48 protein-coding genes (1 of these 48 only partly in view) are annotated in these 57,671 nt (G+C 73.2%); 36 read left to right on the top strand and 12 right to left on the bottom strand.

All coding sequences use genetic code 11. The annotated features are described in order from the left end of the window. From RM572_RS05695 to RM572_RS05685, 3 genes are all read right to left on the bottom strand, one after another. Positions 1–909, bottom strand: partial view of a nickel-dependent hydrogenase large subunit gene (locus RM572_RS05695; protein WP_311672178.1) — the 5' portion only. It extends 894 nt beyond the left edge of the window; only the first 909 of its 1,803 coding nucleotides appear in the window; it begins with the start codon at positions 907–909; its stop codon lies beyond the left edge, outside the window. A 107-nt stretch (positions 910–1,016) separates the two neighbouring features. Beyond that, positions 1,017–2,108: an NADH-quinone oxidoreductase subunit B family protein gene (locus RM572_RS05690; RefSeq protein WP_311672177.1), complete on the bottom strand. Its 1,092-nt coding sequence runs from the start codon at positions 2,106–2,108 to the stop codon at positions 1,017–1,019. Between the two features lie 63 nt (positions 2,109–2,171). Then, positions 2,172–3,296, bottom strand: coding sequence for a hypothetical protein (locus RM572_RS05685; RefSeq protein WP_394813530.1), 1,125 nt, complete (start codon positions 3,294–3,296; stop codon positions 2,172–2,174). A 395-nt stretch (positions 3,297–3,691) separates the two neighbouring features. Between RM572_RS05685 and RM572_RS05680 the strand changes: the two genes are divergently transcribed. From RM572_RS05680 to RM572_RS05665, 4 genes are all read left to right on the top strand, one after another. Then, entirely contained in the window at positions 3,692–4,210 is a 519-nt protein-coding gene (locus RM572_RS05680; RefSeq protein WP_311672176.1) for a hypothetical protein, read from the top strand. 83 nt (positions 4,211–4,293) lie between these two features. After that, the gene (locus RM572_RS05675) at positions 4,294–5,136 is read left to right on the top strand and encodes a DUF4097 family beta strand repeat-containing protein (RefSeq protein WP_311672175.1); all 843 of its coding nucleotides are present in this window, start codon (positions 4,294–4,296) and stop codon (positions 5,134–5,136) included. A gap of 149 nt (positions 5,137–5,285) precedes the next feature. Beyond that, complete coding sequence (locus RM572_RS05670) at positions 5,286–6,290, top strand: ATP-binding cassette domain-containing protein (RefSeq protein ID WP_311672303.1); 1,005 nt, start codon at positions 5,286–5,288, stop codon at positions 6,288–6,290. Next, positions 6,287–7,069 (top strand): ABC transporter permease, encoded by a 783-nt coding sequence (locus tag RM572_RS05665; RefSeq protein WP_311672174.1) that lies wholly within the window; start codon positions 6,287–6,289, stop codon positions 7,067–7,069. The genes RM572_RS05670 and RM572_RS05665 overlap by 4 nt, the downstream gene beginning before the upstream one ends. A 41-nt stretch (positions 7,070–7,110) precedes the next feature. Here the strand turns inward: RM572_RS05665 and panD are convergent, their stop codons facing one another. After that, complete coding sequence (gene panD, locus RM572_RS05660; protein ID WP_311672173.1) at positions 7,111–7,521, bottom strand: aspartate 1-decarboxylase; 411 nt, start codon at positions 7,519–7,521, stop codon at positions 7,111–7,113. 224 nt (positions 7,522–7,745) lie between these two features. Between panD and RM572_RS05655 the strand changes: the two genes are divergently transcribed. The 6 genes from RM572_RS05655 (at position 7,746) to RM572_RS05630 (ending at position 14,979) form a co-directional block, all read left to right on the top strand. Then, entirely contained in the window at positions 7,746–9,965 is a 2,220-nt protein-coding gene (locus RM572_RS05655; RefSeq protein ID WP_311672172.1) for an NADP-dependent isocitrate dehydrogenase, read from the top strand. A gap of 304 nt (positions 9,966–10,269) precedes the next feature. Beyond that, positions 10,270–12,063 carry an ATP-binding protein gene (locus RM572_RS05650; protein WP_311672171.1) on the top strand — a complete coding sequence of 598 codons (1,794 nt, stop codon included), beginning with the start codon at positions 10,270–10,272 and terminating at the stop codon, positions 12,061–12,063. A 133-nt stretch (positions 12,064–12,196) separates the two neighbouring features. Continuing rightward, positions 12,197–12,616, top strand: coding sequence for a roadblock/LC7 domain-containing protein (locus tag RM572_RS05645; protein ID WP_027763222.1), 420 nt, complete (start codon positions 12,197–12,199; stop codon positions 12,614–12,616). Further along, positions 12,613–12,969: a DUF742 domain-containing protein gene (locus tag RM572_RS05640; RefSeq protein ID WP_027763223.1), complete on the top strand. Its 357-nt coding sequence runs from the start codon at positions 12,613–12,615 to the stop codon at positions 12,967–12,969. Before RM572_RS05645 ends, RM572_RS05640 begins: the two co-directional genes overlap by 4 nt. Then, complete coding sequence (locus tag RM572_RS05635) at positions 12,950–13,642, top strand: GTP-binding protein (protein WP_311672170.1); 693 nt, start codon at positions 12,950–12,952, stop codon at positions 13,640–13,642. Before RM572_RS05640 ends, RM572_RS05635 begins: the two co-directional genes overlap by 20 nt. After that, entirely contained in the window at positions 13,639–14,979 is a 1,341-nt protein-coding gene (locus RM572_RS05630; protein ID WP_311672169.1) for a cytochrome P450, read from the top strand. Before RM572_RS05635 ends, RM572_RS05630 begins: the two co-directional genes overlap by 4 nt. A gap of 42 nt (positions 14,980–15,021) precedes the next feature. Here the strand turns inward: RM572_RS05630 and RM572_RS05625 are convergent, their stop codons facing one another. The 3 genes from RM572_RS05625 to RM572_RS05615 form a co-directional block, all read right to left on the bottom strand. After that, positions 15,022–16,248, bottom strand: coding sequence for a cytochrome P450 (locus RM572_RS05625; protein ID WP_311672168.1), 1,227 nt, complete (start codon positions 16,246–16,248; stop codon positions 15,022–15,024). 127 nt (positions 16,249–16,375) lie between these two features. After that, the gene (locus RM572_RS05620; RefSeq protein ID WP_311672167.1) at positions 16,376–17,599 is read right to left on the bottom strand and encodes a beta-ketoacyl-[acyl-carrier-protein] synthase family protein; all 1,224 of its coding nucleotides are present in this window, start codon (positions 17,597–17,599) and stop codon (positions 16,376–16,378) included. A 222-nt stretch (positions 17,600–17,821) separates the two neighbouring features. Then, positions 17,822–18,328, bottom strand: a complete 507-nt coding sequence (locus RM572_RS05615) for a hypothetical protein (protein ID WP_311672165.1) — start codon at positions 18,326–18,328, stop codon at positions 17,822–17,824. Positions 18,329–18,565: 237 nt separating this feature from the next. On the opposite strand from RM572_RS05615, the gene RM572_RS05610 reads away from it, so the two are divergent. From RM572_RS05610 to mmuM, 6 genes are all read left to right on the top strand, one after another. Further along, entirely contained in the window at positions 18,566–19,612 is a 1,047-nt protein-coding gene (locus RM572_RS05610) for a glutathione S-transferase family protein (RefSeq protein WP_311672164.1), read from the top strand. 171 nt (positions 19,613–19,783) lie between these two features. Further along, positions 19,784–20,950 carry an AAA family ATPase gene (locus RM572_RS05605; RefSeq protein ID WP_311672163.1) on the top strand — a complete coding sequence of 389 codons (1,167 nt, stop codon included), beginning with the start codon at positions 19,784–19,786 and terminating at the stop codon, positions 20,948–20,950. A 25-nt stretch (positions 20,951–20,975) separates the two neighbouring features. Further along, the gene (locus RM572_RS05600) at positions 20,976–21,305 is read left to right on the top strand and encodes a nucleotide pyrophosphohydrolase (protein WP_037789527.1); all 330 of its coding nucleotides are present in this window, start codon (positions 20,976–20,978) and stop codon (positions 21,303–21,305) included. A 106-nt stretch (positions 21,306–21,411) separates the two neighbouring features. Further along, a complete protein-coding gene (locus tag RM572_RS05595) occupies positions 21,412–21,888 on the top strand; it encodes a DUF6099 family protein (protein ID WP_311672162.1) in 477 nt (158 codons plus the stop codon). Positions 21,889–21,933: 45 nt separating this feature from the next. Next, on the top strand, positions 21,934–22,857 hold the full coding sequence (locus RM572_RS05590) for an LLM class F420-dependent oxidoreductase (protein ID WP_311672161.1): 924 nt from the start codon (positions 21,934–21,936) through the stop codon (positions 22,855–22,857). Next, positions 22,854–23,783, top strand: coding sequence for a homocysteine S-methyltransferase (gene mmuM / locus RM572_RS05585; RefSeq protein WP_311672160.1), 930 nt, complete (start codon positions 22,854–22,856; stop codon positions 23,781–23,783). Before RM572_RS05590 ends, mmuM begins: the two co-directional genes overlap by 4 nt. Before the next feature lie 30 nt (positions 23,784–23,813). Here the strand turns inward: mmuM and RM572_RS05580 are convergent, their stop codons facing one another. Beyond that, complete coding sequence (locus tag RM572_RS05580; protein WP_311672159.1) at positions 23,814–25,181, bottom strand: MFS transporter; 1,368 nt, start codon at positions 25,179–25,181, stop codon at positions 23,814–23,816. A gap of 190 nt (positions 25,182–25,371) precedes the next feature. Between RM572_RS05580 and RM572_RS05575 the strand changes: the two genes are divergently transcribed. The 6 genes from RM572_RS05575 (at position 25,372) to RM572_RS05550 (ending at position 35,304) form a co-directional block, all read left to right on the top strand. After that, the gene (locus RM572_RS05575) at positions 25,372–26,898 is read left to right on the top strand and encodes a 3' terminal RNA ribose 2'-O-methyltransferase Hen1 (protein WP_311672158.1); all 1,527 of its coding nucleotides are present in this window, start codon (positions 25,372–25,374) and stop codon (positions 26,896–26,898) included. Continuing rightward, entirely contained in the window at positions 26,895–29,582 is a 2,688-nt protein-coding gene (locus tag RM572_RS05570) for a polynucleotide kinase-phosphatase (protein WP_311672157.1), read from the top strand. The genes RM572_RS05575 and RM572_RS05570 overlap by 4 nt, the downstream gene beginning before the upstream one ends. 124 nt (positions 29,583–29,706) lie before the next feature. Further along, positions 29,707–30,933, top strand: coding sequence for an arginine deiminase (locus RM572_RS05565; RefSeq protein ID WP_311672156.1), 1,227 nt, complete (start codon positions 29,707–29,709; stop codon positions 30,931–30,933). Positions 30,934–31,002: 69 nt separating this feature from the next. Next, complete coding sequence (gene argF / locus RM572_RS05560; RefSeq protein ID WP_311672155.1) at positions 31,003–32,013, top strand: ornithine carbamoyltransferase; 1,011 nt, start codon at positions 31,003–31,005, stop codon at positions 32,011–32,013. A gap of 139 nt (positions 32,014–32,152) precedes the next feature. Beyond that, on the top strand, positions 32,153–32,980 hold the full coding sequence (locus RM572_RS05555; protein ID WP_311672153.1) for an enoyl-CoA hydratase family protein: 828 nt from the start codon (positions 32,153–32,155) through the stop codon (positions 32,978–32,980). A 59-nt stretch (positions 32,981–33,039) separates the two neighbouring features. After that, positions 33,040–35,304 (top strand): bifunctional salicylyl-CoA 5-hydroxylase/oxidoreductase, encoded by a 2,265-nt coding sequence (locus tag RM572_RS05550; RefSeq protein WP_311672152.1) that lies wholly within the window; start codon positions 33,040–33,042, stop codon positions 35,302–35,304. Between the two features lie 40 nt (positions 35,305–35,344). Here the strand turns inward: RM572_RS05550 and RM572_RS05545 are convergent, their stop codons facing one another. Continuing rightward, positions 35,345–35,554 carry a DUF3099 domain-containing protein gene (locus RM572_RS05545; RefSeq protein ID WP_037789456.1) on the bottom strand — a complete coding sequence of 70 codons (210 nt, stop codon included), beginning with the start codon at positions 35,552–35,554 and terminating at the stop codon, positions 35,345–35,347. A gap of 138 nt (positions 35,555–35,692) precedes the next feature. Between RM572_RS05545 and RM572_RS05540 the strand changes: the two genes are divergently transcribed. Continuing rightward, positions 35,693–36,235 (top strand): hypothetical protein, encoded by a 543-nt coding sequence (locus tag RM572_RS05540; protein ID WP_311672150.1) that lies wholly within the window; start codon positions 35,693–35,695, stop codon positions 36,233–36,235. 26 nt (positions 36,236–36,261) lie between these two features. On the opposite strand, the gene RM572_RS05535 is transcribed toward RM572_RS05540, so the two are convergent. Both RM572_RS05535 and RM572_RS05530 read right to left on the bottom strand, forming a co-directional pair. Beyond that, complete coding sequence (locus RM572_RS05535; protein ID WP_311672149.1) at positions 36,262–37,143, bottom strand: PaaX family transcriptional regulator; 882 nt, start codon at positions 37,141–37,143, stop codon at positions 36,262–36,264. 9 nt (positions 37,144–37,152) lie between these two features. Continuing rightward, on the bottom strand, positions 37,153–38,826 hold the full coding sequence (locus tag RM572_RS05530; RefSeq protein ID WP_311672148.1) for an AMP-binding protein: 1,674 nt from the start codon (positions 38,824–38,826) through the stop codon (positions 37,153–37,155). A 164-nt stretch (positions 38,827–38,990) separates the two neighbouring features. Here RM572_RS05530 and RM572_RS05525 point away from each other — a divergent pair, with 164 nt between their 5' ends. Continuing rightward, positions 38,991–40,118 carry an acyl-CoA dehydrogenase family protein gene (locus RM572_RS05525; RefSeq protein ID WP_311672147.1) on the top strand — a complete coding sequence of 376 codons (1,128 nt, stop codon included), beginning with the start codon at positions 38,991–38,993 and terminating at the stop codon, positions 40,116–40,118. Further along, on the top strand, positions 40,115–40,513 hold the full coding sequence (locus RM572_RS05520) for a RidA family protein (protein WP_311672146.1): 399 nt from the start codon (positions 40,115–40,117) through the stop codon (positions 40,511–40,513). Before RM572_RS05525 ends, RM572_RS05520 begins: the two co-directional genes overlap by 4 nt. A 79-nt stretch (positions 40,514–40,592) precedes the next feature. On the opposite strand, the gene RM572_RS05515 is transcribed toward RM572_RS05520, so the two are convergent. Next, complete coding sequence (locus RM572_RS05515) at positions 40,593–41,006, bottom strand: VOC family protein (protein WP_311672144.1); 414 nt, start codon at positions 41,004–41,006, stop codon at positions 40,593–40,595. Between the two features lie 176 nt (positions 41,007–41,182). Between RM572_RS05515 and RM572_RS05510 the strand changes: the two genes are divergently transcribed. The 11 genes from RM572_RS05510 (at position 41,183) to RM572_RS05460 (ending at position 57,464) form a co-directional block, all read left to right on the top strand. Continuing rightward, complete coding sequence (locus RM572_RS05510; protein WP_311672143.1) at positions 41,183–43,030, top strand: MBL fold metallo-hydrolase; 1,848 nt, start codon at positions 41,183–41,185, stop codon at positions 43,028–43,030. After that, positions 43,027–44,814: an alpha-amylase family protein gene (locus RM572_RS05505; RefSeq protein WP_311672142.1), complete on the top strand. Its 1,788-nt coding sequence runs from the start codon at positions 43,027–43,029 to the stop codon at positions 44,812–44,814. Before RM572_RS05510 ends, RM572_RS05505 begins: the two co-directional genes overlap by 4 nt. A 44-nt stretch (positions 44,815–44,858) precedes the next feature. Beyond that, entirely contained in the window at positions 44,859–45,860 is a 1,002-nt protein-coding gene (locus RM572_RS05500) for a LacI family DNA-binding transcriptional regulator (protein ID WP_311672141.1), read from the top strand. Positions 45,861–46,090: 230 nt separating this feature from the next. Continuing rightward, entirely contained in the window at positions 46,091–47,452 is a 1,362-nt protein-coding gene (locus RM572_RS05495) for an extracellular solute-binding protein (protein WP_311672140.1), read from the top strand. A 7-nt stretch (positions 47,453–47,459) separates the two neighbouring features. After that, entirely contained in the window at positions 47,460–48,476 is a 1,017-nt protein-coding gene (locus RM572_RS05490) for a carbohydrate ABC transporter permease (protein WP_311672139.1), read from the top strand. Continuing rightward, a complete protein-coding gene (locus RM572_RS05485; protein WP_311672137.1) occupies positions 48,473–49,420 on the top strand; it encodes a carbohydrate ABC transporter permease in 948 nt (315 codons plus the stop codon). Before RM572_RS05490 ends, RM572_RS05485 begins: the two co-directional genes overlap by 4 nt. Continuing rightward, positions 49,420–50,493, top strand: a complete 1,074-nt coding sequence (locus tag RM572_RS05480) for an ROK family protein (RefSeq protein WP_311672136.1) — start codon at positions 49,420–49,422, stop codon at positions 50,491–50,493. The genes RM572_RS05485 and RM572_RS05480 overlap by 1 nt, the downstream gene beginning before the upstream one ends. Before the next feature lie 55 nt (positions 50,494–50,548). Continuing rightward, a complete protein-coding gene (locus RM572_RS05475; RefSeq protein ID WP_311672134.1) occupies positions 50,549–51,151 on the top strand; it encodes a D-sedoheptulose-7-phosphate isomerase in 603 nt (200 codons plus the stop codon). Then, a complete protein-coding gene (locus RM572_RS05470) occupies positions 51,148–53,733 on the top strand; it encodes an alpha-mannosidase (RefSeq protein ID WP_311672133.1) in 2,586 nt (861 codons plus the stop codon). The genes RM572_RS05475 and RM572_RS05470 overlap by 4 nt, the downstream gene beginning before the upstream one ends. 96 nt (positions 53,734–53,829) lie before the next feature. After that, complete coding sequence (locus RM572_RS05465; protein ID WP_311672132.1) at positions 53,830–55,998, top strand: hypothetical protein; 2,169 nt, start codon at positions 53,830–53,832, stop codon at positions 55,996–55,998. A gap of 62 nt (positions 55,999–56,060) precedes the next feature. Then, positions 56,061–57,464 (top strand): GH1 family beta-glucosidase, encoded by a 1,404-nt coding sequence (locus tag RM572_RS05460; RefSeq protein ID WP_311672131.1) that lies wholly within the window; start codon positions 56,061–56,063, stop codon positions 57,462–57,464. Positions 57,465–57,671 lie beyond the last annotated feature (207 nt).

The following is a 57,671-nucleotide window of genomic DNA, read 5'->3' as shown; positions in this document are numbered from 1 at the left end:
TCCGTCGACGACGATGCCCGGGGTGACGTACATCGCCTTGCCCCACTCGTTCATCGACGCGTAGCGGTAGTCGCACACCCGGTGGTCCTGCCAGGCGCCCCAGCAGCCGAGCAGGATGCGGCGGCGGCCGACCTCCTCGTAGCCGGGCAGTGCCTCGTAGAAGAAGTCGAAGACGTCGTCGCACAGCGCCACGGACTTCTTCACGAAGTCCAGGACGCCGACCAGCCGGGTCAGGTAGTCGGTGAAGACGGTGGGCTCCGGCATCGTGCCGACGCCGCCCGGGTAGAGCGTCGACGGGTGCACGTGCCGCCCCTCCATGAGGCAGAACATCTCGCGCGTGACGCGGCTGACCTTCAGCGCCTCCTTGTAGACCGACCCCTCGAACGGGTTGAACGCGCGCATGATGTCGGCGATCGTCCGCATGCCGTGGATCTCGGCCTTGGGGGCGGGGGTGCGCTCGGCCTGGTCCAGGACGCCGGGGTTGGTCTGCTTGACCATCGCCTCGCAGTAGTCGGCGAAGAGCAGGTTGTCCTGGTAGATGGTGTGGTCGAAGATGTACTCGGCCGCCTCGCCGAGGTTGGTGATCAGTTCCGCCATCGGCGGCGGCTTGATGCCGTACGCCATCTGCTGCGCGTAGTTGGAGCAGGTGGTGTGGTTGTCGCCGCAGATGCCGCAGATGCGGCTGGTGATGAAGCCGGCGTCGCGTGGGTCCTTGCCCTTCATGAACACCGAGTAGCCGCGGAACAGCGACGAGGTGCTGTGGCACTCGGCGACCTCGCGGTTGGCGAAGTCGATCTTGGTGTAGATGCCGAGGTTCCCGACGATCCGGGTGATCGGGTCCCACGCCATGTCCACCATCTGCGAGGGCTGGCGCTCTCCGGTCCCGGCCCGGGATTCGGTTGCCGTCATGTCAGTTCCCATCTCGTTCGTCTGCGTCGCTGTGTGCGGAGGTGCGGGGAGGTGCGGGGAGGTGAAGGCCGGTCGTCGCCGGTCCGCACCCGGGTCGGGCCGGCGGTTCAGGCGCGCCAGTGCGGGTCGTAGCCGGTGGTCACCGCGTCCTCGTTGTGCCGCCACTTCGGTTCCTGGTTGACCACGGCGTTGGTGATGCCGCGCATCCGCCGGATGAAGGCGCCGTAGGGCCGGATGAGGACCGACGACAGGCCGCCGCCCGGAGGGGTGTCCATGAACGGCATGAACGCGTCCGGGAAGCCCGGCATGGTGCAGCCGATGCAGATGCCGCCGACGTTGGGGCAGCCGCCGATGCCGTTCATCCAGCCGCGCTTGGGCACGTTGCAGTTGACGACGGGGCCCCAGCAGCCGACCTTGACCTGGCACTTGGGCGAGTTGTAGTCCTTCGCGAAGTCGGCCTGCTCGTAGTAGGCGGCCCGGTCGCAGCCCTCGTGCACCGTCCTGCCGAACAGCCACTGCGGGCGCAGCATCTCGTCCAGCGGGGGCGGCGGCGCCGCGCCGGTCGCGTGGTAGAGGACCCAGGTCAGGGTCTCCATGAAGTTCTCCGGCTGGATCGGGCAGCCCGGCACGTTGACGATGGGCAGCCCGCCCGCGGAGCGGTAGTCCCAGCCCAGGTAGTCGGCGAGGCCCATGGCGCCGGTGGGGTTGCCCGCCATGGCGTGGATGCCGCCGTACGTGGCGCAGGTGCCCGCCGCCACGACCGCCCAGGCGTGCGGGCCCAGGTGGTCCAGCCACCAGTTGAGGGGGAGGGGCTCGCCGGTCGTCTCGTCGTTGCCGAACGAGGTCCAGTAGCCGTCGCCCTCGATGATGTTCTGGTTCGGGATCGACCCCTCGATGACCAGGATGAACGGGTTGGCGGCCTCGCCGCGGGCCGCGGCCCGGAAGGGGGCGAGGTACTCCTCGCCGCCCATCGTCGGCGACAGCACCTTGTTGTGCAGGTTCACCTTGGGCAGCCCCGGGATGAGCCCCATCACGACGTCCTCGATGGACGGCTGGCCGGACGCGGTCATCGACACGGTGTCGCCGTCGCAGCTCAGGCCCTCGGAGATCCACAGGATGTCGACCTCGTCGAAGCCCTTGCGCCCGGCCCCGCGGGACGCCTGCCCGTCGGTCTGGGTGGTGCCGCTGTCTATGGTCATGTGGTCGGCCTCCTTGGCAGCCGTGCGCGGGGTCGGTCGGTGGCGGTCACCGGGCCCGCCGGGTCAGTGGTCGGTGAGGTCGCAGGGGTCGGGGGAGGGGCGCAGCGAGCGGATCGTGCCGTGCAGCCGGGCGAAGACCTCCGGAGGCATGGCGTCCACCCGGTCGAGGATCTCGGCGGCGCGCCGGTCGGTCGCCCGGGCCTCGCGCTTCTCCTCGTCGGTGAGCAGCAGTGTGCGAAGCGAGAGGATCTCGTCGATCTCCGCCGCGTCGTGCAGGTCGCCGGGGCTCTCCGGGGCGACCTGCGGGTGGTCGGAGAGGATGATCGGCGAGGACAGCACCAGGTCGTGGCTGCCCGGCTCGCCCGCGAGCACGGGGAAGGTGTGCTCGTTGCGGCAGCCGCGGGCGTACGGCTCGGCCCAGGCGGGCGGGTCGGCGAGCGACGCGAAGGCGAGGCCGTGGCCGCCGACGAGCGTGTGGGTGGCGATCAGCGCGTGGCGCAGCGCCTCCTCGCGGGGGGTGTCCGGGCCGACGGAGGTGTCGGTGTTCTCGGTGCGGATGCGCAGGCGGAAGGCGGGGCGGCCGGTGTCGAGAGGTTCGGCGGACACGGTGGCCGTCGCCGCGACGGGCCGCCTGCGGCGGACCAGCCTGCCGCTCCCGCCGGGCAGCTCCTCGGTCTCCTCGCCGCCGGGGGAGCGCACCGGGAAGCCGCGTCCTCGTCCGCCGTCGGCGAGCAGTTCCGCCAGCGGGACGGTCAGGTCGGTCTCGTGGGGCACCGCCTCGTCGAAGGGGAGGTACACCTCGCCGCCGGCCTCCAGTTGGTCCACCGGAGTGAACGTGCCGTCCGGCTCGCGCCGCTCGACCTGCCGCTGCTGCAACTGCAGGTGGCGCACGCGGACGTGCACCACGGCGTCGTCGGCGGCCTCGCACAGGCACTCGGTCTGCTGCCGCCAGGACTCCGCGGAGCCGGCCAGCACCGGGGTGACGGGGCCGTCGGCCTCGATCCACCGGCGCGGCGCGAGCAGCCCGAACTGCCAGCGGACCCGGTTCTTGCCGGAGGAGCGGCGGTAGGGGTAGAGGAGGTAGCCCTCGTAGAGGACGGCGTCGGCGACCGCGCTCGCCCGGTCGAAGCGCGGGCCGGGGTCCGCGACCGGCGTCGCGGGTGCCGTGCCGTCCGTGTCGTTCCGCATCGGGGCTCCGTTCCCTCTCCTGGGGGCTGACGGCGGCAGCGCGTCGGCACCCGGCGAACCTGCGGGACAACGTTCGCACGGTTCGGGGTGTTATGCGTGTTTTGTCGCTTTCGGGGCGCCCACTCGGGGACGTGGCGGGGTGTGGCGGCACCCGTCCGGCGGCGCGGCCCGCCCCCTGGATGCCTGGCGTCATGCGTGGCGCGGCATGGCATCGTTCTGGCGCCGGATGGCGCCACTTTGCGCCGCCGAGCAGTGTGCTGTTGTCTCTGGTGTCATCGTGGCGCCACTGAATCTGCGACCGTTCTCGCAGATCAGGGCGTGGGTGTGGGCGTCTCTCGCGGGATGGATGCCGTAAGGGCTTGCATGTGGCGCCATTGTGGTGTCACTATGGCGTCATGGATCTCACCCCGTATGTCGACACACTCCGCCGTGAACTCGCGGTGGCCGCCGAAGCCGGCGGGGAGGAAGCCCGTGAGCTGGCCGACCGGCTCACCGCCCCGCTGGAGTCGGCGACCCGGCTGGCCATGCTCAACGTGCTCTCCGCCGCGATGGACGAGATCACCCGCGAGCTCGCCCCGGGGTCGGTGGACGTGCGGCTGCGCGGGCTCGATCCCGACTTCGTCGTCACGCCGCCGCCCGGCGGTCCTGATGCCGCGGAAGCGGTGGCCCGGCCCGTCGAGACGCTCAAGGCGCCCGCTCCCGCCGACGGCGACGACGGTGCCACCGCACGCGTCAACCTGCGTCTTCCGGCCCACCTCAAGGCACGCGCCGAGGAGGCCGCGAGCGGCGAGGGGCTGTCGGTCAACGCGTGGCTGGTGCGAGCCGTCTCGGCAGCGGTCGACGGCGGCGCGCACCCGCGCCCCGCCGGAAGGACCCCCACTGTCGCCCAGAGCTTCACGGGCTGGGTGCGCTAGCCGCGCCCACGCCCGCCCGCCTTCCACCCACACCACGTCCCACCTGCAGGGACGCTCCAAGGACTCATGAGGACGGTACCGCCATGCCTGATTTCGACACTCCCGAGCCGATTACGGCCACCCTCCACGTGGGGGCCGGCTCCCTCCGCGTCGCCGCGGCCGACCGCGCCGACACGCACGTCGAGGTGCGCCCCCGCGACCCGAAGCGGAACAGGGACGTACGGGCCGCCGAGCAGACCGAGGTCGGGTACGCGAACGGCGTCCTGACCGTCAGGACGAAGGAACGCCGCATGGTGGGCCCCAGCGGTGCCGTCGACGTCGCGGTCGAACTGCCCGCGGGCTCCCGCGTCGACGTGACCGGCTCCTGGACCCAGGTGTTCGGCGAGGGCCGGCTCGGCGAGGTCCACGTGAAGATCTCGTCGGGCGACACCCGCCTCGGCACGACCGGCCCGCTCCGGCTGGTCACCTCCCACGGCTCGGTGCACGTCGACCGGGTCGAGGGGAGCGCCGACATCGCCACCAGCTTCGGCGGGGTGCGCGTCGGCACCGTCGACGGCCCCGCCGTGCTGAAGAACTCGCACGGCGCCACGAGCGTCGGTGCCGCGCTCGGCGACCTGCGGGTGCGTGGCGCACACGGCAACGTCGACGTCGCACGTGCCGAGGGTTCCGTGGCCGCGACGGTCGCCCACGGCACGCTGCGTGTCGCCGAAGTCGCCCGCGGCACCGTCTCGATGGAGAACTCGTACGGCGCCATCGAGGTGGGCGTCCGCGCCGGTACCGCCGCCTGGCTCGACGTGAGCTCCGAGCGCGGCCAGGTGCGCAACGCGCTCGCCGACTCCGGACCCCCGGAGGAGGTCGAGGACACCGTCAAGATCCTCGCCAGGACCCGCTGGGGCACGATCGACGTGCGCCGCGCCGGAGCCTGAGCGCCCGTCCCCGGGTGCCCGGCCCGGGGCCCTTCCCGGGCCGGGCCCGAGCGCCGGCCCTGCCTGCCGGGCACCCCGGGCCCCGCATCCCCTTCACCACACCCTTCACCTCTGTCTTCGACCAGGAGGACTCCATGCCTTCATCTGTCATGCCCACGTCCAGGCGAGCGGGCGAGGCGGCGCCGCCCGCCGCCGTGTCCGCCGTCGGTCTGCGCAAGTCGTACGGCGACAAGACCGTGCTCGACGGCATCGACCTGCACATCCCGGCCGGAACCGTGTTCGCCCTGCTCGGGCCCAACGGCGCCGGCAAGACCACGACCGTGCAGATCCTCTCCACCCTCATCGGCGCCGACGGCGGCCGGGCGCAGGTCGCCGGCCACGACATCGCCGCCTCGCCGGACGGGGTCCGTGCCGCCATCGGCGTCACCGGGCAGTTCGCCGCGCTCGACGACCTGCTCACCGCCGAGGAGAACCTGCTCCTGATGGCCGACCTGCTGCGCCTCGGCAGGCGCGACGGCCGGTCCCGGGCGCGGGCGCTGCTGGAGCGGTTCGGGATCGCGGACGTCGGCCACAAGCGGGCCGCGACCTTCTCCGGCGGTATGCGGCGGCGGCTCGACATCGCCATGACGCTCGTCGGCGACCCGCAGGTGATCTTCCTGGACGAGCCGACGACCGGGCTCGACCCGCGCAGCCGCCGCACCATGTGGGAGACGGTGCGCTCGCTGGTCGAGGGCGGCACCACCGTCTTCCTCACCACGCAGTACCTGGAGGAGGCCGACCAGCTCGCCGACCGGATCGCCGTGCTCGACGGCGGCCGGATCATCGCCGAGGGCACCGCCGAAGCCCTCAAGGCGCAGATCCCCGGCAGCCACGTCCGCCTGACCTTCACCGGCCTCGCCGCCTACGAGAGCGCGGCCGCGGCCTTCCCCGAGGCGTCACGCGACGACGACAACCTCGCCCTGCGCGTGGCGGGTGACGGCGGCCTCGACGCGCTGCGCGCGCTGCTCGACCGCCTCGACGCCGCAGGTGCGCGGGCGGCCGGCTTCTCCGTGCACACCCCCGACCTCGACGACGTCTTCCTCGCCCTGACCGGCGACGGCACCGCCGGTGCCGGCGTCCGCACCCCGCTTCCCGTCAAGGAGACCCTGCGATGAGCACCCTCACCCACGCCGTCCACGACTCGACGACGATGCTGCGGCGCAACCTCAAGCACGCCATCCGCTATCCGGCAGTGGGCTTCGGCAGCGCCCTGACGCCGATCCTGATGCTGCTGCTGTTCGTGTACGCCTTCGGCGACTCGATCGGTGCCGGCATGGGCGGCGGCCGGGCCGCCTACCTGGAGTACCTGACCCCCGGCATCATCATCATGGGTGTGGCCGCCGGTGCGATGTCCACCTCGATCGCGGTCTGCTCCGACATGACCGAGGGCATCATCAACCGCTTCCGCACCATGGCGATCACCCGCTCGTCGTTCATGACGGGCCACGTCGTGGGCAGCGTGCTCCAGACGATGGTGTGCCTCGTCCTGGTCGTGGCCGTCGCCTTCGCGCTCGGCTTCCGGTCGGACGCGAGTGCGCTGGAGTGGCTGGCCGCGGCCGGCCTCCTCGCGGCCGTCGCCTTCGCGGTGACCTGGCTGTCGGCGGCGCTCGGCCTGATCTCCAAGACGGTGGAGTCCGCGAGCAACAAGCCGCTGCTGGTCCAGTTCCTGCCGTTCCTGGGCTCGGCCTTCGTCCCGGCCGACTCGATGTCGCCGGGCCTGCGCTGGTTCGCCGAGCACCAGCCCTTCACGCCGATGACCGAGACGCTGCGCGGCCTGCTCTCCGGATCGCAGATCGGCTCCGCCGGCTGGATCTCGCTGGCCTGGTGCGCGGGCATCGCCCTGGTCGGCTACGTCTGGTCGCGTTCGCTGTTCAACAGCACCACCACGCGCTGACCGAGGGGGTGGCGGGCTCGGGAGGGCCGCCACCCCCCTCGTCACGCGAGGTCGCCCCGGAGGAGGCCGCTGCCCTCCGGCGCGTCGGCCGGGTCGTGGCCCGTGAGGGCCACCTTGTTGTCCCCGTCCACGAACACCACGTTCGGCTTGAGACCGCGGGCCTCCTCGTCGGACACCTGGGCGTACGAGATGATGATCACCAGGTCGCCGGGGCTGATCAGCCGGGCCGCGGCACCGTTGATGCCGATCACGCCCGAATCCCGCGGGCCCTCGATCACGTAGGTCGACAGGCGCGCGCCGTTGTCGACGTCGACGATGTCCACCTTCTCGCCCGGCAGCAGGTCGGCCGCCTCCATCAGATCGGAGCTGATGGTCAGCGAGCCGACGTAGTGCAGGTCGGCCTGGGTCACGGTGGCCCGGTGGATCTTCGACTTCATCATGGTGCGGTACATGGGAGGGTCCTCACGTCCTGTGCCGGTCGGCGGCGCGCACGAAGCGCCCGTCGAGCCTAGTGCAGACGGATGACCCGTCCGCGTTCCGGTGCAGGTGAGAAGCGTCTCCCGGCGCGGCTCCCGGCAGCCGGCGAGCGGAGGGGGGCGGGCCCTTTCGGGGTTCGGCGGCGCACGCGGTATCTTGATGTCGAGAAATGTTGCAGACGTGGAGCGGAGAGCACCCGGTGACTGACTCGACCATCATCTACACGCACACCGACGAGGCCCCGGCCCTGGCGACGTACTCGTTCCTGCCCGTGATCGAGGCCTACGCCTCGACCGCCGGGGTGCGGGTGGAGACCCGGGACATCTCGCTCGCGGGGCGCATCATCGCGCAGTTCCCCGAGTACCTCGAGCCGGGTCAGCGCATCGACGACGCGCTCGCCGAACTGGGGGCGCTGGCCAGGACGCCGCAGGCCAACATCATCAAGCTGCCCAACATCTCGGCGTCGATCCCGCAGCTCAAGGCCGCGGTCGCGGAGCTGCAGGAGCAGGGCTACGCGCTGCCCGCCTACCCGGACGACCCGAAGACCGACGAGGAGCGCGACATCCGCGCCCGCTACGACAAGGTCAAGGGCAGCGCCGTCAACCCCGTCCTGCGCGAGGGCAACTCCGACCGCCGCGCCCCCGCTTCGGTCAAGAACTACGCGAAGGCCAACCCGCACCGCATGGGCGCCTGGAGCGCGGACTCGAAGACCAACGTCGCCCACATGACCGGCGACGACTTCCGCTCCACGGAGAAGTCCGCCGTCGTCGAGCGGGACGGTGCGCTGCGCATCGAGCTGCACGGCGACGACGGTGCGACCACCGTCCTCCGCGAGTCGGTGCCGGTCCTGGCCGGCGAGGTCGTGGACGCCTCCGTGATGCGCGTGGCCGTGCTCCGCGAGTTCCTCGCCCAGCAGGTCGCCCGCGCCAAGGCGGAGGGCGTGCTGTTCTCCGTGCACCTCAAGGCCACCATGATGAAGGTCTCCGACCCGATCATCTTCGGCCACGTCGTCCGCGCCTTCTTCCCGAAGACGTTCGCGGAGTACGGCGAGACCTTCGCCACGGCCGGCCTCACCCCGAACGACGGCCTCGGCGGCATCTTCAAGGGCCTGGAGTCGCTGCCCGAGGGCGACAAGATCAAGGCGTCGTTCGAGGCCGAGCTGGCCGAGGGCCCCGACCTGGCCATGGTCGACTCGCACCGCGGCATCACCAACCTGCACGTGCCGAGCGACGTCATCATCGACGCCTCCATGCCGGCCATGATCCGTACCTCCGGCCACATGTGGAACGCCGACGACCAGGAGCAGGACGCCCTCGCGGTCATCCCGGACAGCAGCTACGCCGGCATCTACCAGGTCGTCATCGACGACTGCCGCGCCCACGGCGCCTTCGACCCCTCGACGATGGGCACGGTGCCCAACGTCGGACTGATGGCGCAGAAGGCCGAGGAGTACGGCAGCCACGACAAGACCTTCGAGATCCCCTCGACCGGCACCGTGCGCGTGGTGGACGGGAACGGCGAGGCGGTCCTGGAGCAGACCGTCAGCGCCGGCGACATCTTCCGCATGTGCCAGACCAAGGACGAGCCGATCCGCGACTGGGTCAAGCTCGCCGTCACCCGCGCCCGCGCCACCGGCGACCCCGCCGTGTTCTGGCTCGACGAGAACCGCGAGCACGACGCCCGCCTCATCGAGAAGGTCCGCGCCTACCTGCCGGAGCACGACACCGACGGCCTGCGCATCGAGATCATGGCGCCGGCCGACGCCATGGCGTTCTCCCTGGAGCGTATCCGCCGCGGCGAGAACACCATCTCCGTCACCGGCAACGTGCTCCGCGACTACCTGACCGACCTCTTCCCCATCCTGGAGCTGGGCACCAGCGCCAAGATGCTGTCGGTGGTGCCGCTCATCAACGGCGGCGGCCTCTTCGAGACCGGCGCCGGCGGCTCCGCGCCGAAGCACGTGCAGCAGCTGGTCAAGGAGAACTACCTGCGCTGGGACAGCCTGGGCGAGTTCCTCGCCCTCGCCGTCAGCTTCGAGCACCTCGCGAAGACCACCGGCAACGCCCGTGCGCAGATCCTGGCCGACACCCTGGACCGGGCCACCGGCACCTTCCTCCAGGAGAACAAGTCGCCCAGCCGTCGCCTCGGCGGCATCGACAACCGCGGCAGCCACTTCTACCTCGCCCTCTACTGGGCCCAGGAGCTGGCGCGGCAGACCGACGACGCCGCGCTCGCGCAGGCGTTCGCCGACCTCGCCGCGACGCTGACCGCGCAGGAGCAGGCCATCGTGGACGAACTGGTCGCGGTCCAGGGCTCGCCCGCCGACATCGGCGGCTACTACCAGCCCCAGGTCGCCAAGGCCGACGCCGTGATGCGTCCGTCGAAGACCCTCAACCAGGCCCTCTCGGCGCTTTCCTGACGCCCTCCCGGGGGCGCTCGCACGGCGTCCTTCCGACAGGCCCGGCGGTTTCCACCGCCGGGCCTGGCCCGTTCCCGCACCCTCGCGGGTCGTACATCCGGACGTGCTCCGTACGTGTGCGCGGGCGTGTGCGTCTACCACGAACGTCCGGGCCGCGAAGGCGCTTTCGCAGCGAAGTCCTTCGTTGTGGGGACACCTCTGCCACTCCTCCCGCCACCCACCCCTCCACGTGACTAGCGTCCGGTACGGCCGATGCGCGCAGGTCGGCCGTCCTGCCCCGCACTCACGACCGAGGGACCGCGGAATGTCAGTGCCCGTCACGCCCCGCCCGCGCCGGAACAGTGCGAAACAGCGCATGTCACCGGCCGCGCCACTCCTCCTCCTGGTGGTGGCCGCCGTCGTGGGAGGGGCGGTGACACTGGCCGCTCCCGGACCCGCGACGGGCTGGGTGCTGGCAGTCGTGGTGTGCGCCTGGCTGGGCCTCGCGGCGGCCACCGCGGCAGCCGTGACGCTGGTACGCCAGGCGCGCAGCGCGGCCGAGGCCGCCCGGCGCGAGGCCCGCGCCGCCGCCCGGCAGGCCGCCCAGCACGCCGCCGAGGCCGGACATCTGCTCCAGGTCACCGTTCCCGCCGTGCTGGACCGGCTCACCGAGGGCGGCCGCGCCGACGAAACCCTGGCCGCGACCCCGCAGCCGTCGGACCCGCAACTGCGCCGGCTGCTGCACACGTTCGTCTCCGAGGTGGGCGCCGCCGAGGAGCGCGCCCTCTCCGCCACCGCCGCCGCGACCACCGCACGCGTGCGCCTCGAGCAGGCGGGCGGCGAGCTGGACCGCCTCACCGCCACCGTGCTCCCCACCGCTCTGGCCGGCCTGCGCAACGGCGCGTCCGCCGACACCGTGCTGGCCGGTCTCGAACGTCCCCAGGACGCCCGGCTGCGGGCCCTGCTGGAGTCGCTGGTACGGGAGTTCGCCCGGAGCGAGCGGCGCGCGGCGGCCGCCCAGGGCGCCAGCGCCAAAGCGCTCAGCCGGGTGCAGGCCAAAGCGGTCGGCATGCTCGCCGACCTGCGCGAGATGCAGGACCGGTACGGCGAGGACGTCTTCGGCGACCTGCTCCGGCTCGACCACAACACCTCGCAGCTCGGTCTGATGACCGACCGGCTCGCCCTCCTGATGGGCGGCCGCACCAGCCGCTCGTGGAACAAGCCCATCGGCATGGAGAGCATCCTGCGCGGTGCGATGGGGCGCATCGCGGCCTACCAGCGCGTGCGGCTGCACTGCTCCAGCACGGCGGCCATCGCCGGGTTCGCCGCCGAGGCGGTGATGCACCTGCTCGCCGAACTGATGGACAACGCCGCCAACTTCTCACCGCCCATCGACGAGGTGCACGTCTACGTCGAGGAGCGCAGCGCGGGCATCGTCGTCACCATCGAGGACAGCGGCCTGAAGATGGCCGACGCGGCGATGCGTCGCGCCGAGGAGGCGGTGTCGGGCCGGTGCAACGACCTGGCGCTGCTCCAGGGCACCCGGCTGGGCCTCGCCGTGGTGGGCCGGGTCGCCGCCAAGTACCACATGACCGTCAACTTCCGGCCCTCCTCGCGCGGCGGCACCGGCGTCGTGGTGCTGTTCCCGCCGCAGCTGCTCGCCCAGCGACGCACCGCGCTGCCCGAGCACTTCGGCTCCCACCTCGCCCAGCACACCCCGCCGCACGGCACTCCGGCCGCGCCCGCCGACGCCGTGAGCACGCCGGGCACCCACCACACGCCGGACCCCCTCGGGACGGACGACCCGGCACCCCGCACCCCCGAGACGCCCCCGGAGCGCAGCGTGCCCGACCCGGTCCGTCCCGCGCCGCTGCCCGCCCAGGCGACCGGCGGCGACGCCGAGTCCACCCCCGGCGGCCTGCCCGTCCGGTCCCCCGGACGCACCATGGCCACGGCCGACCGGGAGCACTCCGAGCACCTGATGCGGCGCCGGGCCGCGTCCCCGGCACCGTCCACCGGCGGCACGCCGCGCCACGCCCGTGACGCGGGAACCGGCTTCGGCGCCTTCCACCGCGCACGCCGGGGCCAGACGGACGCCTCCCCGACGCCGCCGGAGTAGCCCCGGCACGCACGCAGCCGACCCGGGGCCGTGTCCGCGGCGCGACGCGGCCCCTCCCCTGCCCGAGACACGACGAAGAAGGAGGCACGGGCTGGTGACCGGCTCCCTGGGCCTGTCCGCCCCCCACCCCACCATGCCGACCACTGACAACAGCCTCACCTGGCTCCTGGAGAACCTGCTCGAACGGACCCCCGGCACGCGCAACGCGCTGGTGCTCTCCCGGGACGGTCTCAAGCTCTGCTGGAGCCGTCACCTCGCCCTCGACCAGGCCGACCAGCTGGCCGCCATCTGCTCGGGCATCCAGGCGCTCGCCCAGGGGGCGTCGGTGGAGTTCGGCAACGGCACCGGCGGCGTACGGCACTCGATGACCGAGTTCCACGGCGGCCTGCTGTTCATCGTGGAGGCGGGCGACGGCGCCCATCTCGCCGTCCTCGCCGACGACGGCGCGGACCCCGGCGTCGTAGGGCACCAGATGAGCGAGATGGTCGAGCAGATCGGCGAGCACCTGCGCGCCGAGCCCCGGATGCTCTCCCCGGAGGGCACCCGCTCGTGAGGCAACCCGTCGACACCGGCGAACCGGACCGGCTCTACACCCTGACGCAGGGGCGCTGCCGCGCGGACGACGACACCTTCGACCTGGTGACCCTGATCGTCAGCGAATGCGAGCCGACCCCGGGCATGCAGTCCGAGCACGTGCGCATCCTCGGTCTGTGCCGCCGGCCCATCGCGGTCGTCGAGATCGCGGCCGAGCTGAAGCTCCCGGTGACCGTCGTCCGCATCCTCCTCGGGGACCTGCTGGCGACCAGCAGGATCACCGCCCGCCGCCCGCCCGTCACCCGGGCCGTCGCCTCCCAGCCCGACTCCGCACTCCTGATGGAGGTGCTCAATGGACTCCGCAACCTCTGAACTGGGCGCCGAACTCACCCCCTCGGACGCCGTCCCGGACGCGGCGGACCCCGGCGGCGGCCCCGCCCTCCCCGCGGCCCGTTCGGACCGCACGCCGCTGGCGCACGGCGCCGAGACCGGCCTCAAGATCGTCGTCGTGGGCGGCTTCGGAGTGGGGAAGACCACGCTGGTGCGCGCGGTCAGCGAGATCCGCCCGCTCAACACCGAGGAACTGATGACGCAGGCCGGCGTCGGCGTCGACGAGACCACCGGGGTGGCGGGGAAGACCACCACCACCGTCGCCTTCGACTTCGGGCGCATCACGCTCAACGAGCGGATGGTGCTCTACCTCTTCGGCGCCCCCGGGCAGGAACGGTTCTGGTTCCTGTGGGACCGCCTGTTCGCCGGCACCCTCGGTGCCGTGGTGCTGGTCGACACCCGCCGGATGAGCGAGTCCTGGTATGCCATCGACCGGCTGGAACACCACCGCACGCCGTTCGTCGTGGCGGTCAACCGCTTCGACGACGACACCTCCGCGTTCTCCCTCGCCGAGATCCGGCAGGCCCTCGCCCTCCCCGACCACGTGCTGCTGGTCGACTGCGACGCGCGCGTGCGGTCCTCCGGCAAACACGTCCTGATCACCCTCGTCAACCACCTGTACGACATGGCCCTGGCACGGGAGACGACCTCATGACCGACCTGACCGGTGCCGACGCCGAGACCGACGGCCTCGGCGCCGACCCGTCCGCCGCCCACCACCGCACCCTCACCGCCACCGCCGGCGGGAACAGCGACGCCGTGCCGCCGCCCGGCTGTCCCGCGCACGGCACGGCGGTGCGCCTGAGCGGCCTGGAGTACCAGCAGACGCCGTCCGAGCTGTACCGCAGCCTGCGGCGGGAACACGGCCCGATCGCCCCGGTCCTCCTGGACGGCGACATCCCGGCGTGGCTGGTCCTCGGCTATCCCGAGGTCAGCTACGTCACCCAGCACGACGAGCTGTTCGCCCGCGACTCGCGCCGCTGGAACCAGTGGGAGAACATCCCGCCGGACTGGCCGCTCATGCCGTACGTCGGCTACCAGCCGTCCGTGCTCTTCGCCGAGGGCGCCGAGCACCAGCGGCGGGCCGGGGTCATCACCCAGGCGCTGGAGGCGATCGACCAGTTCGAACTCGGCCACGACTGCCGGGTCATCGCCGACCGGCTGATCGACGGCTTCTCCGGCAGCGGTGTCGCCGAGCTGATGAACTCCTACGCCCACCAGGTGCCGATGCGCGCCGCCGTCCAGATGTGCGGCATGCCCGCGGGCGCCGCCGACACCGAGGAACTCGTCACCGACCTGCGGATCTCGCTCGACGCCGCCGAGGGGGACGACCCCGTCGCCGCCTACGGACGCGTGGGCGAGCGCATCGCGCAGCTCGTCGCCGACAAGCGGCGCAACCCCGGGCCGGACGTCACCTCGCGGATGCTGCTGCACCCGGCGGGCCTGACCGACGTGGAGATCGTGCAGGACCTGATCTCCGTCATCGCCGCCGCGCAGCAGCCCACCGCGAACTGGATCTGCAACACCCTGCGGCTGCTCCTCACCGACAACCGGTTCGCGGTGAACGTGTCCGGCGGACGCGTCAGCGTCGGGCAGGCGCTCAACGAGGTGCTGTGGCTGGACACCCCCACCCAGAACTTCATCGGGCGCTGGGCCGTACGCGACACGCAGCTCGGCGGGCGTCTGATCCGGGCCGGCGACTGCCTCGTGCTGGGCCTGGCCGCGGCCAACACGGACCCGCAGATCTGGCCGGAGGCGCACGTCGGCGCGGAGAACTCGGCACACCTGTCCTTCAGCAACGGCGAGCACCGCTGCCCCTACCCCGCCCCGCTGCTGGCGGACGTCATCGCCCGCACCGCCGTGGAGACGCTGCTGGAGCGGATGCCCGACGTGGTGCTGGACGCGGAGCCGTCCGAACTGACCTGGCGGCCGTCCATCTGGATGCGCGGGCTCACCGCGCTGCCCGTGCGCTTCACCCCGGCGGCCCAGTGACGGCCGGGGCCGCCGTGCGGGCCGCCGGGGGAGCGTGTGACCTCAGGTGGCGACGGGCGTGAACGTCACCGGCAACGACTTGGGGCCGCGTGTGAACACCCCCTGCTCCACGGGGTCGAAGCCGTCCGCGAGGCGCACGTCCGGCATGGCGTCGAGGAGCTGGCCGACTCCGGTCTCCACCTCGGCCTTCGCGAGCAGCGCGCCGACGCAGAAGTGCCGGCCCAGGGCGAACGCCAGGTGGTCGGCGGCGGCGGAGAACGCGTTGCCGGTGGACAGGTCGTCGCGGTGGATGTCGAAGCGGTCCGGGTCGCGGTACCGCTGCTCGTCGCGGTTGGCGGCGCCGATCAGGCACGTGACGGTCGCCCCGGCGGGTATCGTGCCGCCGCTGAGCGTCACCTCCGTCGCGGACTGACGCATGATCATGTGCACCGGCGGCGTGTAGCGCAGCGTCTCCGCGAACGCCTTCGGGATCAGGCTTCTGTCCGCACGGACCGCGGCCAATTGCTCCGGGTGCGTCAGCAGGTTGGCGAAGATGCCGGCGATCGCCTTGTCCGTCGTCTCGCCGCCGGCCGCCAGCAGCAGGCTGCAGAACGCCTTGATGTCCTCGTCGCTCATGCGCACCCCGTCCACCTCGGCGACGCACAGCTTGGACAGCAGGTCGTCGCCCGGGTTCCCGCGCCGCTCGCGGATGATCGGGAACATGTACTCGGCGAACTCGACGCGGGTCCGCTCGCCCCGCGCGGCGACCTCCGGGTCCCCGGACAGGTTGCCCAGGAAGTCGATGACCGCGGTGTACCAGCGGTGGAACCGGTCGTGGTCGGCCTTGTCCAGGCCGAGCATGTCCGCGATCACGTTGACCGGGAAGCGGGTGGCGTACGCGTCGACGAGGTCCACCGCGCCGCGGTCGCGGAAGCCGTCGACCAGTTCCCGGGAGTTCCGCTCGATGACGGGGAGGAAGTGCTCCTCCAGGTCCCGTCCGCGGAAGGCCGGCGCGACCAGGGCCCGGCGTACGGCGTGCTCACGGCCGCTGAGCTGGAGGATCGTACGGCCGTGCACCGGCTCGACCTGCCAGTTGTAGTTGTCCGTCGTGAACGCGGCCTCGCGGTCCTTGAAGACCCGCTCGACGTCCTGGTAGCGGGAGACGAGGTAGCTCTGCGTCGGCTCGTGCCAGATGAGGGGAGCGCTCTCCCGCATCACCCGGTAGGCGGAGTAGGGGTCCGCCGCGAACTGCGGCGAGAGAATGTCGGGCACCTGCTGAACGGTCGCCATGTCGCCCCCTCGTGTGAACGAATCGTGCATACAAGGCTATTGATCCGGCGTCAGAGGGGACACCGGTGCGCCCGCCCGGTTCGAAGGTGGCCGAAACCGACCGTTCCCGGCACGCCTCGCAGGGGTGTCAGGCGGCGACGGCGAGGCTCGCGTTGTGGCCGCCGAAGCCGAAGGAGTTGCTGAGCGCGACGACCTCGCCGGCGGGGAGGGCGCGGCTGCCGCCCGCCGTGACGTCCAGGTCGATCTCGCCGTCCTGGTTCCCGGCGTTGAGCGTGGGCGGGGCCAGCCGGTGGTGCAGGGCGAGCAGGGTCGCGACGGCCTCCACGCCGCCGGAACCGCCCTGGAGGTGGCCGATCATCGACTTCGTCGCCGAGACCGCCACGTTGTCGGTGTGCCGTCCGAGCACGCGGCGCAGCGCCCGGGCCTCGGCGAGATCACCCGCCGGGGTGGACGTGGCGTGCGCGTTGACGTGCACCACGTCCGCAGGTGCGACCCCGGCGTCCGCGAGCGCGCGTTCCATGGCCTTGGCCGCGCCCCTCCCCTCGGGCTCCGGCTGCGCGATGCGGTGGCCGTCGACCGACATCCCGGCGCCGAGCACCCGCCCGTAGACGCGCGCGCCCCGCGCCCGGGCATGCCGTTCGGACTCCAGGACGACGATGCCGGCGCCCTCGCCGAGCAGGAAGCCGTCACGGTCCTTGGCGAAGGGCCGCGACGCCTGCTCCGGCGCGTCGTTGCGCCGGGACAGCGCGCGCATCGAGGCGAAACCGCCGAGAACGAAGGGGTGGACGGGCGCCTCGGTGCCGCCGGCGATGACCACGTCCGCCCGGCCGAGCCGGATCATGTCGGCGCCGAACGCGATCGCCTCGGTGCCGGACGCGCACGCGCTCGCGGGGGAGTGCGCGCTGGCCTGGGCGCCGTAGTCGAGGGCTATCCGGGCCGACGAACCGCTCGGGAGGAGGGCGGGAACGGCGAACGGGGACATGTGACGCCAGCCCTTGCGGAGCAGGGCGTCGTACGCGGACAGCATGGTCTGCAGGCCGATGATCGACGAGACCGAGACGGCCAGTCGTTCGCGGTCCACCGTCGTGTCACCAGCCAGTCCCGCGTCGGCCCAGGCCTCGCCGGTGGCGACGAGGGCGAGCTGGGTGGCCCGGTCCATGCGGCGGGCCTGTGCCGGCGGGAAGTGGGACGGCAGGTCGACGGCGGCGGGCGCGGCGATGCGTACGGGGAGGTCCTCCGCCCACGGTTCGGTGAGTGTGCGGGCACCGGAGCGCCCGTCCAGCATCCCCTGCCAGGTGGTCGGCACGTCCGCCCCCAGGGGCGTCACCGTCCCCATCCCGGTCACCACCACACCGGGTCTGTCCGCGCATCTGTTCACGTCGATCAACAACCGCTCGCTCGTACACCGTTCGACCGGCTGTGACCATAACAGGACAGGGTGCAATTCGGATCAAAAGCGTGCGAGGATGTACCTAACATCACTGATCGTCAGCTAACGCCGCAACAGGTGAGAAGGGTGATCAACGCGGCCACCGGCTGCGGCGCGGCCGGCGCCGGGTCCGGCGCCGGCCGTTCAGCCGGAGGTCTCGCCGGCTCCCCAGGCCTGGGCGGCCGACTGTCGCCGCAGCCGCTCCAGGACCTCCGCCTGTCGTTCCGCGCGGTGGAGCAAACGGTGTAGATCATCAGATTTCAGACGGTGTTCGTCTGCGACGAGATCCGCCAGGGTCCGCCAGGCGGCAGCCTTCCCCTCCACGCCCAGGCGCATCGCCTCCACGTCGATCAAGTCGCTCAGCGGCGAGCGGCGGAGCAGCCGACCGTTGGGCTTGAACCGCACTGCACGCTCTCCCGCCCAACCGGCGACGATGCGCAGCCGCTGTCGCGGCAGGCCCAGATCGGACATGATCCGCTGCAGTGACCGGCGGTCCTCTGCGACCTCCCGAGCGAGTTCGCCCAGTTCGCGGCCGATCGCGTCGTCGCGGTGCCTCCGGGCCGCGCGGCGCAGGAGCTGCGTGCCGGCGGTGGCTCCGGCCAGGTGGTCGTTGAGATACACCGCCAGTAGTGACCTACGAGACGACTGCATCGGGCGCCCTCCGGTTCGGGGTCCGCCACGGGCGGCGGACGGTCCGGGGCGGAGCCGGTCCGGCCCCTGTGTTCGATCCGGTCGCCCCCGGTCGCCCGTCGGCCCGGGAGGGCCGCCGCCGTCCGGGGTACGCCCGGAACACTCGGGTACCCGCTCACGCATACCCCACCCCGAAGCGCGGAAGGGGCGGGAGCGGCCCGGAGCGCGGGCCGGATCCTACGGAGCAGGAGGCACCCGATGAGCGGCGCGGACGACGGCGACCGGACCGGCAACACCGAGTACGGCCGGCGGACCTTCAAGCGGTCCAGGAGCCACTTCGCCGACCGCATCACCGCGGACGGCCGGGACGGCTGGCCGGTCGAGGCCGGCCGCTACCGCCTGGTGGTGAGCCGTGCCTGTCCGTGGGCCAGTCGTGCCCTGGTCGTGCGGCGCCTGCTGGGACTGGAGGACTCCCTCTCGCTCGCCGTGGCCGACCCGATCCAGGACGACCGGAGCTGGCGCTTCACCCTCGATCCGGACGGCCTCGACCCGGTGCTCGGCATCCACCTCCTCAGGGACGCCTACGACGCGCGGGAGACCGGCTATCCCGGCGGCGTCAGCGTCCCCGCGGTCGTGGACGTGCCCAGCGGCAAGCTGGTGACGAACGACTACCAGCAGCTCACCCTGGACCTCTCCACCGAGTGGACCGCCCTCCACCGCCCCGGCGCCCCCGACCTCTACCCCAAGGCGCACCGCGAAGAGATCGACGAGGTGATGCAGGGCGTCTACCGGGACCTCAACAACGGCGTGTACCGTGCCGGCTTCGCGGTCGGGCAGGAGGAGTACGAAGAGGCGTACGGGGACGTCTTCCATCGCCTGGACCAGCTCTCGCAGCGGCTCGCCGACCGCCGCTACCTCGTCGGCGACACCCTCACCGAGGCCGACATCCGCCTCTTCACCACGCTGGTCCGCTTCGACGCCGTCTACCACGGGCACTTCAAGTGCAACCGTTCCAAGATCGCCGAGGACCCGGTGCTCTGGGCGTACCTGCGCGACCTCTACCAGACGCCCGGCTTCGGCGACACGGTGGACTTCTCCGACATCAAGCGTCACTACTACCTGGTGCACACCGGCATCAACCCGACCGGTGTGGTCCCCGCCGGGCCGGACCTCTCCCTTCTCCACACCCCGCACCACCGGGAGGAGCTCGGCGGCCGTCCCTTCGGGGACGGCACCCCGCCGGGTCCGCCCCCGCCCGGGGAGGCCGTCCCCGCCGCCCACCGCCCTCCGGGCCGCAGGTCCTGAAGCCGCCGCCCCGACGGCTCGCCCGCCCCGAGCCGTATCCGCTGCGTCCGCAGTGTCCGCCGTGTCGGCCGTGTCGGCTGCCGAGGTTTGCGGCTGTTTCGTCCCTCGATAGGGGGAAGAGGGAGGAGACGGAACGGTTCGGCACGTCCTGCCGGTTCTAGCGTCGTCGGCATGGACGCTTCGCCGACCCCCGTCGTCTCCGAGCTGCGGCTCTCCGCCTTCCGCGCGCACCGGGGCAGGGTGCTGCCGTTGCAGGCGTTCACGCTGCTGACCGGGCCCAGCGGTTCCGGCAAGTCCAGCGTGCTGGAGGCGTTCCACGCGCTCGGACGGCTCGCGCACGGCGACGGCCTGAGCGAAGTGTTCGGCGACCGGATCGGCGGCGCCTCGTCGTGCGTGCCGTTCGCCGCCCGCCCCGACGGGCAGGGCCGGCGCGGGTTCCGGCTGGGCTGCACCGTCGACGGCCCGGCCGGCCCCGTGCGGCTCGACCTCGCGGTGCAGGCGGAACCCGAACTGCGCGTGGCGGGCGAACGGCTGGTCGCCGCCGACGGGCGGACGCTGCTGTCCACGGCGCAGCGTGACCCGGGCCGCCCCAGCGTGCAGGCCGAGTGGCACACCGCGGGCAGCAAGGTGGTCAGGGCACCGCTGCCCGACGACCGGCTGGCGACGGCGCTGCTGCCGTTGCGGGTGGCGGGTACGACCGAGGGGCAGCGGGAGGTGCTGGCCGCCGTCGAACAGGTCGTGGTGGCGCTGCGCTCGGTCTTCCCCTGCGATCCCGCGCCGGAGGCCATGCGGGCGCCCGCGGACCTCGCGGACGGCATGCTCCGCTCCGGCTGCGACAATCTCGCCGCGGTGCTCAGACGCACCCGCGCCGAGTGCACGAGCCGGCACGCCGCGCTGGTGGAAGCCGTGCGGGCCGGCTGTGCGGGGCCGGTGGACGGTCTGACCGCGGTCGCCTGCGACGGCGGCCGGGTGCGGGCGCTCCTGGAGCGCGGCGGGAGCGCGGAGCCGATGCCGGTCGACCGGCTCGGTGACGGCGAACTGCGCTACCTCGGCCTGGCGCTGGTGCTGCTGACCGGGCCGGGGGTGCTGAACGTCGATCCGGTGGAGGGCATGCCGCCCGCCCGGCAGGCGCTCGCGGTGCTCGCGGACGGCCTCGACCGCGGGCTGGACCGGCGGCAGTCGGCGGAACTCCTCGCCCTCACGGCGCGCATGTGCCGGCGCGGGCACATCCGGCTGCTGGGCACCCTGCACGAGGCGCCGGACGCCGTGCAGGTGCCCGAGGCGACCCTGGTAGACCTGGGGCGTGAACGCATTCCCGCACAGCTCCCCCGGGCCTGACGACGACGTGCCCGCCACCCGCAGCCTGCCCGGACTCCAGCGCCGGCTCGCCGAGTTCGCCGAGGTCCGCGACTGGGGCCGCTACCACACGCCGAAGAACCTGGCCGCCGCGCTGAGTGTGGAGGCCGGCGAACTGGTGGAGATCTTCCAGTGGCTCACGCCGGAGGAGTCGGCGGGGGTGATGGCGGACCGGAGGTCCGCCGCGCGCGTCGAGGACGAGGTCGCCGACGTCCTGGCGTATCTCCTCCAGTTCTGCGAGGTGCTGGGCGTGGACGCGCTGGCCGCACTCGAAGCCAAGATCGCACGGAACGAGGAGCGTTTCCCGGCACCCGGAAACGGTGACTCTATGGAGTGAGGGAGTTGTGCACAGTGGCGAAGTTGTCCACATTTCTCCCCAACTTTCCGAGGGAGAAGGTCGATCGGTGTCACCGTGGGTGAGAACCGTGTGAAGGGGGAAGGCGATGGAAGCAGTCGGACTCATCGAGGAGACGCGGCAGGCGCTCGCGCGCAGCGCCGCCGCAGCAGGCACCTCGGGCGTGGCGGACGTGATCGCGGAGGTCTGGCAGGTGCAGGCGCTGGTGGAGGCGGTCGGGTCGCACCTGGCCATCACCGGCCCGCCGGCCGTCCGGGCGGAAGCCGCGTCGCTCAGCGAGGCGGGCATGCGCGGCTGCGTCACGCTGCGGCACGACGGGCAGGGCGCCGAGGGGGTCCGTGCCGCGCGCCTGACCAGGATGGACGACGTGCACGCGGCGCTCGGCGCGCTGGCGGTGCTGCTGGGCGAGTCGATCACCGCGCTGGTCGGTGTCTGCGTCTCGGCGGAGGAGGAGGGGCTGTACTGGCAGTGTGTCGAGGCCATCGACGCCGCCGACGTGTCCGCGGACCGCGTGACGGGCATACTCCGCGGGCTGGCCCTCCCGGAAAGGGGCCCGGCCGCCTGAGGAGCCCTCCCTCCGGAGCGCGGTGCGGCCGTGCAGGATGGGGTGATGGACCTGCGCATCTTCACCGAACCCCAGCAAGGCGCCGACTACGACACGCTGCTCGCCGTCGCCAGGGCCACCGAGGACCTCGGCTTCGACGCGTTCTTCCGCTCGGACCACTACCTGGCCATGGGGGACGCCGACGGCATGCCCGGCCCCACCGACGCCTGGACCACCCTGGCGGGGCTGGCCCGCGAGACCCGCCGCATCCGGCTCGGCACCCTGATGTCCGCTGCCACCTTCCGGCTGCCGGGGCCGCTGGCCATCCAGGTCGCCCAGGTGGACCAGATGTCCGGCGGGCGGGTCGAACTCGGCCTCGGATCGGGATGGTTCGAGGAGGAGCACACCGCCTACGGCATCCCGTTCCCGAGGGAGAAGCTGGCGCGGCTGGAGGAGCAGCTCGCCGTCGTCACCGGCCTGTGGGCGACACCGGCGGGGGAGCGGTTCGACCACGACGGCGCGTACTACCGGCTCGCCGACTCCCCGGCACTGCCCAAGCCCGTCCAGTCGAAGATCCCGGTGCTGGTCGGCGGACTCGGCGAGAAGCGCACGCCCCGCCTGGCCGCCCGCTACGCCGACGAGTTCAACCTGCCCTTCACCCATCCCGACGACAGCGCCCGACGTTTCGCCCGGGTCCGGGAGGCGATGGCCGAAGCCGGACGGAAGCCGGACGAGCTGGTGTACTCCAACGCGCTGATCGTCTGCGTCGGGAAGGACGACGCGCAGGTCGCCCGCCGCGCAGCCGCCCTCGGGCGGGACGTCGGCGAGCTGAAGGAGAACGGCCTCACCGGCACACCGGAGGAGGTCGTCGACAAGATCGGCCGCTACCAGGAGGCCGGATCGTCCCGGATCTACCTCCAGGTGATGGATCTGCAGGACCTCGACCACCTGGAGCTGATCGCGTCCCGGGTGCAGAGCCGGCTGTCGTGAGCCTCCCCGCGCTCCCGCTCGCCGACGCCCTCGCCCGCGGCCCGGTCGTCCTCGACGGCGGGCTGTCCAACCAGCTGGAGGCGCAGGGCTGCGACCTGTCCGACGCGCTGTGGTCGGCGCGGCTGCTCGCGGACGGTCCGCAGGAGATCGTGGCCGCGCACCGGGCGTACGTGCGGGCGGGAGCGCGGGTACTCATCACCGCGGGCTACCAGGCGTCCTTCGAGGGGTTCGCCCGCCGCGGCTTCTCCCGCGCGGAGGCCGCCGGTCTCTTCCGCCGCAGTGTCGCCCTCGCCCGCGAGGCGGCCGGGCGGACGCCGGTGCACGTCGCCGCCTCCGTCGGCCCGTACGGCGCGGTGCAGGCCGACGGCGGCGAGTACCGCGGCCGGTACGGGCTCACCGTGCGCGAGCTGGAGCGCTTCCACCGGCCGCGCATCGAGGCGCTCGCCGAGGCCGCGCCGGACGTGCTCGCCCTGGAGACCGTGCCGGACATGGACGAGGCGGAAGCCCTGCTGCGGGCGGCGGCAGGCACCGGCCTGCCGGTCTGGCTGACGTACACCGTCGCCGGAGACCGTACCCGCGCCGGGCAGCCGCTGGCCGAAGCCTTCGACCTGCTCGCCGGCCACGACCAGGTCGTCGCGGCCGGCGTCAACTGCTGCACCCCGCGCGACGCGGCGGAGGCGGTCGCTCTCGCCGCCGCACGCACCGGCAAGCCCGTGGTCGTCTACCCCAACAGCGGCGAACGCTGGGACGCCGACGGGCACCGCTGGCACGGCGCGGTCACCTTCGACCCGCGTGCCACGGCCGGCTGGGCCGCGCACGGCGCCCGTCTCCTCGGCGGCTGCTGCCGCGTCGGCCCCGCCCTCGTCGCCCGCCTCGCCGCCGCGCTCCGGCCCCCTCCGGACGGCGACCCCGGTCACCCCGGCTAGATCGGCCACCCCGGCTGGACCGACTGCCGGCTAGACCGGCTCGCCCGGGGCCGCCGCGGCCGGTTCGGGGGAGGCGGCCGCAGTGCGGGCGCGGGCACGGCGGGAGAGGACCGCGATGGAGGCCAGGGAGAGCACGGACAGGGCCATGATGTAGCCGCCGACGGCCAGCGAGGTGCCGGTCGCCTCGAGCAGCAGCACCATCAGGAAGGGCGCCAGGCCGCCACCGATCACCGCGGCGATCTGGTACCCGAGCGACGCGCCGGTGTAGCGCATCTCCGCGGTGAACAGCTCGGCGAACAGCGCCGCCTGCGGGCCGTACATGATGCTGAGGAAGCAGCTGGTGACGAACGTGCCCACGGCCAGCCACCACAGCGAGCCGGTGTCGATGAGCAGGAACATCGGGATCGCCCACACCAGCAGTCCGGCCGCGCCGACGGTGTAGACGCGTACGCGGCCGACGCGGTCGGACAGGGCGGCTGCGGCGGGTATCAGTGCGAACTGGGTGAGGCTGACCAGCAGGGAGACGGTGAGCACCGCGCCGTGTTCCATGCCGAGTTCGCGGGTGGTGTAGTCGAGCACGCCGGTGATCACGATGTAGAACGTGGCGGTGTTCACCGCGAAGGAGGCGGCGGCGAGGAGCACGGTGCCCAGGTGGTGCCGCAGCACCTCGCGCAGCGGGGAGCGCGACGCGTCCGTCTGCTTCTCCTGTTCCGCCAGCGCCCGTTCGGCGGCGCGGAACTCCGGCGTCTCCTCGACCCGGGTGTGGATGTACCAGGCGAGCACGAGGACGAGCAGGCCGACGCCGAAGGGGATGCGCCAGCCCCAGGAGGCGAAGGCGCTGCCGCTGGTCGTGCTCTCCACGACGAGGAAGACCACGTTCGAGGTGACCACGCCGATCGGCACGCCGAGTTGCACCAGGCTGCCGTACAGCCCGCGCCGCCCCTCGGGTGCGTACTCGGTCGCCATCAGCATCGCGCCGCCCCACTGTGCGCCCACTGCGACGCCCTGGAGGACGCGCAGCGCCACCAGCAGGATCGGTGCGGCGACGCCGATGGTGTCGTAGCCGGGCAGCAGGCCGATCGCGGTGGTGGCGAGGCCCATCACGGTCAGCGCCAGCACGAGCATGGGCTTGCGTCCCCGCTTGTCCCCGAGCTGGCCGGCGACGATGCCGCCGAGCGGGCGGGCCAGGAAGCCGACGGCGAACGTCGCGAAGGCGGCGAGGACGCCGGCCACCGGACTGCTGGAGGGGAAGAACTCGTCGCCCAGTACGAGCGCGGCGGCGATGCCGAAGATGAAGTAGTCGTACCACTCCACGGCGGACGCGGCCGCCGCGGCGGAGGCGACCTTGCGGCGGTGGGTCGTCGACGAGTCGGCGGGGGAAGGCGGCGTGGTCTTCATCTGTGCACGCTCCTGGAAGGCCGTGGCCGGTGCCGCGGCCGGGAAGGGGGACGGGGAGAAGGACCGGAGCTTCGAGTTCCGGGGAACGTACCGACCGGACGGTACGGGGTCAACAGTTCGTGCGCGGACCGCTTCCGGCCGCGGGGAAAACGAGTGGTCGGGGACGGGCGGCAGGGCGATACTCGAGCGCGTGTTCCTGACGATCTCCACCACCGGCACCGTGGAAAGCCCGGCCACCGACCTCGGGTTCCTGCTGCACAAGCACCCCGGGAAGGCCCAGGCGTTCGACACCTCCTGCGGCACCGCGCACGTCCTCTACCCCGAGGCCGACGAGCATCGCTGCACGGCCGCCCTGCTGCTGGAGGTCGACCCGGTCGCCCTGGTCCGCCGCGGCCGCGGCAAGGGCCGGGGCGGCGCCCCGGACTCCGCTCTCGCCCAGTACGTCAACGACCGCCCCTACGCGGCGTCCTCGCTGCTCGCCGTCGCGCTGGGCGCCGTCTTCCGCAGCGCGATGGCCGGACGCTGCCCGCAGCGCCCGGACCTCCCCGGCCGTGCGCTGCCGCTGCGCGTCGCCGTCCCGTCGCTGCCCGCGCGCGGCGGCGTGGACACCGTGCGCCGCCTGTTCGAGCCGCTGGGCTGGTCGGTGGACGCCGAACCGGTGCCGCTGGACGCGCACTTCCCCGAGTGGGGCGACTCGCGCTACGTGCGGCTGACGCTGGAGGGCGAGCTGCGGCTCGCCGACGCGCTGCGGCAGCTGTACGTGCTGCTCCCCGTCCTGGACGGGGCCAAGCACTACTGGGTGACGGCCGACGAGGTCGACAAGCTGCTGCGGGCCGGCGAGGGCTGGCTGGAGAACCACCCGGAGCAGGGCCTGATCGCCGGCCGCTACCTGGCCCGGCGCGGCGCTCTCACCCGGCGGGCGATGGAGCGGCTGGAACTGGCCCGGCTCGCCGAGTCCGACGACGCGGCGGCCGAGGACCTCGACAACGCCGTGCCGGACGGCGACGACGACTCCACCCCGTCCCCCGACGCGGCGGACACCCCCGCCGGCACCGCGGCACCGGAGCCGTCGGACCCTGCGGCGGCCGGGAAGCCGCGCAGCCTGGCCGCCGAGCGCCGGGACGCGATCCTCGCCGCCCTGCACGAGACGGGCGCCGCGCGCGTGCTGGACCTGGGCTGCGGCGAAGGCCGGCTGATCGCCGCGCTGCTGTCCGACCGGCGGTTCACCCAGGTCACCGGTGTCGACGTGTCGATGCGGGCCCTGCACGTCGCGAGCCGCAGGCTGCGCCTGGACCGGATGGGCGAGCGGCAGGCGTCCCGGGTGAGCCTGCTGCAGGGCTCGCTCGCCTACACGGACTCCCGTCTCAAGGGCTACGACGCCGCGGTCCTCAGCGAGGTCGTCGAGCACCTCGACCCGCCGCGGCTGCCCGCGCTGGAGTACGCCGTGTTCGGCGCCGCGCGGCCGTCCGCCGTCGTCGTCACCACGCCCAACGTCGAGTACAACGCTTGCTGGGAGTCGCTGCCGGCCGGCCAGGTCCGGCATCACGACCACCGGTTCGAGTGGAACCGGGAGGAGTTCCGCCGCTGGGCGGAGGAGGTCGCCGGACGGCACGGCTACGCCGTGGACCTGCGGCCGGTCGGGCCGGACGACCCCGAGGTCGGCCCGCCCACCCAGCTCGCCCTGTTCACCCTTCTCCCGACGGAGGCCGCCGCATGACGGACGTCCGTACGCTCGCCGTGCCCGACCTGTGCCTCGTCGTGCTGGTCGGCACGACCGGAGCGGGCAAGTCCACCTTCGCCCGCCGCCACTTCCTGCCCACCGAGGTGGTGTCCTCGGACGTGTGCCGGGGCCTCGTCGCCGACGACGACAACGACCAGTCCGCCACCCCCGACGCCTTCGACCTGCTGCACTACATCACGGCCAAACGCCTGACCGGCGGCCGGATCACGGTCGTCGACGCCACCAACGTGCAGTCCGAGGCGCGCCGGCAGCTGGTCGCGCTCGCCCGCGAGCACGACGTGCTGCCGGTGGCGGTGGTGCTGGACGTGCCGGAGGCCGTGTGCGCCGAACGCAACGCGGCCCGCGCGGACCGTGCCGGTCTGCCCGCACACGTCCTGCCGCGGCAGCGGCGCGAACTGCGCCGTTCGCTGCGCGGCCTGGAGCGCGAGGGCTTCCGCCGGGTGCACGTGCTGCGCGGCGTGGAGGAGGTGGAGTCGGTCCGCGTCGAGCGGGAACGCCGCTGGAACGACCTGCGGCAGCTGACCGGGCCGTTCGACATCGTGGGCGACGTGCACGGCTGCCGTGCTGAGTTGGAGACGCTGCTCGCCGACCGCCTCGGCTACCGGCTGGAGCGCGATGCCCGGGGTCGTGCGGTCGGCGCGCGCCACCCGGAGGGCCGCACCGCGGTGTTCGTCGGCGACCTGGTCGACCGCGGCCCGGACAGTCCCGGCGTGCTGCGCCTGGTGATGGGCATGGTCGAGGCGGGCACCGCGCTGTGCGTGCCCGGCAACCACGAGAACAAGCTCGGCCGCTGGCTGAAGGGCCGCAAGGTGAAGGTGGCCCACGGGCTGGCCGAGACCGTCGAGCAGATGGAGAAGGAGGCCCAGGACGACCCGGAGTTCGCCGGGCGCGTCGGCACGTTCGTCGACGGGCTGGTCAGCCACTACGTGCTGGACGGCGGCGCGCTGGTGGTGTGCCACGCGGGCCTGCCGGAGAAGTACCACGGCCGTACGTCCGGCCGGGTGCGGGCGCACGCGCTGTACGGCGAGACCACCGGTGAGACGGACGAGTTCGGCCTGCCGGTGCGCTACCCGTGGGCCGAGGACTACCGCGGCCGGGCGGCGGTCGTCTACGGCCACACGCCGGTGCCGCGCGCGTCCTGGGTCAACAACACCCTCTGCCTGGACACCGGCTGCGTGTTCGGCGGCGCCATGACGGCGCTGCGCTGGCCGGAGCGCGAACTGGTCGACGTGCCCGCCGAGCAGGTCTGGTACGAGCCGGTCCGCCCGCTCGCCACCGACGCGCCCGGCGGTGCGGACGGCCGTCCGCTGGACCTCACCGACGTGCACGGCCGTCGCATCGTGGAGACCCGGCACGCCGGACGGATCTCCGTCCGGGAGGAGAACGCGGCCGCCGCGCTGGAGGTGATGAGCCGGTTCGCGCTCGCGCCCGAGTTGGTGCCGTATCTGCCGCCGACCATGGCGCCGTGCGCCACCTCCCGCGAGGAGGGCTGGCTGGAGCACCCGGCCGAGGCCTTCGCGGGCTACCGCGCCGACGGTGTGCGGGAGGTGGTCTGCGAGGAGAAGCACATGGGCTCGCGGGCCGTGGCGCTGGTCTGCCGGGACGTGGCGACGGCCCGGGAGCGGTTCGGTGCCCGGAGGGATGTGCCCGGCGCCCTCTACACCCGTACCGGCCGGCCCTTCCTCGACGACGACGCGCTGACCGCCGCCGTGCTGCGGCGCGTGGCGCGCAGCGCCGAGGACGCCGGGCTGTGGGCGGAACTGGACACCGACTGGATGCTGCTGGACGCGGAGCTGATGCCGTGGTCGCTGAAGGCGGGCGGTCTGCTGCGCAACCAGTACGCCGCGGTCGGCGCGGCGGCCGGAGCGGTCTTCCCCGACGCGGTCGGCGCCGTGGCGGCGGCCGCCGCGCGCGGGGTGGACGTCGGCGGGCTGCTGGACCGGCAGCACGGCCGGGCCGCGGACGCGGCGGCGTTCACCGAGGCGTACCGCCGCTACTGCTGGCCGGTGGGCGACCCGGCGCGCGGCTGGCCCGGCGAGCCGCAGGACGGTCCCGCCCGCACGCCGGGCCGGGGCAGCGACGGGCTGGACGGCATCCGCCTGGCGCCGTTCCAGATCCTCGCCGTCCGGGACCGCAGCCTGGCCACGCTGCCGCACGACCGTCAGCTCGCCCTGATCGACCGGATGATCGACGCCGAGGGTGCGGCCGCCGTCCGGGCCAACGCGGGCGACGGGCCGTGGACGAACCGGCTGCTCGCGCCGACGCGGAGGCGCTGTGTCGACACGCACGACGAGGCGTCGGTCGCCGAGGGCGTGCGCTGGTGGCTGGAGCTGACCGGCGCCGGCGGCGAGGGCATGGTCGTCAAGCCGCTGGCGGCGTACGTCCGCGGTGAGAACGGCCGGCTGGTGCAGCCGGGGGTGAAGGTCCGGGGCCGGGAGTACCTGCGCATCATCTACGGCGCCGAGTACACCCGCCCGGACAACCTGGAGCGCCTGCGGGTGCGGCACCTCGGACACAAGCGGTCGCTGGCCCAGCGGGAGTACGCGCTCGGGCTGGAGGCGCTGGACCGGCTGGCCGGTGGCGAGCCGCTGTGGCGGGTGCACGAGGCGGTGTTCGCGGTGCTCGCACTGGAGTCGGAGCCGGTCGACCCGCGTCTCTGACGCCGCCCGGCGGGCGGGGCCACGCCGGGCCCCGCCCGCCGCAGAGGCGTGCCGGCGTGTGATGTTCCCCGGAATCCGTGCACGGGACCGGGCGGGAGGCGTCCGGTGGGGACAGGATGGGTCCATGGGATTCCATGTCGACTCCGAGGCCGGGCGGCTCCGCCGCGTCATCCTGCACCGGCCCGATCTCGAGCTGAAGCGGCTCACCCCCACGAACAAGGACGACCTCCTGTTCGACGACGTGCTCTGGGTGCGGCGGGCCCGGCAGGAGCACGACGCCTTCGCCGACGCACTCCGCGACCGCGGTATCCAGGTGCACCTCTTCGGCGACCTGCTCACCGAGAGCCTCGCGCTGCCGCAGGCGCGGGAACTCGTGCTGGACCGGGTCTTCGACGAGCGCGAGTACGGGCCGCTTGCCACCGACCACCTGCGGGCGGCGTTCGACGCCCTCCCCACCCCGGAACTCGCGCAGGCGCTGATAGGGGGCATGACCAAGCGGGAGTTCCTCGAGCACCATCCGGAGCCGACCTCGGTCCGCTTCCACGTGATGGATCTGGACGGCTTCCTGCTCGCCCCGCTGCCGAACCACCTGTTCACCCGGGACACCTCGGCCTGGGTCTACGACGGCGTCTCCATCAACGACATGCGCTGGGAGGCGCGGCGCCGCGAGACCGTGCACTTCGAGGCCATCTACCACCACCACCCGCTCTTCGCCGACAACGACTTCCACATCTGGTCCGACGGCCGCGGCTCGGCGTACCCCTCGACGATCGAGGGCGGCGACGTGCTGGTCATCGGCAACGGGGCGGTGCTGGTGGGCATGAGCGAGCGCACCACCCCGCAGGCGGTGGAGGCGCTCGCCCGGGGGCTCTTCGACGCCGGTTCGGCGACCAGCATCGTGGCGCTGGACATGCCGAAGGCGCGCGCCTTCATGCACCTCGACACCGTGATGACGATGATCGACGGCCGGTCCTTCACCCAGTACGAGGGTCTGGGAATGCTCCGCTCCTACACGATCGAGCCGGGGAGCGGGCCCGAACTCAAGGTCACCGATCATCCCCCGGAGCACATGCACCGGGCGATCGCCGCGTCGCTGGGGCTCGACTCGGTCCGGGTGCTCACCCCGACGCAGGACGTCCACTCGGCGGAGCGGGAGCAGTGGGACGACGGCTGCAACGTGCTGGCGGTGGAACCCGGCGTGGTGCTGGCGTACGAGCGTAACGTGACAACCAACACCTTCCTGCGCAAACAGGGCATCGAGGTGGTGGAGATCCCCGGCAGCGAGCTGGGTCGCGGCCGGGGTGGTCCCCGCTGCATGAGCTGCCCCGTCGAGCGGGACCCCGTCCCGTAGCGAATAGACATGCGGGGCGTCGTATACAATTACAGCTCAGGCTGATGTACGCGACCGAGGAGCCCTCCCATGGCGACAGATCTCACGGGCCGCCACTTCCTCAAGGAGGTGGACTTCACCCCCGGCGAGCTCCGCCACCTCGTCGACCTCGCCGCCCGGCTCAAGGCCGAGCGGAAGGCGGGCACCGAGCAGCAGCGGCTCCGCGGGCGCAGCATCGTCCTGATCTTCGAGAAGGCCTCCACCCGCACCCGGTGCGCCTTCGAGGTGGCCGCCTCCCATCAGGGGGCGGCCACCACCTGCCTCGACCCGTCCGGCTCCCACCTCGGCCGCAAGGAGTCCGTACGGGACACCGCGCGTGTGCTGGGGCGGATGTTCGACGCGCTGGAGTTCCGGGGCAGTGACCAGGCCGTCGCCGAGGAGCTGGCCGAGCACGCCGGTGTTCCGGTCTACAACGGGCTGACGGACGCCTGGCACCCCACCCAGCTGCTCGCCGACGTGCTCACCATGACGGAGCACTGCCCGAAGCCGGTCGAGGCGATGGCGTACGCCTACCTCGGCGACGCCCGGAGCAACATGGGCAACTCCTCCCTGGTCACCGGCGCGCTGCTGGGCATGGACCAGCGGATCGTCGCCCCGCGCGGGCTCTGGCCGGACGATGCGGTGATCGCGCGGGCCCGCGAGGTCGCCGCCACCACCGGCGCCCGCCTCACCCTCACCGAGGACGTCGCCGCGGGCGTGCGCGGCGCGGACTTCGTCGGCACGGACGTGTGGGTGTCGATGGGGGAGCCGGCCGCGCTCTGGGACGAGCGCATCGCGCTGCTGCGGCCGTACGCCGTGACGGCGGAGGTGCTGCGGGCCACCGGCAACGACGACGTCCGCTTCCTGCACTGCCTGCCGGCGTTCCACGACCTCGGGACGGCGATGGGGCGGGAGATCCACCAGCGGTACGGGCTGGAACACCTCGAGGTCAGCGACGAGGTCTTCGAGTCCGAGCGCTCCGTCGTCTTCGACCAGGCCGAGAACCGGATGCACACGATCAAGGCGGTGCTCGTCGCCACGCTGGCCGGCGACGCCGGCTGACGGCCTACGTTCGGGGCGGGTCCCGGAAGAGTCCCGGAGGGGTGCAGGTGTCCGGCGCGGTGTATCGCGCACCCATGACGACAGTCACGGACAAGTGATACGTTCGCCAGGTCGGTCACCCCCGGGAGGGAGAACGCCCATGAGCCCGTTCACCGGTTCCGTCCGCGCGGCGGAGCGCTGGTCGCACCTCCGCGTCGCGGAGGACGACGGCGTCGTCACCGTCACCCTCGACCGGCCCGACAAGCTCAACGCGCTCACCTTCGAGGCGTACGCCGACCTCCGCGACCTGCTCGCCGAGCTGTCCCGCGAGCGGCGCGCCCGCGCCCTGGTGCTGGCGGGCGAGGGGCGCGGCTTCTGCTCCGGCGGCGACGTCGAGGAGATCATCGGCGAGACGCTGTCCCTGGACACCGCGCAGCTGCTCGACTTCAACCGCATGACCGGCCAGGTGGTGCGGGCCGTCCGCGAGGCGCCGTTCCCGGTGATCGCGGCCGTGCACGGCGTCGCCGCCGGTGCGGGCGCGGTCCTCGCCCTCGCGTCGGACTTCCGCGTCGCCGATCCCACCGCCCGCTTCGCGTTCCTCTTCACCAGGGTCGGCCTGTCGGGCGGCGACATGGGCGCCGCCTACCTGCTGCCCCGCGTGGTCGGCCTCGGTCACGCGACCCGCATCCTGATGCTGGGCGAGCCGGTACGCGCGCCCGAGGCCGAACGCATCGGGCTGATCAGCACGCTGACCGACGAGGGCGGGGCCCGGCCGGCCGCCGCCGAACTCGCCCGCCGCCTGGCCGACGGCCCGGCCCTCGCCCACGCGCAGACCAAGGCGCTGCTCACCGCGGAGCTGGACATGGGCCTGTCCGCCTCGGTCGAGATGGACGCCGCCACCCAGGCCCTGCTGATGAACAGCGAGGACTACGCGGAGTTCCACGCCTCCTTCACCGAGAAGCGGCCCCCCAAGTGGCAGGGCCGCTGACGACACCGGGAGAAAGACCCGGCAGCGGCAGGCGCCCGCCCCACACCTCAGGAGTCCCCATGCGCATCGCGGTCATCGGCGGCGGTCCCGGCGGCCTCTACGCCGCTGCGCTGCTCAAGCGCCTCGACCCGGCCCGCGAGGTCACCGTCCACGAACGCAACGCCCCCGACGACACCTTCGGCTTCGGGGTGGTGCTCTCCGACGAGACACTCGGCGGCATCGAGAGCGCGGACCCGGTGGTGTACGCCGCGCTGCGGGATGAGTTCGTGCGCTGGGACGACATCGAGGTGGTGCACCGCGGCCGGAAGCTCACCTCCGGCGGCCACGGGTTCTCCGCCCTCAGCCGCCGCCGTCTGCTGGCCGTGCTGCACGAGCGCTGCCGCGACCTGGGCGTCGACCTGCGCTTCCGCTCCGAGGCGCCGGCCGCCGCGGAACTCGCCGCGTCGCACGACCTGGTGATCGCCGCCGACGGCGTGCACAGCGCCACCCGCGAGGCGTTCGCCGACGCCTTCGGCCCGGACCTGACCACGCACCGCTGCCGTTACATCTGGCTGGCCGCCGACTTCGCGCTCGACGCCTTCCGCTTCGAGATCGCCGAGACCGAACACGGCGTCATGCAGCTGCACGGCTACCCCTTCTCGGCCGACGCCTCGACCGTGATCGTCGAGATGCGCGAGGAGGTCTGGCAGGCGGCGGGCCTCGACCGGATGGACGAGGCCGCCTCGGCGGCGTACTGCGCCAAGCTGTTCCCCGACACGCTCGGCGGACGGCCGCTGCGAGGCAACAACTCGCAGTGGATCGCCTTCCGCACCGTCGTCAACGCACGCTGGTCGCACGAGAACGTCGTGCTGCTCGGGGACGCCGCGCACACCGCCCACTTCTCCATCGGCTCCGGCACCAAGCTGGCCGTCGAGGACGCCCTCGCGCTGGCGGCCTGCGTGGAGGAGAACGCCACGCTGCCGGAGGCACTTGCCGCGTACGAGGCCGAGCGGCGCCCGGTGGTGACGTCCACGCAGCGCGCCGCCCGCGCCAGCCTGGAGTGGTTCGAGGACCTGGCCACCTACACCGGCCAGCCGCCCTACCGCTTCGCGTTCAACCTGCTGACCCGCAGCCGCCGCGTCACCCACGACAACCTGCGGCTCCGCGACCCGGACTTCGTCGCCGCCGTGGAACGCGAGGCCGGCGTGCCGGAGGGCACGCCGCCGATGTTCACCCCGTTCCGCCTCGGCCCCCTGGAACTGCGCAACCGGGTCGTGGTCTCCGCGATGGACATGTACTCGGCCGACGACGGCGTCCCCGGCGACTTCCACCTCGTCCACCTGGGCAGCCGCGCCCTCGGCGGCGCCGGGCTGGTGATGACCGAGATGGTGTGCGTCTCGCCGGACGGCCGGATCACGCCCGGCTGCACCGGCCTGTGGAACGACGCGCAGGCCGCCTCCTGGCGGCGGATCGCCGACTTCGTGCACACCCGCTCACCCGGCACCGCCCTCGGCGTGCAGCTCGGCCACTCCGGGCGCAAGGGCTCCACCCGGCTGATGTGGGAGGGCATCGACGACCCGCTGCCGGACGGCAACTGGCCGGTGGTCGCCCCGTCCCCGCTGCCCTACCGCGACGGCGTCAACCAGGTGCCCCGGGCGCTGGAGGTCTCCGAACTCGCCGGTCTGCGCGATCAGTTCGTCGACGCGGCGCGGCGGGCCGCCGGCGCCGGGTTCGACCTGCTGGAGCTGCACTGCGCGCACGGCTACCTGCTGTCGAGCTTCCTCTCGCCGCTGACCAACCGCCGCACCGACGCCTACGGCGGCGACGTCCGGGGCCGGCTGCGGTTCCCGCTGGAGGTCTTCGACGCGGTCCGCGAGGTGTGGCCCGAGGACCGCGCGCTCACCGTCCGTATCTCCGCCACCGACTGGGCCGAGGGCGGCACCAGCGCCGAGGACACCCTGGCCGTCGCGCGGGCGTTCGCGGACCACGGCGCCGACGCGATCGACGTCTCCACCGGGCAGGTCGTCTCCGAGGAGAGGCCCGACTTCGGGCGCTCGTACCAGACGCCGTACGCCGACCGCATCCGTAACGGCCTCGGCGTGCCCGTGATCGCGGTCGGCGCGATCTCCTCCTGGGACGACGTCAACTCGCTGCTGCTCGCCGGGCGCGCGGACCTCTGCGCCCTGGCCCGGCCGCACCTGTACGACCCGCACTGGTCGCTGCACGCCGCCGCCGACCAGGACTACACCGGGCCCGGCGCGCCCTGGCCGCAGCAGTACCGGGCGGGCAGCCGCAAGCCGCCCACCGGACGCACGGACGCGCCGAAGCAGCGGCTCACGCTGTGACCCCCGCCCGGCGGGGTCGTGCGGGGCGTCCGGCCGCAGGTCACTCGTCCTCGTCCCACCAGCGCTCGCCCGGCTCCCGCCGGTTGCCGACGATCACCGCGGCCGGCGGCAGGGCCATCGCCACCACGCACAGGGCGATCGCGGCCGGCACGGACCACAGCCGCACGAACGCCCACGCGCTGACGAAGAGCACCAGCGCGGCCGTCATCATCGCGAAGTAGCGCCGTCTGCGCCGTGTCGCCGGGTCCACACCTCCACTCTCGCACCGGCCCGCCCGGCGCGGAAACCGGACACCGCCGGGCCCGCGCGGGGTCCGTTACGCTGACGTGCGCACGGCAGGACGGCGGGGGAGTGACGGCCGCCGGACCACGGACAGGGGCGGGCACCGGTGAGGACGCGAGCGGACGGCACGGGGGCGGCGACCCGCGGCACGATGCGCCGGGTCGCGGCCGGACTGCTGGGCCTGCTCGTCCTCCTCCTCGGCCTCGGCTGCCTCGCCGCCGGATATCTGGAGGGGCCCGTGCAGCTCGACGGCGGCACGCCGGGCGCCGTCACGGTCGAGCGGTGCGATCCCCGTTCCTTCGAGGACGCGGTCTGCTCCGGCGTCTTCCGCTCCCACGACGGCGAGGTCCGCCACCGGGTCCAGGACTTCCGGCCGGGCGCCCCGCACGACCCCGGGGACGAGGTGGAAGCGGTGTCGCTGTCCCCGGACCGGCTCGAACCCGCGGCACGCGTCCTCTGGGCCCAGGCGGCCTACCTGGTGTGCTTCGGGGTGGCGCTGTGCGGTGTGGCGGTGTTCCTGCTGAGCGGCGCGTTCCGCCCGGCGGGGCGGGCCCGCAGCCGCGCCACCGGCCTGACCGGGCGCGTCCTGGTGCTGGGCGGCCTGGCGGGCACCGGCGTCGGCGCGATCGTCGCCGCCGTCCTGGCCTGAGGCGCGCCCGCCTGCCCCGACTCCGCCTACCCGCAGGCGCGGAGGACCGAGGCCGCGTACTCCGCGCCCGGCCCGCGCAGCTTCGCGTCGAGGGCGTGGAAGACCTCCGCGGCCCGTTCGCCCGGCCAGTCATCCGGGAGCAGACCGGAGGGCAGGCCCGGGTCGGCGTACGGCAGGCGCCGCCAGGCGTCCAGCGCGGGCAGGTAGTCGCGGTACGCCTCCTCCGGTGTCACCTTCCGGCGCCGCGCCCAGGCGTGCAGCACCGGCTCCTGGGCGTGGAGGAAGTCGCGGTGCAGGGAGGCGAGGGCGTCCAGGTCCCACCATCGCGCCACCGCCTCGTGCGTCGGCTCGAAGCCGGCGTGCACGCCCCGGAAGAGGTCGACGTACGCGGTGAGGCCGAGCCGCTCCAGGGTGTGCCGGGTCTCCTCCTCCAGGTGCGCGGGCGCGATCCAGATGCCCGGTGCGGCGTTGCCGAAGCCGAGCCGGGCGAGCCGCGAGCGCAGCAGGTGCCGCCGCTGCCGCTCCCGTTCGGGGACGGAGAACACCGCGAGCAGCCATGCGCCGTCGGCGGCGGGGCGGGGCCGGTCGTAGATGCGCCGGTCGCCGTCGGCGAGCACCTGGCGTGCCGCGTCCGAGGGCGCGTACGCCGCGGCGCGGCTGCCCGCGCGGTCGGCGACCAGCAGCCCGCGCCGTTTCAGCCGGGAGACCGCGGACCGCACGGACGGCGCGTCCACGCCTACCGTGGCGAGCAGCCGGATCAGCGCCGCGACGGGCACGCTGCCGGCCGGGCCGCCGCCGTCCGGTTCCCCGCCGGTTCCGGGGGTGCCGGAGTCCCCGGCGGTGCCGGGCCGTCCGTACGCGCCGAAGAACGTCAGGATCAGGGAACCGGGGGAGGAGGGCTGGGCCACGCCTTCACTCTAGTCAGCCCGCTCCTCCGCTCTCTCCTCCGGCTGCGCGGGAGCCTCCCGCAGCCGGAAGCGCTGGAGCTTCCCGGTCGGGGTGCGCGGCAGCGCGTCGGCGAAGACGATCTCCTTCGGGCACTTGAACGGGGTCAGCTCCTCCTTGGTGAAGGCGCGCAGCCGGTCCACGGTGTCCGCGCCGCGCGGCACGCCCTCCCGGAGCACCACGTGGGCGACCACGGTCTGCCCGCGCTCCTCGTCCGCGCGGCCGACGACCGCGACCTCCTCCACGTCGGGGTGGCGCAGGAGGGCGCCCTCGACCTCCGGACCGGCGATGTTGTAGCCCGCCGAGATGATCATGTCGTCCGCGCGGGCGACGTAGCGGAAGTAGCCGCCCGCCTCGCGCACGTAGGTGTCGCCGGTGAGGTTCCAGCCGCCGCGCACGTAGTTCTGCTGCCGCGGATCGGCCAGGTAGCGGCAGCCCACCGGGCCGCGCACGGCCAGCAGCCCCGGCTCGCCGTCCGGGACGGGGGTGGTGCCGTCGTCGCCCACGACCCGCGCTTCGAAGCCGGGCACCGGAAGGCCGGTGGTGCCGGGGCGGATGGCGTCGTCGGCCGCGGAGATGAAGATGTGCAGCATCTCCGTGGCCCCGATCCCGTCGATGAGCCGCAGCCCGGTGCGCTCCCGCCACGCCTCCCAGGTGGCCGCGGGCAGGTGCTCGCCCGCCGAGACGCAGCGGCGCAGCGAGGTGACGTCCCAGGGCTCGCCCCGGGCCTCGCCGTCCGCGAGCTTCCCCAGGATCGCCCGGTAGGCGGTCGGCGCGGTGAACAGCACCGACACCCGGTGGCGTTGCACGGCCGCGAGCATCTGGTCGGGGCCGTTCCACTGCTGGAGCAGCGCGGCGGCGCCGACCCGCAGCGGGAAGAGCACCAAGCCGCCCAGGCCGAAGGTGAAGCCCAGCGGCGGACTGCCGGCGAACAGGTCGTCCGGCTCCGGGCGCAGCACGTGCGCGGAGAAGCTGTCGGCGACGGCGAGCACGTCGCGGTGGAAGTGCATGCAGCCCTTGGGGCGTCCGGTGGTGCCGGAGGTGAAGGCGATGAGCGCGACGTCGTCGGCGGCCGTGGCCACCGCGCCGTACGGACGGCCCGCCCAGGGCCCGGTCAGCCGGTCCAGGTCGTCGGGGGAGCCGCCGCCGAAGGAGGTGACCCGCAGGCCGGGCACGTCCGCCTTGACCAGGTCGTCCAGTGTGGCGGCGTCGCACAGGGCGTGACCGACCTCGGCGATCTCGCAGACGGTCCGCAGCTCGTGGGAGCGCTGTGCGGCGAGCACGGTGACGGCGACGGCTCCGGCCTTCATCACCGCGAGCCAGCAGGCGGCCAGCTCGGGCGTGGTGGGCCCGCGCAGCAGCACCCGGTTGCCCGGTACGATGCCGAGGTCACTGGTCAGCACGTGGGCGATGGCGTCCACCCGGTCGCGCAGCTCGCCGTAGGACCAGGAGGCGTCGTCGGTGACGAAGGCGCGGCGGTCCGCGCCGAGCCGTTCCACGGTGCGGTCCAGCAGTTCGGCGCCGCAGTTCAGGCGGTCCGGGTACCGCAGCTCGGGCAGGTCGAAGACGAGTTCCGGCCACTGCTCCCGGGGCGGCAGGTGGTCGCGGGCGAAGGTGTCGACGTGGGCGGACGGGATCGGTTCCATGACGGTCGTGCCCCCTTGCGGCGGTCCCCGAAGGCGGTGGGCCAGGGCTCCTCGCCGGCCTCTCACGGGCCTTTTCACGGTGGAGCACTGGCGTGCCCGGATGCGGATGAGCGTAACGTGTTAGTGACGACAGTCAACGGTCCGCGATAAAGGAGGCGTCGCCGATGCGGGCGTTCGCGCTGGAGCCGGAGCAACAGCAGTGGTGCGAGGAGCTGCGGTCGCTGGCCGCGGAGCGGTTCCGGCCGCTGGCGGCCGAGCACGGCGAGCGGCCGGGGGTGAACCGGGCACTCGTCGCCGCCCTGGGCGACACCGGCCTGCTGGAACGGGTGTTCCCGGCCGACGGCACCCCGGCCCGCGCGATGGACCTGTGCCTGCTGCGCGAGTCCCTCGCCCACGGCTGCACCGAGGCCGAGACCGCCCTCGCCCTCCAAGGGCTGGGCGCCTACCCCCTCGCCCTGTCCGGCACGGACGAGCAGCGGGCCCGGTGGCTGCCCGACGTGGCCGGCGGGCGTGCCGTGGCGGCCTTCGCGCTGAGCGAGCCGGGCGCCGGTTCGGACGCCGCGGCGCTGTCCCTGGCCGCAGTGCCGGCCGGTGACGGCTGGGAGCTGCGCGGCACCAAGACCTGGATCTCCAACGCACCCCACGCCGACGTCTACTCCGTCTTCGCCCGTACCACCGACGGCGCCGGCGCGCGCGGCGTGACCGCGTTCCTCGTCCCGGCCGGGCGTCCGGGGCTCACCGGCGAGCCGCTGCGGATGCTCTCCCCGCACCCCATCGGCACCCTCACCTTCGACGGAGTGCCGGTCACCGGGGCCGACGTGCTGGGCACGGTCGACGAGGGCTTCGGCGTCGCCATGCGGACCCTCAACCTCTTCCGCCCCAGCGTGGGCGCGTTCGCGGTGGGCATGGCGCAGTCCGCGCTGGACGCCGCGGTCGCGCACGCCGGCAGCCGTACCGCCTTCGGCGGCGCGCTGCGCGAACTCCAGGCCGTGTCCCACCAGCTCGCCGAGATGGCCACCCGGATCGAGGCGGCACGGCTGCTGGTGTACGCCGCCGCGGCCGCGTACGACCGCGGCGAGGAGGGCATCGCGCACCGGGCGGCGATGGCGAAACTGCTGGCCACCGAGACCGCCCAGTACGCCGTGGACACCGCCGTCCAGATCCATGGCGCCGCCGCCCTTCAGCACGGACATCTCCTGGAACACCTGTACCGCGAGGTGCGTGCTCCGCGCATCTACGAGGGTGCGACCGAGGTACAGCGCTCGATCATCGCCAAGGAGCTCTACGCATGACACTCGAACGTGTGAACCCCGGCGAGCTGGCGCCGCCCACCGGCTTCTCGCACGCCGTGGCCGTCACCGGCTCCCGCCTGGTGTTCCTCGCCGGACAGACCGCCCTGGACGGCGAGGGGAAGATCACCGGGGACGACCTGCCCGCGCAGTTCCGGCAGGCCCTCGGCAACCTCCTCACGGCGCTGCGCGCCTCCGGCGGCACGCCCGCCGGCCTGACCCGCGTCACCGTCTACACCACCGACGTCGGCGCCTACCGCGCCCACGCCCGCGAACTCGGCCGCATCTGGCGGGAGCTGGCCGGGCGCGACTACCCGGCGATGGCGCTGATCGGCGTCGTTCGGCTGTGGGACGAGGAGGCGCTGGTCGAACTGGACGGCATCGCCGTCCTCGACTGACGGCCTACGGTGCCTGCCGCGGCGCGCGCCGCGGCAGGCACCGCAGGCCGTGCTCGCGCCGCCGGGGCCGCCCCGCGCGTCAGCTCGGCTCCACGGCGGACGGGTCCATCCACATGACCTCCCACTGGTGGCCGTCCGGGTCCTGGAAGCTGCGGCCGTACATGTACCCCTCGTCCATCGGCTCGTTCGCCGGGCTGCCGCCGCTCGCCAGGGCCTTGTCGGCGAGTTCGTCGACCGCGGCGCGGCTCTCCAGCCCCAGCGCCACGATCGCCTCGGTGGTCTTCGTCGCGTCGGCGATCTCCTTCTTGGTGAAGCCCTTGAAGAAGGGCTCGACCAGCAGCATCGCGTAGATGCCGTTGTCCTTGTCGATCTCCATCGCGGTGGCGTTCTCGTCGGTGAACTGCTGGTTGAAGGTGAAGCCCAGCTTGCCGAAGAACTCCACGGACCGGCTCAGGTCCTTCACCGGGAGGTTCACGAAGATCATCTTCCCCATGGGTAACGCCCTCTCTCCTGCTCGATCGGCCGCCCGGACGGGATCGGCACCCGTACAGACGGCGGAGCCGCCGAAAACTCATCGGCAGCCCCGGGAGAAATCTTGACCCGGCTCCCGGTGACTGGCACCGTTCCCACCTGGGATCGTTACCACACGTCGTGACCAGGGGGCGAACAGTGCCTAACGGGACGGAAATCGTCGGGAACGACGTGTTCCTCTTCCGGGACACCTGCAACGTCTACGTGCTCAGGGCCGGACGCCGGGCCGTACTGGTGGACTTCGGCAGCGGGGACGTCCTCGACCACCTCGCCGACTTCGGTGTGGAGGAGGTCACCGACGTCCTGGTCACCCACCATCACCGCGACCAGGTACAGGGCCTGCACCGGGCGGTGGCGGCCGGCATCCGCGTCTGGGTGCCCCCCGTCGAGCACGACCTGATCGCGCACGCCGACGAGCACTGGCGCACCCGGGGCCTCGACAACGACTACGACGTCCGGCAGGACCGGTACACCCTGCTCCGGCAGGTCCCCGTCACCGGCACGGTCGCCGAGTACCGCACCCGCCGCTACGGGCCGCTCGACGTGCACACTCTGCCCACCCCGGGTCACACCGTCGGCTCCGTCAGCTACCTGGTCGACATCGGCGGCAGGCGCCTCGCCCTCGTCGGCGACCTGATCCACGGCGAGGGGCGCCTCTGGTCTCTGGCCGCCACCCAGTGGGCGTACACCGGTTTCCACGAGAACGCCGGGCTGGAAGGCGTCGCCGCCACCGTGCTCTCCTGCCTGCAACTGCTGGAACACGGCCCCGAGATGCTGCTGCCCTCGCACGGCGAACCGGTGACCGACCCACCACGGGCCGTCGGCCGCCTCCGCACCCACCTGCAGGAACTCCTCGACACCCGCCGCCGCGCCCCCTGGAACCCGGAGCGCATGCTGAACGACCCGTGGCGGGAGGTCACCCCCCACCTGCTGCGCAACGCCACCTCGATGGCCAACTCGTACGCCCTGCTCTCCGACCACGGCACCGCGCTGCTGCTGGACTTCGGCTACGACCTGACCACCGGCCTGGCCGGCGGCCAGGACCGCTCCTCCCGCCGCCCCCTCCTCGCCTCCATCGAGGCGCTGCGGCGCAACCACGGCATCGACCGCGTCGAGGTCGCCCTGCCCACGCACTACCACGACGACCACGTGGCCGGCTTCAACCTGTTGCGCGAGGTGCACGGCACCGAGGTCTGGTCGCCCGCGCACATCGTCCCCGTGCTGCAGTCCCCGCAGGACTGGGACCTGCCCTGCCTCTGGTACGACCCGATCCCCGTCGACCGCGAACTGCTCCTCGACGCCCCCGTGGAGTGGCGCGAGTACGAGATCGGTGTCCACGGCCTGCCCGGCCACACCCTCTACGCCGCCGCCTACTCCTTCACGGCCGACGGCCGCCGCGTCATCGCCACCGGCGACCAGCAGACCACGGAGTGGGAGCCAGGGCTCAAGCCGGAGATCCTCAACTACCAGTACCGCAACCGGTTCCGCATCGACGACTTCACCCGCAGCGCCGAGCTGTACCGCTCCCTGCGCCCGGAGCTGATGATCAGCGGCCACTGGCCGCCGTTCACCGTCACCGACGCCTACCTGGACATGCTGCTCGACGAGGGCCGACGGCTCGCCCGGCTGCACCGCGAGATCCTGCCGCACGAGGTGGACTTCGGTGCCGAGGGCTTCGGCGCCCGCGTCTTCCCCTACCGCTCGGTCGCCGCCGCGGGCGGCGAACTGCGCCTGGAGGTCGCTGTGCTCAACCCCTTCCCCGGCGCCGAACGCGCCGAGGTGCACCTCGTCGCCCCGGACGGCTGGGAGGTGCGGCCCGACACGGCGTGGCTGGACCTGCGCGGCCACGGCGAGGCGGTGGTGGAGTTCCTGCTGCGAGTCCCGGCAGGCACCCCTGCCACCGAGCGGTTCCGCGTCGGCGCCGACCTCACCGTCGGCCGCATGCGCTTCGGCCAGCAGGCCGAAGCGCTGGTGAGCGTCCGATGAGCGGCCCGCACGGCATCGCGGCGCACACCGCCGACGACGGTACCGTCGTCGTCACCGCCCCGCGCTACCGCCTCTCCGTCGCCCCGGACGGCACCATCGCCCGCCTGGCGACCGACGGCGCGCACCCGGTCGCGCTCCAGCTCCCCGGCGCGCTCGACCGGACCGGAGCCGTCGACGAGACGCTGTCCGCCTCCGCCCCGGCCCTGGAGATCGCGGGCCCGGAGCCCGTCGTCACCGTCGCCCGCCGCAGCACCGCATGGGAGCGGGCCGCCACCCGCATCGTTTGCACCCCGGACGGCCCCGAGCTGACCTGGACGGTGCACGGCGAGGGCACGCTCACGGACGTCGCGCTGCTCGCGACCCGCTCCGCCCTGGGCGGCCGCGGGACGGGCCTGCGCCCCAGCGGCCACGCGTGGCACACACTGTTCAGCCCCAACCCCGGCCCGCCGCGCCGGCTGCTGCGCGGCGCGGGGGAGAGCGCGGTCGCCGGCGCCTGCGGCGACGCCCGCCCCGGCCGGGGGCACTGGTTCTTCACCCCGGCCCCGCTCTGCTTCGCCCTCACCGAGGCCACGCTGCCGGACGACACCGACCCGGCCGTCCCGCTGCCCGCCCCGCAGGCCTGGTGCACGGTCTCCGTCGGCGCGCCGGTCGGCGAACTGACCTTCACCCAGGCCGCCTACGTCCCCTCCGACCACGGCTGGCACCTGCGGCTGGACTACGAGGGACACACGCGTGTCGAGAGCTTCTTCCGCACCCCCGCCGTGCTCATCGCGCCCGGCAGCCCCGACCCGTACACCGGGCTGCGCGACCACCGTGCCTGGCTCCGGTCGCGCGGCTGGGCCCCCGACCCCACCCCGCCCGGCCGCCCGGACTGGTGGTCGGAGCCGATGTTCTGCGGCTGGGGCGCCCAGATGGCCCGCGCCCGCGACACCGGCATCCCGGCCCCCCGGCTCAGCACCCGGGCCGAGTACGACGCGCATCTCGCCCACCTGGAGCGGCACGGCCTCAACCCGGGCACGGTCGTCATCGACGACAAGTGGCAGCGCGTGTACGCCTCCTGGGAGCCCGACACCGACAAGTGGCCCGACCTGCGGGGCTGGATCGCCGGGCAGCACGAGCGCGGCCGCCGCGTGCTGCTGTGGTGGCGTGCCTGGGCGACGGAGGGGATGCCGGACGAGCTGTGCGTGCGTACGCCCGACGGAGTGCCCGTCGCGTTCGACCCCGGACACCCGGACGCCCGCGAGCTGCTGGCCGCGAACATCGACCGGATGCTCGCCCCGGACGGGCTGGACGCCGACGGCCTCAAGATCGACTTCACGGCTGACACGCCGTCGGGTCACTCCCTGGTCGCCGAAGGCCGCAAGTGGGGCATCGCGCTCCTGTACGATCAACTGGCCACGATCCACCGCGCGGCGAAGGCGGCCAAGTCCGACTCCCTGGTGGTCACGCACACGCCCCACTCGGCGTTCGCAGAGGTGACGGATATGATCCGGCTCAACGACATGCTCCGTCTCGACGACCCGGACCCGTACGCCGACGTGGTGCCGCAGATGCGCTACCGCGCCGCCGTCACCCGCGCGTCGTGCCCCGGACTCCTCGTCGACACCGACGACTGGTGTGCTCCGGACCTGGCCCAGTGGCGTGCCTACACGGCTCAGAAGCCGGCGCTGGGTGTTCCGGCCCTGTACGTGTCCACCCATCTGGACCGCACGGGCGAGGCGTTGGAGGAGCAGGACTACGCGGCGCTGCGCGCGCAGTGGGGCGCGCTCGGGAAGAGGGGTTGATGGGCAGGGACGGGCGCACCGGCAAGGGGGCCAGGCGGGCACGCGTGACCCTGCGGGACGTCGCCGAGGAGGCGGGTACCTCCCGGTCCACCGCCTCCCGGGCCCTGGCCGGCCACGGCTACGTCGCCGGCGGCATCAAGACCCGCGTCGAGGAGGCGGCGGCGCGGCTCGGCTATGTGCCGGACGTCTCCGCCCGGACTCTCAAGGGCCGCTCCAGCGGCCTCGTCGGGCTGCTCGTCTCCGACCTGCGCAACCAGTTCTACGCCCTGCTCGCCGCCGGAGTGGAGCAGGCCCTCGCCGACGCCGGGCACCAGATGGTCCTGGTCGACGACCACGGCCGGGACGAACAGGCCCTCGCCGGGGCACGCGCGTTTCTCGCGATGCGCGCCGCCGGTGTGCTGCTCGCGCCCGTCGGCCGCAGCGCCACGGGCCTGCTGGTCGAGCACGGCACCCCGGTGGTCGAGGTCGACCGCCGCTCGGGCGTGCGCGGCTGCGACGCGGTCACCATCGACAGCGAACGCGGCGCCCGCGACGCCGTCGCCCACCTGCTCGGACTCGGTCACCGCCGGATCGCGGTGGTGCTGGACGAGACCATGTGGGACACCGGGCGCGACCGGCTCAAGGGCTACCGCGCCGCCCACCGCGAGGCCGGCGCGCCGCTGCCCCGGAAACTGGTCCTGGACCTCGGCCTGCGACCCGGCGACCCTCAGGCCGACGTGGCGTCCTTCCTGGACGCCAACCCGGACGTCACCGCGGTTTTCGCCGCCAACAACGTCGTTGCCGAGGCGGTGTGGCAGGAGCTGCAGCGCCGCGGCAGCGCCGTCCCCGCCGACTGCTCCGTCGTCTCCTTCGACGACCTGACCTGGATGCGCATCGTCGAACCGGGCCTGACCGCCGTGCGCCAGCCCGTGTACGAGATGGGCCGGCGAGCCGCCGCACTGCTGCTGGAACGCATCTCGGGGGAACGTACCCGGGCGGAGAGCCTCACGCTCCAGCCCGCGCTGCAGCGCCGGGGTTCCACCGCCGCGCCGGGCGTCCGCGCCTGAGCCACCCAGTCGTGCATGCCCGCTGAACAGGCATGACACCGCGCCGTTAAACCCCCTCGTTCCGGTCTATTGACGCCCCTCAGGGGTGTGGCTACGTTCTCATGTGGGAACGATGCCACATGCCGGGGACCCCACCGGTGCGCCCACGGCGGCGTGCTGCCCGCGCACGCCCCGCCGTCCCCGCTCGCACCATTCGTCCCCCGTGCCCGTCACCACTCAAGGGAGAGCTCATGGCGGCACCACCATCCCGGCGGCGACTGCGCCGCACCCTCGCCGGCCTGGCCGCCGTCACCGCACTGCTGCCGATCGCCGGATGCGGCGGCGTCGGCTTCGCCGACACCTCGGACACCTTCACCACCATGGGCTACGGACTGGGCGACGCCCTGGCCACCGTCCGCATGGACATCGCCCGAGAGAAGCTCGCCCCCACCGGCATCCAGGTGAACGAGGGCGCCTTCGACGAGCAGCAGTTCCTCTCCGCGGTCGCCGCCGGCGACCCGCCGGACGTCGTCCGCATGGACCGCACCCTGATCGGCGGATACGCCGCGCGGGGTGCCCTCGTCCCGCTGACCGCCTGCATGAAGGACCGCGGCGTGCAGGCGTCCGACTTCCGCGACGTCGCGATCGACGAGGCCACCCTCGACGGCACGGTCTACGGGCTCCCCGACTCCTTCGACAACCGCCTGCTGCTCATCGGCGACGAGGTGGCCCGTAAGGCCGGATACGAGCCGTCCGACGTCGACACCTCCGACTGGAAGGGTCTGCGCAAGCTCGCCGACGACGTGCACCGCGCGTCGGGCGGCAAGCTCCACCGCATCGGCTTCGACCCCAAGATCCCCGAGTTCTTCCCGCTGTGGGTGCGTGCCAACGGCGGCTCGCTGCTCACCCCGGACGGCCGTACCGCGAGGCTGAACGACCCGAAGACGGTCGAGGCGCTGGAGTTCGCCGTCGGACTGGTCGAGGCCCAGGAGGGCTGGGGGAGGTTCAAGGCGCTGCGCGACACGTTCGACATGTTCGGTGCGGAGAACCAGTTCGTGCGCGGGCAGATCGGCGCGTTGCCCATGGAGGACTGGTACGTCAGCGTGCTGGCGGAGACCACCCCGGACCTCGCGCTGACCACCGCGCCGTTCCGCGACCGAGACGGCGACCCGATCAACTACGTCTCCGGCTACAGCTGGGCGATACCCGCCGGCTCCCCGCACCCGGAGAAGGCGTGCACCTTCATCACCACCATGACCGCCGCCGACACCTGGTTCACCGCCGCCAGGGCCAAGGCGAAGGAGATCCGCGCCGACGGCTCGCCGTACATCGGTGACTTCACCGGCAACAAGGAGGCCGACCGCCGCATCCACGAGGAGATCTGGAAGCCCACCGGCAACGAGGTCTACGACCGGTCCGCGCGCCAGCTCTACGAGATCCAGGACGACTCCTTCGCCGTCCCGGCCAACGCCGCCGGCACCGAGTTCGAGCGCGCCTGGCAGAGCGCCATCAACCGGGTGCTGTCCGGCACCGCCACACCGCAGGAAGCACTCGACGAGGCCCAGGACCGCGCACAGGCGGCCCTGGACCGCGGCAACACGGAACGGGAGTGAACCGGCCATGAGCGACCACCCGACCGCGACTCCGGCCGGCGCCCCGCCCGGCGAACGACCGGCCGTGCGGTCCGCCGTGCCCCACGGCGACGACCGCCGGGCACGCGTCCGCCGCTGGAAGGTGTCCTGGCGCCGGCGCGAGACCCGCGCCGCGTACCTGTTCCTCTCGCCCTGGATCTTCGGCTTCGTGGTGCTCACCGCCGGCCCGATGATCGCCAGTCTGGTGCTGTCGTTCACCAACTACGACGGCATCGGTCCCACCAGCGGCGTGGGCCTGCAGAACTACCAGCAGCTCTTCGAGGACCCGCAGGTCGCCACCTCGCTGTCGAACACGCTGCTCTTCACCGTGCTGCGGGTGCCGCTCTGCATGGCCGTCGCGCTCGCCCTGGCGATGCTGCTGCTCCGCGTCGGCCGGGCTGCGGGCTTCTTCCGCACCGTCTTCTACCTGCCGGTGATGACCCCGTCCGTGGCGGTCGGCATCCTCTTCCTGCTGCTGTTCAACGGTAACGTCGGCCTGATCAACGAGGTGCTCGGCCTCTTCGGCATCCCCGGGCCGAGCTGGACCACAGACGGCGACTGGGTCAAGCCCGGCCTGGTGCTCACCACGTCCTGGGCGCTCGGTGGCACCGTCGTCATCTACTTCGCCGCCCTGCGCAACGTTCCCAGGGACCTGTACGAGGCCGCCGAACTGGACGGCGCCGGCCGCTGGGCCTCCTTCCGCCACGTGACGCTGCCGCAGATATCCGGCGCACTGTTCTTCACCCTGATCGTCAACACCATCGCCTCGCTGCAGACCTTCGACGAGGCGTACACCGCGTTCTTCGGCACCGCGAACGCCCAGACGTACAGCCACGAAGCCGCGCTGTTCTACGTCGTCTACCTCTTCCAGCAGGCCTTCCAGTTCATGCACATGGGTTACGCGTCGGCGCTCTCCTGGCTGCTCTTCGCGCTGATCGGGCTGATCACGCTGGTGCAGGTGAAGGTGAGCAAGAGGTTCGTGTACTACGAGGGAGACGTGCGATGACAGGCCTGACCACCCTCCCGCCGGACCGCGAGAAGCCCGCCGCGGCCGCCCGCCCCCGCGTGCCGGCTCCCCGCCGCGACGGGCCCGCCCGGCCCGGCAGGGAGCAGACGGGCTCCGTCCGCTGGGTCACACGGCCGCTGCGGCTGCTCGCCCTCACCGGCGCCTCGGTGATCTTCCTCTACCCGTTCGTGTGGCTGGTCAGCGCCTCGCTGAAGCCCTCCGAGCATGTCTTCGACAACGAGCTGATCCCGAAGGTCTGGCAGTTCGAGAACTACTCGCGCATCTGGGAGGAGGTGCAGCTCCTCACCTGGCTGTGGAACAGCGCCACCGTCACCCTCGCCGCCGCGACCGCGGTGACGATCAGCAGCGCGGTCGTCGCCTTCGGCTTCGCCTACTTCCGCTTCCCCGGCCGCAACCTGTGTTTCGGCCTGGTACTGGCGACCATGATGCTGCCCGCCGTGGTGACCATGGTCCCGCAGTACCTCATCTGGAACTGGCTGCACCTGGCCAGCAGCCAGATACCGCTGTGGGCGCCGAACCTGTTCGGCAGCGCGTTCTACATCTTCCTGCTGCGGCAGTTCTTCCTCGGGCTGCCGCGCGAGCTGCTCGAGGCCGCACGCATCGACGGCGCGAGCTACTGGGGCCTGTTCTGGCGGATCGCGCTGCCGCTGTGCAAGCCCGCGCTGGTGGTGACGTTCGTCTTCGAGGTGCAGGCCGCCTGGACGGACCTGGTGCGGCCGCTGATCTACCTGCGCGACCCCGAGCTCTACACGGTGCCGCGCGGCCTCAAGGCCGTCCTCGACCAGTTCGGCGAGGGAGGTGAGTCGAGCTGGGAGATCGTGTGTGCGGCGAGCGTCGTGGTCACCCTGCCGATGATCATCGTGTTCTTCCTCGGCCAGCGGCACTTCGTCTCCGGAATCGCCACGACAGGACGGAAGGGTTGATGACCGAAACTCCTCAGGCCGGGGCGGCGGGGGACACGGCCGGGCCGGCCGTACTCGCCCTGGACATCGGCGGCACCAAACTCGCCGCCGGGGTGGTGCGCGCGGACGGCACGGTGCTGTCGTCCGCCGTCTGCCCCACCGAGGTGGCCGAGGGGCCCCGGGCCGCGCTGGAGCGGCTCTTCGGCCTCGGCGAGAAGGTACTCGCCGCCGCGGGCACCCACCCGGGCGAACTCCTGGGCACCGGCATCGGCTGCGGCGGCCCGCTCGACTCCGACGCCGGCGTGCTGCTGCGGCCCCCGCACCTGCCGGGCTGGATCGACGTGCCGGTCACGACACTGGCCCGTGAGCGCTACGGCCTGCCCGCCGTGCTGGACAACGACGGCACGGCGGGCGCCGCGGGCGAGTGGCGGTTCGGCGCCGGCCGCGGTAGCCGCCACCTGCTCTACCTGACGGTGTCCACCGGCATCGGTGGCGGTGTCGTGCTGGACGGCCGCACCTTCCGCGGCGCCGCCGGCAACGGCGGCGAACCGGGCCACGTCACGGTCCGCTCGGGCGGCCGCCCGTGCAAGAGCTGCGGCCGCGCGGGCTGTCTGGAGGCGTACGCCTCCGGCACGGCCATCGCTGAACGCGCAGTCGAGGCCGTCGCCGAGGCACGCGCGGCGGGCGTCTCCACCGCCATGGCCGGACCGGACCCGCTCACCGCCGCCGACGTGGCGGCGGCCGCCCGGCAGGGCGATCCGTCGGCCGTCCGGCTGTGGGAGGAGACCGTCGAGGCGCTCGGCAGCGGACTCACCTCGCTGGTGAACGTGTTCGAGCCGGAGCTGGTGGTCCTCGGCGGCGGCGTGACCCGCTCCGGGGAGCAACTCCTCGCCCCCGTACGCCGGTCGGTGGCCGAGTGTGCGATGGGCCCGGCCGCCCGCGCCGTCCGCGTCGTCGCCGCCGCCGGCGGCGATCGGGCCGGCGTGCTCGGTGCCGCCGCCGTCGCGTTCGAACGCCTCGCTCCGCCGGGATCGTCGCGCGCACCGGCCCCGCCCGCAGTCCACGACCGCCCGCTCACCGCCTCCGCCGACTGACCCCTGCGACCCGCCTCCCGCCCCACCCCGACGCCACTCCGCACTCTGGAGCACCATGGACGACGCCCTCACCCGGCACCTGGCCGACCATCTCGACGCCGCCGAAGGCACCCGGGCACTGCTGCCCGCCCTGGACGCGGTGGCGAGCGACCTGATCGACGTCTACGCCGGCGACGGACGCCTCTACACGTTCGGCAACGGCGGCAGCGCCGCCGACGCCCAGCATCTGGCCGCCGAACTCATCGGCCGCTACCTGCGGCAGCGTCGGCCGCTGCCCGCCGTGTCGCTGACCACCGACCCCTCGGTGATGAGTTGCATCGCCAACGACTACGCGTTCGACGACGTCTTCGCCCGCCAGGTGGAGGCACTCGCCCGCCCCGGCGACATGGTCGCCGGCTTCACCACCTCCGGCCGCTCGCCCAACGTGGTGCGAGGACTGGCCGCCGCCCGCAAGGCCGGTGCCGTCACCGTGCTGTTCTGCGGCGGGACCCGGGGCGGCCTGCCGGCTGCCGAGCACGCCGACCACACCCTTCTCGTCCCCGCGACGGCCACCGCCCGCATCCAGGAGATGCACCTGCTGCTGCTCCACCTGCTCAGCGAGCGGGTGGACGCCTGGGCCGCGGAGACCGAGGACGACCGACTGGAGGCACCCGTATGACCGCCGCCACCCCCGCCCCCGACCCCGCTGCCGAGGCCGGCCCGTTGAGGCCCTCAGCCGCAGCCGGTCCCGCCACGTCCACGCCCGCGTTCGGCCCCATGTCCCGTGAGCGCACCCTGCACATGGTCGGCAACGCCCACATCGACCCCGTGTGGCTGTGGCGCTGGCCGGAGGGGCTCCAGGAGGTCCGCGCCACCTTCCGGTCCGCGGCCGACCGCCTGGAGGAGTACCCCGAAGCCGTGTTCACCTGCGACTCCGTGATGTACCTGGAGTGGATCGAGCGGCACGACCCGGACCTCTTCGACACCATCCGCGAGCGCATCGCGGAGGGCCGCTGGCAGGTCGTCGGCGGCTGGTGGATCGAGCCCGACTGCAACGTCCCCTCCGGCGAGTCGTTCGTCCGGCAGGCCCTCTACGGCCAGCGCTATCTGCTGGAGAAGTTCGGCCGCGCCGCCACCGTGGGCAGCAACCTCGACCCGTTCGGGCACCACGCGATGCTGCCGCAGCTGCTCGCCAAGTCGGGCATCGAGGGCTATGTGTTCCTCCGCCCGGGCCCGCACGAGCAGGCGCTGCCCGGCCAGTTCTTCCACTGGGAGTCGCCCGACGGCTCCCGCGTCCTCGCCTACCGCCTGCCGCACGAGTACTGCAGTCCCGGCGAGGACGTCGGCGGCCATCTCGACAAGGCGCTCGCCGTCATGCCGCCGGACCAGCCGGAGCTGATGGTGTTCTACGGCGTCGGCAACCACGGCGGCGGGCCGACCCGCGCCAACATCGACAGCATCAAGCGGCTCGACGCCCTGGGCGGCATGCCCCGCCTCGTCTTCAGCCATCCGGAGGCGTTCCTCGCCGCCGTCCGCGACCGCGACGGCATACCCGTCCACGCCGGCGAGCTTCAGCACCACGGCCCCGGCTGCTACTCCGCGCACTCCGGCGTCAAGGAGTGGAACCGCCGTGCCGAGAACGACCTGCAGCGCGCGGAGAAGTGGGCCGTCGCCGCCTCCGCCGTCGTCGGCCAGGACTACCCGCACCGGGAACTGACCGAGGCCTGGAAGCTGGTGCTGTTCAACCAGTTCCACGACATCCTCGCCGGCACCTCCCTCCGGTCCGCCTACGACGACGCCCGTGACGACTACGGCCGGGCCCGCTCCCTCGCCGCCGACGTGTTCAACCGGTCCGTGCAGGCGATCGCCCGCCGCATCGACATCCCGTTGCGTGAGGAGACCGTGCCGCTGGTCGTCTTCAACCCGCACCCGTGGGAGCTGGAGACCGACGTGGAGGCCGAGTTCGGCCGCGCGGCGACCGCCACCCTCGCCGACGAGCAGGGCGCCGAGGTGCCCGTCCAGCTCACCCGGTCCGAGGCCACCATGAACGGCAGTCGCGGCCGCGTCGTCTTCCGCGCCTCCGTGCCCCCGCTGGGCCACCGCGTCTACCATCTGACGTCGCTGGGCGCGGCGCCCGGCACCGCGCACGGCGCGGTCCCTCCGCAGCGCAGCGAGCACGCCGTGCTGGAGAACGCACACCTGCGGCTGGCCGTCGACGCGCGCACCGGCTGGCTCGCCTCGTTGCACGACAAGCACACCGGCGCCGAACTGCTGCCGGAGAAGCCCGGCCCACACGCCGTCGTCGTCGACGACCCCTCCGACACCTGGGGTCACCGCGTCACCGCCTACGACCGGGACATCGGCGCCTTCCGCTGCACCCGCGTGCGCATGGTCGAGGACGGCCCGGTGCGCTCCGTGCTGCGCGTCGAGAGCCGCTACGAACGCTCCACGCTGGTCGAGGAGTTCGTGCTGTCCGCGGGCTCCCGGCATGTCGAGGTGCGCGCCACCGTCGACTGGCACGAGCAGCTCAAGCTGCTCAAGCTGCGCTTCCCCACCGCGCTCACCGACGTCACCGCCACCCACGAGATCCCCTACGGCCACCTGGTGCGCACCCCGGACGGCACGGAGGAGCCGGCCCAGGCGTGGGTCGACGTCAGCGGCACCCTGCCGGGCGGCGCCCGCGCCGGGCTGACCGTGGCCAACGACAGCAAGTACGGCCACGACGTGCGCGGTGGCGAGATCGGTGTCACCGCGTTGCGCAGCCCCGTCTACGCCTGGCACGACCCGGCGGAACTCGACCCGGACGGCATCTACGACTACCTCGACCAGGGCCGTCAGGACTTCCGCTACCTGCTGATCCCGCACGGCGGGGACTGGCGCGCCGCGGACCCGGTGCGCCGCGCGGCCGAGCTGAACCAGCCCGCGTTCGCCCTGCTGGAGACCTTCCACGAGGGCCCGCTGCCGCAGCGCGCCGCGTACGCAGACGACGGTGCGGGCAGCGTGGTCGTCACGGTCGTCAAGGGCGACGAGGACGGAGACGGCGACGTCGTGGTCCGCGCCTACGAGTCCGCCGGTACGGCCGCCCGCGCGCGGATCGCGCTCCCGCTGCTCGGCGGCCGGGTGATCGAGAGCGACTTCGGCGCCTACGAGATCAAGACCTTCCGGGTGCCGCGCGATCCCGCTCAGCCGATCGTGGAGAGCGACCTGCTGGAGCGCACCGAGGACGAGGAAGCCACCGGAGAGGGGAGCGGCACGGCGTGACCCCGAGCGACCCGTCGTCCGCGGTGCCGGTGCCCGTCGGGGGGCGCGCCGCACCGGAGACCGACCGGACCCCACGGCTGGAAGGCTGGAACATTCGTGTCTGCGACCTCGCCTGACGGCGCCGAGCCGACGGTGACCCGCTGCCCCGACCGTCCCGCCGCGGAGGATGGCCTGCGCCTCCGCGACGCGGCGGCCGGGGAAATGCTGCTGCCGTACGTGGCGGGCGTCGTGGCCGCCGACGGCACCTGCGTGCCTGTGCCCGTCGAAAGCGCGGACCGCCATGCCGACGGCGGGCTCACGCTGCACGGCTCGGCCGTCGGCTTCAGCGCCACGCTGCGTCTGGGACCGCCCGCGGCGACCGGCGCCGACGGTTCCGCCGCCCCCGGCTTTCGACGGGACGGCGAAGCACCCCCGGCCACGGCCCCTTCCGAGACCTCCGGACTCCGCACCGGCCCCGCCGGGGCGGCGCAGGCCACCGTGCGCGAGGCCGAGCTGACCGTGTCCCGGAGCGCCGACGAGCCCCGGGACGCGGGCCTGCGTGTCGAGGTGCGGCTCGGCGCGACCGACGACCCCGGGTGGCTGATCCCCGGCGTGTTCTACGGCGAGAACCGGCTTCCCGCCTGCGAACGCCCCTACCCCCGCTACGCCCCCGGTGCGCACGATCCGCAGGGCATGGTCGCCGACGCCTGGTCCTTCCGCGCCGACCGGTGCGCCACCCCCGCCGTCTTCGCCCGCGACACCCGCGGCGGCGCCGCCCTCGCCCTCGACACCGAGCAGGGCGAACTCGGCGAGCAGGGCGTCGGCTTCGCCCTGCTCCCCGGCGACCGGCCCGCCCTGCGCCTGCACGCTCCCTACCGCGAGGAGCCCGTCAGCTACTACGGCTCCGCCGAGCCCCGGCCCGTGCAGGCTCCGCAGCACACCTGGCAGCCCGGCCACACCCGCACCGTCCGCTTCACCCTCCACCTGCTGGACGCCGACCCGCACGCCTACGCACCCGTGCTGCGCGCCCTGCACCGGCGCACCCCCGCCCCGGAGCGGCCCGCCGCCTGGGTCGGCCTGGACGAGGCCGCCGGCCTCTCCGCGTACGGGCTCCACCGCTGGCACTATCGTCCCGACCCGCCCGTCCTGCTGGAGACCGCGGCCTTCGACCGGGAGGCGCTGGGCGAGCGCGGCGACCGTACGGCGATGCACGTCTCCTGGGTCAGCGGCACCCCTTACGCGCACGCGATGCTGTTGCACGCCCGCCGCACCGGCGACCGCGCCCTGGCCGGCGCGGCGATCGGGGTCCTCGACCACATCGCGGCCAACCTCGCGCCCGGCGGCACGTTCTGGGGCCAGTGGGGCCTGAACGGCGGCTGGAACGCCGGCTGGACGCCCGACCGGAACCGGCTGCACGCCCGTACCCTCGGCGACGCGACGCTCTTCCTGCTGCGCGCCCTGCGTGCCGAACGGGCCCTGGGCCACGACCACCCTGCGTGGGAGTACGCGGTGCGGTCCAACCTGACCGTCGCCCGCGCGGGCCTGCGTGAGACGGACGGCCGTCCGGCGGCCGCCCACCACAGCGACACCGGCGCCGCGCTGTCCCACGAGGGGTCCGCCGGCCTGGCCTGGATCGCCCCCTGGACGGAGGCGGCGGACGCCTTCGGTGAACCGGAGTGGCGGGACGCCGCCCGTCGCGCCGGCGCCGCGTACGCGGCCGACGTGCGAGCGGAATTCCTGTGCGGTGCCCCCGAGGACGTCTCCCTTGCGCCCACCTCGGAGGACGGCTACAACGCGGTCATCGCGTACACCCTGCTGCACGAGGCCGACCCCGGTGATCCCCGCTGGCTCGACCTGGCCCGGCGGGCCGCCGACTGGACGCTCACCTTCCGTTACACCTACGACGTCACGTTCGGCCCGCACACCCTGCTCGGCCGGTACGGCTTCCGTACCCGCGGCGGCGACCAGGCGTCCCCCTCCAACCAGCATCTGCACGCCTTCGGCCTCATCTGCCTTCCGGAGACCGTCCGCCTCGCCCGCCATCTGGGCGACCCGTACTACCTGGACTCCGCGCGCGAGAACCTCGACTGTTTCCGCCAGTTCGTGGCCCGCGCCGACGGCGACTTCAACGCCTACCGCGGCATGGTCAGCGAGCGCTTCTACCAGACCGAGTGCTTCCAGGCGAAGGGCATGCTGCTCACCCTCTCCCACGCCTGGTCCGCCGGAGTGCTGCTGTACGCCTGCGAAACCGCCCGTGACCTGCCCGAGCTGAAGGAGCTGCGGTGACCCCCACCGGACGAGGAAACGGAACGGGAACCGGAAGCCGGAACGGTACCGGGAACGGGGCCATGCCCGGCCTGCTGGCCTTTCCGGCCGGGTTCCGCTGGGGTACTTCCACCTCCTCCTACCAGGTCGAGGGCGCGGTCGACGCCGACGGCCGCGGCGAGTCCATCTGGGACCGCTTCTGCACCGTGCCCGGCGCGGTGGAGAACGGTGACTCCGGCGAGGTCGCCTGCGACCAGTACCACCGCTACCGCGAGGACATCGAGCTGATGGCCTCCCTCGGTCTCAACGCCCACCGCCTGTCCCTCGCGTGGCCGCGCATCGTCCCCGACGGCGTCGGACGCGTCGAACAGCGCGGCCTGGATCACTACGCGCGCGTCCTCGACGCGCTGCTGGAACACGGCATCGAGCCGCTCGTCACCCTGTACCACTGGGACCTGCCGCAGCCGCTCCAGGACCGCGGCGGCTGGCGGCACCGGGACACCGCCGAGCGTTTCGCCGAGTTCGCCGCCGTGTGCTTCGACGCGTTCGGCGACCGGGTCCGCGACTGGGTCACCATCAACGAACCATGGATCGCGGGCGTCCTCGGCCACCAACTCGGCCTGCATGCCCCCGGGGAGAAGGACCTTGCGGGCAGCGCCCGGGCGATGCACCACCTGCTCCTCGGACATGGGCTGGCCGCCGGCGCCCTGCGCGCCACCGGGCGTCCGGACGCGCGCGTCGGCGTCGCATACAGCCTCTTCCCGCACACTCCGGCGACCGACGCGCCGGACGACCACGCCGCCGCGCACGCCTCCGACGGCTACGTCAACCGCTGGTTCCTCGACCCGGTGCACGGCCGCGGCTACCCCGGCGACATGCGCGAGCACTGGGAACGCGTCACCGGCCCCATGGACTTCGTCGCCGACGGCGACCTCGACGTGATCGGCTCCGGCAGCGACTTCATCGGCGTCAACTACTACACGCGCCGCCTCGTCGCCGCCGACGCGGAGGAGGCCGGTCACGCCCCCTGGCCGTGGCGTGTCGAGCCGGGCCGGGCGGAGGTGCCGCGCACCGACCTCGGCTGGGAGATCGTCCCCGACGACCTCACCGCCCTGCTGGTGCGGCTGCACCGCGACTACCCCGGCGTGCCGCAGCTCATCACGGAGAACGGCGCCGTCTTCGGCGACGAACCGGGCCCGGACGGCGCGGTCCACGACGACCGGCGCATCGGCTTCCTGCACGGCCACCTCGCCGCCGTACACCGCGCCCTGCAGTGCGGTGTGCCCGTCGAGGGCTACTACCACTGGTCGCTGGTCGACAACTTCGAGTGGGCCATGGGCTACCGCCCCCGGTTCGGCCTCGTCCATGTCGACCGGGCCACGCAGCGCCGCACCGTCAAGGACAGCGGCCACTGGTACGCGCGGGCCGTCGCGGCCGGTGGCGTCCCGCCACTCCCCCCTCCGGCGGGGAACGCGGAGACGCCGTGATCCCCGTCCCGTCCCGTACCGTCCGGCTGCCCGGGCGCACGCCCACCGCCGGCGCCCAGGGCAAGGACGTGGCCGCCCGGCCCCGACACCCCAGCGCCTCGGAACCGCCGGCGTCCCGTTCGCTGTCGTACGCACACGATCCGCAGCGCGCGGACCCGTCCACGATGCGTCCGGCGCGGTGTCCGGTGCCCGCACCGCCCGTCCGCC

Origin of the sequence: Streptomyces hazeniae (assembly GCF_031845485.1) — a bacterium.
GTDB classification, from domain to species: Bacteria; Actinomycetota; Actinomycetes; order Streptomycetales; family Streptomycetaceae; genus Streptomyces; species Streptomyces hazeniae.
The sequence above is the reverse complement of the archived record's forward strand: the minus strand, read 5'-3'. Positions and strand labels throughout refer to the sequence as shown.

Excerpts from the sequence above, each read along its gene's own strand:
- RM572_RS05690 (WP_311672177.1), bottom strand. The coding sequence starts at position 2,108 with ATGACCATAGACAGCGGCACCACCCAGACCGACGGGCAGGCGTCCCGC.
- RM572_RS05685 (WP_394813530.1), bottom strand. The coding sequence starts at position 3,296 with ATGCGGAACGACACGGACGGCACGGCACCCGCGACGCCGGTCGCGGAC.
- RM572_RS05680 (WP_311672176.1), top strand. The coding sequence starts at position 3,692 with ATGGATCTCACCCCGTATGTCGACACACTCCGCCGTGAACTCGCGGTG.
- RM572_RS05675 (WP_311672175.1), top strand. The coding sequence starts at position 4,294 with ATGCCTGATTTCGACACTCCCGAGCCGATTACGGCCACCCTCCACGTG.
- RM572_RS05670 (WP_311672303.1), top strand. The coding sequence starts at position 5,286 with ATGCCCACGTCCAGGCGAGCGGGCGAGGCGGCGCCGCCCGCCGCCGTG.
- RM572_RS05665 (WP_311672174.1), top strand. The coding sequence starts at position 6,287 with ATGAGCACCCTCACCCACGCCGTCCACGACTCGACGACGATGCTGCGG.
- panD (WP_311672173.1), bottom strand. The coding sequence starts at position 7,521 with ATGTACCGCACCATGATGAAGTCGAAGATCCACCGGGCCACCGTGACC.
- RM572_RS05650 (WP_311672171.1), top strand. The coding sequence starts at position 10,270 with ATGTCAGTGCCCGTCACGCCCCGCCCGCGCCGGAACAGTGCGAAACAG.
- RM572_RS05645 (WP_027763222.1), top strand. The coding sequence starts at position 12,197 with ATGCCGACCACTGACAACAGCCTCACCTGGCTCCTGGAGAACCTGCTC.
- RM572_RS05635 (WP_311672170.1), top strand. The coding sequence starts at position 12,950 with ATGGACTCCGCAACCTCTGAACTGGGCGCCGAACTCACCCCCTCGGAC.
- RM572_RS05630 (WP_311672169.1), top strand. The coding sequence starts at position 13,639 with ATGACCGACCTGACCGGTGCCGACGCCGAGACCGACGGCCTCGGCGCC.
- RM572_RS05625 (WP_311672168.1), bottom strand. The coding sequence starts at position 16,248 with ATGGCGACCGTTCAGCAGGTGCCCGACATTCTCTCGCCGCAGTTCGCG.
- RM572_RS05615 (WP_311672165.1), bottom strand. The coding sequence starts at position 18,328 with ATGCAGTCGTCTCGTAGGTCACTACTGGCGGTGTATCTCAACGACCAC.
- RM572_RS05610 (WP_311672164.1), top strand. The coding sequence starts at position 18,566 with ATGAGCGGCGCGGACGACGGCGACCGGACCGGCAACACCGAGTACGGC.
- RM572_RS05605 (WP_311672163.1), top strand. The coding sequence starts at position 19,784 with ATGGACGCTTCGCCGACCCCCGTCGTCTCCGAGCTGCGGCTCTCCGCC.
- RM572_RS05595 (WP_311672162.1), top strand. The coding sequence starts at position 21,412 with ATGGAAGCAGTCGGACTCATCGAGGAGACGCGGCAGGCGCTCGCGCGC.
- RM572_RS05590 (WP_311672161.1), top strand. The coding sequence starts at position 21,934 with ATGGACCTGCGCATCTTCACCGAACCCCAGCAAGGCGCCGACTACGAC.
- RM572_RS05580 (WP_311672159.1), bottom strand. The coding sequence starts at position 25,181 with ATGAAGACCACGCCGCCTTCCCCCGCCGACTCGTCGACGACCCACCGC.
- RM572_RS05570 (WP_311672157.1), top strand. The coding sequence starts at position 26,895 with ATGACGGACGTCCGTACGCTCGCCGTGCCCGACCTGTGCCTCGTCGTG.
- RM572_RS05565 (WP_311672156.1), top strand. The coding sequence starts at position 29,707 with ATGGGATTCCATGTCGACTCCGAGGCCGGGCGGCTCCGCCGCGTCATC.
- argF (WP_311672155.1), top strand. The coding sequence starts at position 31,003 with ATGGCGACAGATCTCACGGGCCGCCACTTCCTCAAGGAGGTGGACTTC.
- RM572_RS05555 (WP_311672153.1), top strand. The coding sequence starts at position 32,153 with ATGAGCCCGTTCACCGGTTCCGTCCGCGCGGCGGAGCGCTGGTCGCAC.
- RM572_RS05550 (WP_311672152.1), top strand. The coding sequence starts at position 33,040 with ATGCGCATCGCGGTCATCGGCGGCGGTCCCGGCGGCCTCTACGCCGCT.
- RM572_RS05530 (WP_311672148.1), bottom strand. The coding sequence starts at position 38,826 with ATGGAACCGATCCCGTCCGCCCACGTCGACACCTTCGCCCGCGACCAC.
- RM572_RS05525 (WP_311672147.1), top strand. The coding sequence starts at position 38,991 with ATGCGGGCGTTCGCGCTGGAGCCGGAGCAACAGCAGTGGTGCGAGGAG.
- RM572_RS05520 (WP_311672146.1), top strand. The coding sequence starts at position 40,115 with ATGACACTCGAACGTGTGAACCCCGGCGAGCTGGCGCCGCCCACCGGC.
- RM572_RS05515 (WP_311672144.1), bottom strand. The coding sequence starts at position 41,006 with ATGGGGAAGATGATCTTCGTGAACCTCCCGGTGAAGGACCTGAGCCGG.
- RM572_RS05505 (WP_311672142.1), top strand. The coding sequence starts at position 43,027 with ATGAGCGGCCCGCACGGCATCGCGGCGCACACCGCCGACGACGGTACC.
- RM572_RS05495 (WP_311672140.1), top strand. The coding sequence starts at position 46,091 with ATGGCGGCACCACCATCCCGGCGGCGACTGCGCCGCACCCTCGCCGGC.
- RM572_RS05490 (WP_311672139.1), top strand. The coding sequence starts at position 47,460 with ATGAGCGACCACCCGACCGCGACTCCGGCCGGCGCCCCGCCCGGCGAA.
- RM572_RS05485 (WP_311672137.1), top strand. The coding sequence starts at position 48,473 with ATGACAGGCCTGACCACCCTCCCGCCGGACCGCGAGAAGCCCGCCGCG.
- RM572_RS05480 (WP_311672136.1), top strand. The coding sequence starts at position 49,420 with ATGACCGAAACTCCTCAGGCCGGGGCGGCGGGGGACACGGCCGGGCCG.
- RM572_RS05475 (WP_311672134.1), top strand. The coding sequence starts at position 50,549 with ATGGACGACGCCCTCACCCGGCACCTGGCCGACCATCTCGACGCCGCC.
- RM572_RS05470 (WP_311672133.1), top strand. The coding sequence starts at position 51,148 with ATGACCGCCGCCACCCCCGCCCCCGACCCCGCTGCCGAGGCCGGCCCG.
- RM572_RS05460 (WP_311672131.1), top strand. The coding sequence starts at position 56,061 with ATGCCCGGCCTGCTGGCCTTTCCGGCCGGGTTCCGCTGGGGTACTTCC.